This is a genomic window from Mesorhizobium sp. WSM4846, assembly GCF_055811415.1.
On record NZ_JBVVPZ010000016.1, the window covers coordinates 1 to 49,259 of the forward strand.

The 49,259-nt window shown below is 63.2% G+C and carries 51 protein-coding genes and 1 pseudogene; 38 read left to right on the top strand and 14 right to left on the bottom strand.

The window, feature by feature from the left end; all coding sequences use genetic code 11:
* Positions 1-127 precede the first annotated feature (127 nt).
* Positions 128-2,182 carry a lytic transglycosylase domain-containing protein gene (locus AC0L15_RS15370; protein WP_287245599.1) on the bottom strand — a complete coding sequence of 685 codons (2,055 nt, stop codon included), beginning with the start codon at positions 2,180-2,182 and terminating at the stop codon, positions 128-130.
* 332 nt (positions 2,183-2,514) lie between these two features.
* On the opposite strand from AC0L15_RS15370, the gene dapA reads away from it, so the two are divergent.
* From dapA to AC0L15_RS15385, 3 genes are all read left to right on the top strand, one after another.
* Positions 2,515-3,396, top strand: coding sequence for a 4-hydroxy-tetrahydrodipicolinate synthase (gene dapA, locus AC0L15_RS15375; RefSeq protein WP_287244184.1), 882 nt, complete (start codon positions 2,515-2,517; stop codon positions 3,394-3,396).
* Positions 3,397-3,642: 246 nt separating this feature from the next.
* Positions 3,643-4,122 (top strand): SsrA-binding protein SmpB, encoded by a 480-nt coding sequence (gene smpB / locus AC0L15_RS15380; protein WP_128172698.1) that lies wholly within the window; start codon positions 3,643-3,645, stop codon positions 4,120-4,122.
* Positions 4,123-4,150: 28 nt separating this feature from the next.
* On the top strand, positions 4,151-4,894 hold the full coding sequence (locus tag AC0L15_RS15385) for a glycoside hydrolase family 25 protein (protein WP_287244182.1): 744 nt from the start codon (positions 4,151-4,153) through the stop codon (positions 4,892-4,894).
* On the opposite strand, the gene AC0L15_RS15390 is transcribed toward AC0L15_RS15385, so the two are convergent.
* A complete protein-coding gene (locus AC0L15_RS15390) occupies positions 4,863-5,540 on the bottom strand; it encodes a uracil-DNA glycosylase (RefSeq protein ID WP_473496548.1) in 678 nt (225 codons plus the stop codon). The genes AC0L15_RS15385 and AC0L15_RS15390 overlap by 32 nt on opposite strands.
* Entirely contained in the window at positions 5,537-6,118 is a 582-nt protein-coding gene (locus AC0L15_RS15395) for a LabA-like NYN domain-containing protein (RefSeq protein WP_023800773.1), read from the bottom strand. Before AC0L15_RS15395 ends, AC0L15_RS15390 begins: the two co-directional genes overlap by 4 nt.
* 320 nt (positions 6,119-6,438) lie before the next feature.
* Between AC0L15_RS15395 and rpoZ the strand changes: the two genes are divergently transcribed.
* From rpoZ to AC0L15_RS15415, 4 genes are all read left to right on the top strand, one after another.
* A complete protein-coding gene (gene rpoZ / locus AC0L15_RS15400; protein ID WP_023800772.1) occupies positions 6,439-6,840 on the top strand; it encodes a DNA-directed RNA polymerase subunit omega in 402 nt (133 codons plus the stop codon).
* Between the two features lie 111 nt (positions 6,841-6,951).
* Positions 6,952-9,180 (top strand): RelA/SpoT family protein, encoded by a 2,229-nt coding sequence (locus tag AC0L15_RS15405; protein WP_287244180.1) that lies wholly within the window; start codon positions 6,952-6,954, stop codon positions 9,178-9,180.
* Between the two features lie 134 nt (positions 9,181-9,314).
* On the top strand, positions 9,315-9,893 hold the full coding sequence (gene pyrE / locus AC0L15_RS15410; RefSeq protein ID WP_287244178.1) for an orotate phosphoribosyltransferase: 579 nt from the start codon (positions 9,315-9,317) through the stop codon (positions 9,891-9,893).
* Positions 9,894-10,002: 109 nt separating this feature from the next.
* Complete coding sequence (locus tag AC0L15_RS15415; RefSeq protein WP_287244176.1) at positions 10,003-10,383, top strand: VOC family protein; 381 nt, start codon at positions 10,003-10,005, stop codon at positions 10,381-10,383.
* A gap of 121 nt (positions 10,384-10,504) precedes the next feature.
* On the opposite strand, the gene AC0L15_RS15420 is transcribed toward AC0L15_RS15415, so the two are convergent.
* Positions 10,505-11,008, bottom strand: a complete 504-nt coding sequence (locus AC0L15_RS15420; protein ID WP_287360093.1) for a MarR family winged helix-turn-helix transcriptional regulator — start codon at positions 11,006-11,008, stop codon at positions 10,505-10,507.
* 82 nt (positions 11,009-11,090) lie between these two features.
* Here AC0L15_RS15420 and AC0L15_RS15425 point away from each other — a divergent pair, with 82 nt between their 5' ends.
* From AC0L15_RS15425 to AC0L15_RS15495, 15 genes and pseudogenes are all read left to right on the top strand, one after another.
* Positions 11,091-11,636: a DUF417 family protein gene (locus AC0L15_RS15425; RefSeq protein ID WP_287244174.1), complete on the top strand. Its 546-nt coding sequence runs from the start codon at positions 11,091-11,093 to the stop codon at positions 11,634-11,636.
* Positions 11,602-12,246: a putative glycolipid-binding domain-containing protein gene (locus AC0L15_RS15430; RefSeq protein WP_473496549.1), complete on the top strand. Its 645-nt coding sequence runs from the start codon at positions 11,602-11,604 to the stop codon at positions 12,244-12,246. Before AC0L15_RS15425 ends, AC0L15_RS15430 begins: the two co-directional genes overlap by 35 nt.
* 217 nt (positions 12,247-12,463) lie before the next feature.
* Positions 12,464-12,553, top strand: a pseudogene (locus AC0L15_RS15435) (DUF2062 domain-containing protein); the annotation flags it as partial.
* 44 nt (positions 12,554-12,597) lie between these two features.
* Positions 12,598-12,999, top strand: a complete 402-nt coding sequence (gene acpS / locus AC0L15_RS15440) for a holo-ACP synthase (protein ID WP_023800765.1) — start codon at positions 12,598-12,600, stop codon at positions 12,997-12,999.
* 89 nt (positions 13,000-13,088) lie between these two features.
* The gene (lepB, locus tag AC0L15_RS15445) at positions 13,089-13,838 is read left to right on the top strand and encodes a signal peptidase I (protein WP_287244168.1); all 750 of its coding nucleotides are present in this window, start codon (positions 13,089-13,091) and stop codon (positions 13,836-13,838) included.
* 3 nt (positions 13,839-13,841) lie between these two features.
* The gene (gene rnc / locus AC0L15_RS15450; RefSeq protein WP_128170822.1) at positions 13,842-14,567 is read left to right on the top strand and encodes a ribonuclease III; all 726 of its coding nucleotides are present in this window, start codon (positions 13,842-13,844) and stop codon (positions 14,565-14,567) included.
* Positions 14,564-15,499: a GTPase Era gene (gene era, locus AC0L15_RS15455; RefSeq protein WP_287244166.1), complete on the top strand. Its 936-nt coding sequence runs from the start codon at positions 14,564-14,566 to the stop codon at positions 15,497-15,499. The genes rnc and era overlap by 4 nt, the downstream gene beginning before the upstream one ends.
* Positions 15,500-15,540: 41 nt before the next feature.
* The gene (locus AC0L15_RS15460; RefSeq protein WP_287244164.1) at positions 15,541-16,464 is read left to right on the top strand and encodes an aminoglycoside phosphotransferase family protein; all 924 of its coding nucleotides are present in this window, start codon (positions 15,541-15,543) and stop codon (positions 16,462-16,464) included.
* A 41-nt stretch (positions 16,465-16,505) separates the two neighbouring features.
* Positions 16,506-17,282, top strand: coding sequence for a DNA repair protein RecO (gene recO, locus AC0L15_RS15465; RefSeq protein WP_023800760.1), 777 nt, complete (start codon positions 16,506-16,508; stop codon positions 17,280-17,282).
* A 269-nt stretch (positions 17,283-17,551) separates the two neighbouring features.
* Positions 17,552-20,299, top strand: a complete 2,748-nt coding sequence (locus tag AC0L15_RS15470; RefSeq protein WP_287244162.1) for a DUF2339 domain-containing protein — start codon at positions 17,552-17,554, stop codon at positions 20,297-20,299.
* A gap of 48 nt (positions 20,300-20,347) precedes the next feature.
* A complete protein-coding gene (locus AC0L15_RS15475) occupies positions 20,348-20,590 on the top strand; it encodes a type II toxin-antitoxin system VapB family antitoxin (protein ID WP_287244161.1) in 243 nt (80 codons plus the stop codon).
* Between the two features lie 336 nt (positions 20,591-20,926).
* Positions 20,927-21,445 carry a sigma-70 family RNA polymerase sigma factor gene (locus tag AC0L15_RS15480; RefSeq protein ID WP_287244160.1) on the top strand — a complete coding sequence of 173 codons (519 nt, stop codon included), beginning with the start codon at positions 20,927-20,929 and terminating at the stop codon, positions 21,443-21,445.
* Positions 21,442-22,233 carry an anti-sigma factor family protein gene (locus tag AC0L15_RS15485; RefSeq protein WP_287244158.1) on the top strand — a complete coding sequence of 264 codons (792 nt, stop codon included), beginning with the start codon at positions 21,442-21,444 and terminating at the stop codon, positions 22,231-22,233. The genes AC0L15_RS15480 and AC0L15_RS15485 overlap by 4 nt, the downstream gene beginning before the upstream one ends.
* A 135-nt stretch (positions 22,234-22,368) precedes the next feature.
* Positions 22,369-23,466, top strand: a complete 1,098-nt coding sequence (locus AC0L15_RS15490) for a peptidase C39 family protein (protein WP_287244157.1) — start codon at positions 22,369-22,371, stop codon at positions 23,464-23,466.
* 5 nt (positions 23,467-23,471) lie between these two features.
* Positions 23,472-24,935: a RimK family protein gene (locus AC0L15_RS15495; RefSeq protein ID WP_287244155.1), complete on the top strand. Its 1,464-nt coding sequence runs from the start codon at positions 23,472-23,474 to the stop codon at positions 24,933-24,935.
* Positions 24,936-25,037: 102 nt separating this feature from the next.
* On the opposite strand, the gene AC0L15_RS15500 is transcribed toward AC0L15_RS15495, so the two are convergent.
* Entirely contained in the window at positions 25,038-25,670 is a 633-nt protein-coding gene (locus tag AC0L15_RS15500) for an HD domain-containing protein (protein ID WP_473496550.1), read from the bottom strand.
* Positions 25,670-26,530: a CAF17-like 4Fe-4S cluster assembly/insertion protein YgfZ gene (gene ygfZ, locus AC0L15_RS15505; RefSeq protein ID WP_287245593.1), complete on the bottom strand. Its 861-nt coding sequence runs from the start codon at positions 26,528-26,530 to the stop codon at positions 25,670-25,672. Before ygfZ ends, AC0L15_RS15500 begins: the two co-directional genes overlap by 1 nt.
* Positions 26,531-26,612: 82 nt before the next feature.
* Between ygfZ and AC0L15_RS15510 the strand changes: the two genes are divergently transcribed.
* Positions 26,613-27,944, top strand: coding sequence for a dihydroorotase (locus AC0L15_RS15510; protein WP_473496551.1), 1,332 nt, complete (start codon positions 26,613-26,615; stop codon positions 27,942-27,944).
* A gap of 123 nt (positions 27,945-28,067) precedes the next feature.
* Here the strand turns inward: AC0L15_RS15510 and AC0L15_RS15515 are convergent, their stop codons facing one another.
* From AC0L15_RS15515 to AC0L15_RS15530, 4 genes are all read right to left on the bottom strand, one after another.
* Positions 28,068-28,871, bottom strand: a complete 804-nt coding sequence (locus AC0L15_RS15515) for a hypothetical protein (RefSeq protein WP_287229971.1) — start codon at positions 28,869-28,871, stop codon at positions 28,068-28,070.
* A 100-nt stretch (positions 28,872-28,971) separates the two neighbouring features.
* The gene (locus tag AC0L15_RS15520) at positions 28,972-29,229 is read right to left on the bottom strand and encodes a hypothetical protein (RefSeq protein WP_023800747.1); all 258 of its coding nucleotides are present in this window, start codon (positions 29,227-29,229) and stop codon (positions 28,972-28,974) included.
* A gap of 330 nt (positions 29,230-29,559) precedes the next feature.
* A complete protein-coding gene (locus AC0L15_RS15525) occupies positions 29,560-29,937 on the bottom strand; it encodes a TIGR02301 family protein (protein ID WP_027152710.1) in 378 nt (125 codons plus the stop codon).
* A 48-nt stretch (positions 29,938-29,985) separates the two neighbouring features.
* Entirely contained in the window at positions 29,986-30,405 is a 420-nt protein-coding gene (locus AC0L15_RS15530; protein WP_027152709.1) for an NUDIX hydrolase, read from the bottom strand.
* 124 nt (positions 30,406-30,529) lie between these two features.
* Between AC0L15_RS15530 and AC0L15_RS15535 the strand changes: the two genes are divergently transcribed.
* On the top strand, positions 30,530-31,303 hold the full coding sequence (locus AC0L15_RS15535) for an SOS response-associated peptidase (protein WP_287244148.1): 774 nt from the start codon (positions 30,530-30,532) through the stop codon (positions 31,301-31,303).
* Positions 31,304-31,382: 79 nt separating this feature from the next.
* Here the strand turns inward: AC0L15_RS15535 and AC0L15_RS15540 are convergent, their stop codons facing one another.
* A complete protein-coding gene (locus AC0L15_RS15540) occupies positions 31,383-31,538 on the bottom strand; it encodes a hypothetical protein (protein WP_023800743.1) in 156 nt (51 codons plus the stop codon).
* A gap of 390 nt (positions 31,539-31,928) precedes the next feature.
* Here AC0L15_RS15540 and cysS point away from each other — a divergent pair, with 390 nt between their 5' ends.
* The 8 genes from cysS to AC0L15_RS15580 all read left to right on the top strand — a co-directional run bounded on the left by cysS (position 31,929) and on the right by AC0L15_RS15580 (position 39,068).
* A complete protein-coding gene (cysS, locus tag AC0L15_RS15545) occupies positions 31,929-33,401 on the top strand; it encodes a cysteine--tRNA ligase (RefSeq protein WP_473496552.1) in 1,473 nt (490 codons plus the stop codon).
* Positions 33,402-33,435: 34 nt separating this feature from the next.
* Positions 33,436-33,822 (top strand): VOC family protein, encoded by a 387-nt coding sequence (locus AC0L15_RS15550; RefSeq protein ID WP_473496553.1) that lies wholly within the window; start codon positions 33,436-33,438, stop codon positions 33,820-33,822.
* 4 nt (positions 33,823-33,826) lie between these two features.
* A complete protein-coding gene (locus AC0L15_RS15555) occupies positions 33,827-34,318 on the top strand; it encodes a GFA family protein (RefSeq protein WP_287244139.1) in 492 nt (163 codons plus the stop codon).
* Positions 34,315-34,791, top strand: coding sequence for a GFA family protein (locus tag AC0L15_RS15560; RefSeq protein WP_287244137.1), 477 nt, complete (start codon positions 34,315-34,317; stop codon positions 34,789-34,791). The genes AC0L15_RS15555 and AC0L15_RS15560 overlap by 4 nt, the downstream gene beginning before the upstream one ends.
* A complete protein-coding gene (pip, locus tag AC0L15_RS15565) occupies positions 34,788-35,744 on the top strand; it encodes a prolyl aminopeptidase (protein ID WP_091590505.1) in 957 nt (318 codons plus the stop codon). The genes AC0L15_RS15560 and pip overlap by 4 nt, the downstream gene beginning before the upstream one ends.
* 2 nt (positions 35,745-35,746) lie before the next feature.
* Entirely contained in the window at positions 35,747-37,363 is a 1,617-nt protein-coding gene (gene cimA / locus AC0L15_RS15570) for a citramalate synthase (protein WP_287244136.1), read from the top strand.
* 83 nt (positions 37,364-37,446) lie between these two features.
* Complete coding sequence (rarD, locus tag AC0L15_RS15575; protein ID WP_473496554.1) at positions 37,447-38,367, top strand: EamA family transporter RarD; 921 nt, start codon at positions 37,447-37,449, stop codon at positions 38,365-38,367.
* 14 nt (positions 38,368-38,381) lie between these two features.
* On the top strand, positions 38,382-39,068 hold the full coding sequence (locus AC0L15_RS15580) for a glutathione S-transferase family protein (RefSeq protein ID WP_287244132.1): 687 nt from the start codon (positions 38,382-38,384) through the stop codon (positions 39,066-39,068).
* A 9-nt stretch (positions 39,069-39,077) separates the two neighbouring features.
* Here AC0L15_RS15580 and AC0L15_RS15585 read toward each other — a convergent pair whose 3' ends face one another.
* The gene (locus AC0L15_RS15585) at positions 39,078-40,079 is read right to left on the bottom strand and encodes a transporter (RefSeq protein WP_473496555.1); all 1,002 of its coding nucleotides are present in this window, start codon (positions 40,077-40,079) and stop codon (positions 39,078-39,080) included.
* Positions 40,080-40,284: 205 nt separating this feature from the next.
* Here AC0L15_RS15585 and AC0L15_RS15590 point away from each other — a divergent pair, with 205 nt between their 5' ends.
* Complete coding sequence (locus tag AC0L15_RS15590; protein WP_287244124.1) at positions 40,285-41,616, top strand: PQQ-dependent sugar dehydrogenase; 1,332 nt, start codon at positions 40,285-40,287, stop codon at positions 41,614-41,616.
* Positions 41,617-41,694: 78 nt separating this feature from the next.
* On the opposite strand, the gene AC0L15_RS15595 is transcribed toward AC0L15_RS15590, so the two are convergent.
* Complete coding sequence (locus AC0L15_RS15595) at positions 41,695-42,306, bottom strand: LOG family protein (protein WP_027152697.1); 612 nt, start codon at positions 42,304-42,306, stop codon at positions 41,695-41,697.
* A gap of 164 nt (positions 42,307-42,470) precedes the next feature.
* On the opposite strand from AC0L15_RS15595, the gene AC0L15_RS15600 reads away from it, so the two are divergent.
* From AC0L15_RS15600 to AC0L15_RS15610, 3 genes are all read left to right on the top strand, one after another.
* Positions 42,471-43,877, top strand: a complete 1,407-nt coding sequence (locus tag AC0L15_RS15600) for a LysM peptidoglycan-binding domain-containing protein (protein ID WP_287244121.1) — start codon at positions 42,471-42,473, stop codon at positions 43,875-43,877.
* Between the two features lie 64 nt (positions 43,878-43,941).
* A complete protein-coding gene (locus AC0L15_RS15605) occupies positions 43,942-44,268 on the top strand; it encodes an ArsR/SmtB family transcription factor (protein WP_236371642.1) in 327 nt (108 codons plus the stop codon).
* Positions 44,269-44,362: 94 nt separating this feature from the next.
* Positions 44,363-46,249, top strand: a complete 1,887-nt coding sequence (locus AC0L15_RS15610; RefSeq protein WP_287244118.1) for an ABCB family ABC transporter ATP-binding protein/permease — start codon at positions 44,363-44,365, stop codon at positions 46,247-46,249.
* Between the two features lie 3 nt (positions 46,250-46,252).
* On the opposite strand, the gene AC0L15_RS15615 is transcribed toward AC0L15_RS15610, so the two are convergent.
* Positions 46,253-47,125: an SMP-30/gluconolactonase/LRE family protein gene (locus AC0L15_RS15615; RefSeq protein ID WP_036262072.1), complete on the bottom strand. Its 873-nt coding sequence runs from the start codon at positions 47,123-47,125 to the stop codon at positions 46,253-46,255.
* A 244-nt stretch (positions 47,126-47,369) separates the two neighbouring features.
* Between AC0L15_RS15615 and AC0L15_RS15620 the strand changes: the two genes are divergently transcribed.
* Positions 47,370-48,068 carry a phosphatidylserine decarboxylase gene (locus AC0L15_RS15620; protein WP_287244115.1) on the top strand — a complete coding sequence of 233 codons (699 nt, stop codon included), beginning with the start codon at positions 47,370-47,372 and terminating at the stop codon, positions 48,066-48,068.
* 3 nt (positions 48,069-48,071) lie between these two features.
* The gene (locus tag AC0L15_RS15625; protein WP_023800727.1) at positions 48,072-48,887 is read left to right on the top strand and encodes a CDP-alcohol phosphatidyltransferase family protein; all 816 of its coding nucleotides are present in this window, start codon (positions 48,072-48,074) and stop codon (positions 48,885-48,887) included.
* Positions 48,888-49,259: the final 372 nt, after the last annotated feature.

The following is a 49,259-nucleotide window of genomic DNA, read 5'->3' on the forward strand; positions in this document are numbered from 1 at the left end:
CATCGCAGCGTAGAATCACAACCGATTCCCCGCTGCAACTCCTATCTTAGCGCATATGCCCAAGTGGGGGAGATGTCCGGCAGGACAGAGGGGGGTGCTTCGCCAAGCCAGCCTTCGCCCGAACGGATCAACTCCGCCCGTTCACCAGGTCCCCGACAATGTCGTACTTGCCGGAAATACGCATCTTATAGACTTCGTAATTCTCCATCACGCGCTGGACGTAACTTCTTGTTTCGGTATAGGGAATCCGCTCGATCCAGTCGACGACGGCGTCGATGTCCTTGCCGCGCGGGTCGCCATATCTGGCCACCCACTGGGCGGCGCGGCCGGGGCCGGCATTGTAGCCGGCGAAGGTCAGCACATAGGAGCCGTCGAAGCGGCCGAGCTGCTCGCCGAGGAAGGCGGCGCCCAAGGTCGCGTTGTAGCCGGCGTCGGTGGTCAGCCGCGCCTGCGAGAAGGTCATCCCGGCCTTGTCAGCCAATTGCCTGGCGGTCGCCGGCATCAGCTGCAGCAGCCCGCGCGCTCCGGCGCTGGAGACGGCGCCGATGTTGAACTCGCTTTCCTGGCGGGCGATCGCATAGGCCAGCGCCTTGCCGGAGCCGGAAATATTGGCTGTCTCGGGAATGACGCCGAGCGGATGCGAAAGCGCCCCGACATCGATGCCGCGCGCGCCGGCGATCTTGCCGACTTTCAGTGCCAGGAAGTGATTGCCCTGCTTTTCCGCCATCGCGGCCAGCAGCGCCAGCTCTCCGGGGCTGCTCAACTGGCCGGCGAGGTCGCGGAAAAGCGTGTCGGCGTAGCGCTGATAGCCCGCCTGCTGAAGTCGCCTGATGGCCCTGACCGCCTCGCGGCTGGAAAAATTCCGGTGATCGGTGGCGCTCGGCTGCGGATGGGCGATGTTGAGGACCTGCCGGCCAACGCGCTCACCGGCGAGCTGGCCGTAGAACGTCGTGCCATAACCTGCGGCACGGCTAAAATAATCCCTGGCGCTACCGGGGCCGCCGGCCGCGGCGGCACGGCCGAGCCAATAGTAGGCGCGCGACAGCGATATCGGCCCCTGGGCGAGACCGGCGATCCGCTCAAAATGCTTGGCAGCGGTGGCGGGATCGTTGAGGCCGCGCAGCGCGTACCAGCCGGCATGAAACTCCGCATCCGCCGCGTTGGCAGCAGTTTCGCCGGCGTGTGCTGCGACTATCCTGTAGGCGGTCTTCATATCGCCCTGGTCGACCAGTTCGCGCGACAGCACCCGGCGCTCGGCCCACCAGGCATCCGGGTCGATCAGAGCGCTGCGGTCGCTCGGCGCCTTCATCACCATTGCGGCGGCGTCGGAAAACTTCTGCTGCTTGCGCAGATATTGGGCTTGGGCGAAGAGATAGCCGGCCGAACGCTGCGCGGCGGGCACCGCCTTCAGCAGTCTGGCCGCGCTCTTGTCGCCCGCATTCTTGTCGCTCTTGTCCGCCGCGGCCCAGGCGTCGGCCAGCTGCCGGGCGCCGGCAAAGCCGGCGACGCGCAGCGCCGAATTGACCCGGTCGGCATAAAACATGCGCTCCATGCGGAAACGGTGGTCGGATGCGGGGATCAGCGTGCCGAATTCCTGGATGATCGCCGCCTCGTCCCTGGCTTGCAGTTTCTCGGTGCGCCAGAAAGGCGACAGCACCGAGCGCGCCGCCTGGACGTTGCCCTGCGACACATAGGAGCGGGCGAGGATCACCACGCCCTCGGCTGTTTGCGGCTGGCTGCCGCCGAATGCCTGCACCACGATCTCAGGCGCGGGGTTCTCGCGGTAGAGCGCGCGCTCGCTGTTCTTGCGCAAGGCGATCATGCCCGGCCAGCTCGGCAGCATTTTCGCAGCATCGGCGATGTCGCCGCTTGGCACCCTGTCGCCGCCATAGAACGCGATCGTCCAGGCAAGGATGTGCTGGTCGAGCGAATTGACCGGCAGGGCGTCGCGCACCTGGCGCGCACCGGCAATGTCGTTTGCCGCCAGCGCATCGAGGCCGCTCTTCAGCCTGGCGACGCTGGCGGGAGGGGATTCCGGACCCTGCAGGCCGGTATCCAGCAGGTTTGGCTTCGGAATGGTCGACGTGACCTGTGCATCGACCTTGCCGGCGGCCACAAGGGTCGGCGTCAACAGGAGAATTGCGCCAAGCAGCGCGAAAAAATGAGGCTGCCGGGTCGGCATCGTCTTCATCATTTCCTGTCTTGCACAATCACCAACAGGCACAGATCAACTGAAGCCTAGTTGGCTGTGGTGAAGAGCCTGTAAACGGGGCTATCGAAGTCGTTCAAATTGCGCTTGCTGGCATTCTTGTCATGCTTGCCGCGCAACAATGTCGAGACTATGGTGCGCCGCTTCGCTTTCGGCTAGAAGGCGCGCACGACAAAACACCTGCAGCACCGCGCGTCATCTCGGATGCGCAAAGGACGCTGTGGCACTTTTAATTTGGCGCATGACCTTTCCGTGAATCGGCTCCGATTTCGGGCTCATGCGCCAGTCCCAAGGAGTTGGACGACATGCTGAGAGGCTCGCTTACCGCGCTCGTGACACCGTTCGAAAAGAGCGGCCGTTTCGACGAGAAAGCGTTTCGCGCCTTCATCGCCTGGCAGATCGCTGAAGGCACGACCGGCGTGGTTCCGGTCGGCACCACCGGCGAGTCGCCGACGCTGTCGCACGACGAGCACCGCCACGTCGTCAAAGTGTGCGTCGAGGTGGCAAAGGGCCGCGTTCCGGTCGTCGCCGGCGCCGGCTCCAACAACACCGAGGAGGCGGTTGGCCTGGTGCAATATGCCGAGAAGGCGGGCGCCGACGCGGCACTCGTCGTCACGCCCTACTACAACAAGCCGACGCAGCGCGGCCTCTATGCGCATTTCGCCGCCGTCGCCAAGGCGACCAGCCTGCCGATCATCATCTATAACATTCCGCCGCGCTCGGTGATCGACATGATGCCCGAGACGATGGGCCAGCTGGTGCATGACTTCAAGAACATCGTCGGCGTCAAGGACGCCACCGGCAAGGTCGAGCGGGTTTCCGAGCAGCGCGCCACCTGCGGCAAGGATTTCATCCAGCTTTCCGGCGAGGATGCCTCGGCGCTCGGTTTCAACGCCCATGGCGGCGTCGGCTGCATCTCGGTGACGGCGAACGTCGCGCCGCGGCTGTGCGCCGAATTCCAGGAGGCGACGCTTTCCGGCGACAACGCCAAGGCGCTGGACTTGCAGGACCGCCTGCTGCCGCTGCACAAGGCGATTTTCCTGGAACCCGGCGTGTCCGGCGCGAAATATGCGCTGTCGAAGCTCGGCAAGGTCGAGAACGTGCTGCGTTCGCCGCTGGTCACCGTCGAGCCGTCGACCGCCGAGAAGATCGATGCGGCCATGAAGCACGCCGGCTTGATTAACTAGCGAGCCCGTTTGGAAACTCTACTCCCGCGGCCAACTGAAGGCGTCACCTGCGCTTCCGGTGCTCACGTACTATATGTACGCTCCGCTCCGGTTCTCGCATGGCCCCGAAAGCGTTCGCTTTCGGAAAGGACCATGCGCAAACTCAGACTTCTAGAGCGTCCTTTGCGCGTTTAAGAAACGCGCGGCGCTCTAGTGCCACCATCATCTGACTCGCAGGAGCGAGTTTCGAAACGGACTCTAGACGTCATGAACCAGGTCAGAAAAGCCGATCCCAACAACAAGACCGTTGCGGAAAACCGCAAGGCGCGGTTTTCCTACGAGGTGCTCGACACGATCGAGGCCGGCCTGGTGCTGACCGGCACCGAGGTGAAGTCGCTGCGCCAGGGCCAGGCCAACATCCAGGACAGCTACGCCTCGGTCGAGGGCGGCGAGATCTGGCTGATCAACTCCTATCTGCCGGAATATCTGCAAGCCAACCGCTTCAACCATGAGCCGCGCCGGCGCCGCAAACTCCTGCTCAACAAGCGCGAGATGGCCAAGCTGTCGCAGAGCGTCGATCGCGAAGGCATGACGCTGGTGCCGCTAAAAATCTATTTCAATGAAAAAGGCCGGGCGAAGCTTTTGCTCGCCGTCGGCCGCGGCAAGAAACTGCACGACAAGCGCGAGACCGAAAAGCAGCGCGACTGGTCGCGCGAAAAGGGCCGGCTGCTGAAGGAGCGTGGGTAGGCCGGGAGCCACTCTTTTGAAGAACCGGATGAGGAACCGGATTGTCTTTTGGGGTACGGCCAGCCTGATCCTGGCGTGCCTTGTCACGGCCGCCGGCTATTTTTACTCCCGACCGTTTTCTCCGGACCGCAGCAAATATCCGGTCAGGGGCATCGACGTTTCGCATCATCAGCGACAGATCGACTGGCGGCGTGTAGCCGCCGACGATGTCGCCTTCGCCATCATCAAGGCAACTGAAGGCGGCGACCACGTCGACGATGCCTTCGCCGCCAATCTGCGTGAGGCGCGAGCGGCTGGTCTGGCGGTCGGCGCCTATCATTTCTTCACCTTCTGCCGGCCTGGCGCCGATCAGGCGAAGAATTTCATCTCCGTCGTGCCGCGCGATCAAGCGCTGCTGCCGCCGGTGGTGGATATCGAATTCGTCGGCAATTGCCCGCGGCGGCCATCGCCCGAAGAATTGAGCGTTGAACTCTCGGCTTTCCTCGGCCCTGTCGAGGCAGCCTTCGGCAAGACGGCGATCCTCTACGTGACCGACGACGCGGCACGGGCCTATGCCGGCCAGATTGTCGGCCGCCGGCGCTGGGTTCGTTCGCTGGCGCTGCAGCCAGGTCATGACGACTGGATCTATTGGCAGTACCACGACAGCGGTCGCGTCGACGGCATCACCGGGGATGTCGATCTGAATGTGCTTCAGGGCGGGCCGGAGAAATTGGCCGAGCTGTTTGCGTCACCGCCCGAATCTATCTCTCCAGAAACGCCGCTATCTCCCTGAAGACGTTGACGAACATTGCTTCCGTCAGCACGCCGGTGTTGGTGTTGTAGCGCGAGCAATGATAGCTGGAAAACAGCGTCACGCCATTGGTTTGCTGCTGCCCGCCATGCTTGAACGGATAAGCGGCGACACCCTGGCCGAGCGCCCGCACGGTCGACTGGTGCGCGATCGAGCCCAGCGCCAGCACGGCGCGCAGGTTCTTGAACCGCGCGATCGTCGGCACCAGGAACGTCCGGCAGGTGGCAATCTCGGCGCCGGCCGGCTTGTTGTCCGGCGGCACGCAGCGAACTGCATTGGTAATCGCCGTGCCGACAAGCTCCAGCCCGTCATCGGGCCGCGCCTTGAATTGGCCACGGGCAAAGCCGTGTGCGATCAGCGTGTTGTAGAGCAGGTCGCCGGCAAAATCGCCGGTGAAGGGGCGTCCGGTGCGGTTTGCGCCGCGCAGGCCCGGCGCCAGTCCGACGATCAGCAGCCGCACCGCATCCTCGCCCTCGGGTGGCAGAAAGGTCGGCACTGGTGCATTGAACCAGGACGGCTCGCGCTGCCGCCATTGCGCGATAAAATCATGCAGCCGCGGGCAGAGCGGGCAATCGCGGTCGGGCTCGGAGGACGCGACCAGGGGAGCGGTCAAGACCGCCGCCGTCAATACTCGTCCTCGTCGACTTCGGCCGGTTCGGGCCGGCGCACCGGCCGCTCTGACGGATCGCGGCCGACATCGCTCTTCAAGGTAATCAGGTCGATGAAATGATCGGCCTGGCGGCGCAGATCGTCGGAAATCATCGGCGGCTGCGAAGCCATGGTCGAGACGATCGAGACCTTGCGCCCGCGCCGCTGCAGCGCCTCGACCAGCGTGCGGAAATCGCCGTCGCCGGAAAAGATGACATAGTGGTCGACGACATCGGCGAGTTCCAGCGCATCGACGGTCAGCTCGATGTCCATATTGCCCTTGATCTTGCGGCGGCCGGTCGAGTCGGTGAACTCCTTGGCCGGCTTGGTCACCACCTTGAAGCCATTATAGTCGAGCCAATCGATCAGCGGCCGGATCGAGGAATATTCCTGATCCTCGACCAGCGCGGTGTAGTAGTAGGCACGCAGCAGGTAGCCGCGCTTCTGGAAGTTCGACAAAAGCCTGCGGTAGTCGATGTCGAAGCCGAGCGCGCGCGACGTGGCGTAAAGATTGGCCCCGTCGATGAAAAGGGCGATTTTTTCACGAGGGTCGAACATGGAAATATTCCTTTTCGAAAATATGCGGTCGTCTAAATGCGCGTGACTATCGGTCAGCTTGAAATAACCGGCTGACCTTCGTCATTCGAGATAACGCCGGTTTTACGGCAATCCAAGGGTATGATGCTGCATAGCAAGCAATTGTGATCGGTGCCGCATGTCGCAGGCGGCGCGCGCCCAGACTGGCCTTGGCCAGACCCCAGGCCCAGGCCCCCAGGCCCGGCATTGTCCGGCACTGCCAAAAAGCTTGTATTTTGGCAGCGTTCGGGTTATGGACCGCGCCTGTTTTCCATCAAATCCAGGCATGAAAGGGGCAGCTCATGGCCCGCGTAACCGTTGAAGATTGCATCGACAAGGTCAACAACCGCTTCGAGCTCGTGCTTCTGGCCGGCCACCGCGCCCGTCAGATCAGCCAGGGCGCGCAGATCACCGTTCCTCGTGACAACGACAAGAATCCGGTCATCGCGCTGCGCGAGATCGCCGAGGAGACATTGTCGCCCGACGACCTCAAGGAAGACCTGATCCACTCGCTGCAGAAGCATGTCGAGGTCGATGAGCCGGAAGCCGACGGCGAGGCGATCGCCGACCAGACCGGTACCGCCGCTGCGGCAACTGACGCCGACGACACCGAGGACAACATCACCTTCGACCGCATGACCGAGGAAGACCTCCTGGCCGGCATCGAAGGTCTGGTGCCGCCGGAAAAAAGCGACGATTATTGATCTTCCCACCGGCCGCCGACACTTTCGCGCCGGCGGTTTCGTGGTTATCTATGACATGCGCCGTACGCCAGTGCGGCGCATGATTCATTTCAGCACTGCGAGATCCCGCCCATGATGCGTCAGTATGAGCTTGTCGAGCGCGTCCAGCGCTACAAGCCTGACGTCAACGAGGCGCTGCTCAACAAGGCCTATGTCTACGCCATGCAGAAGCATGGTCACCAGAAGCGCGCCTCCGGCGATCCCTATTTCTCGCATCCGCTCGAAGTCGCCGCCATCCTCACCGAAATGCACATGGATGAGGCGACCATCGCGGTTGCCTTGCTGCACGACACCATCGAGGACACCACGGCGACCAGGGCCGAGATCGACGAGCTGTTCGGTCCGGAAATGGGCAAACTGGTCGAAGGCCTGACCAAGCTGAAGAAACTCGACCTCGTCTCCAAGAAGGCCGAGCAGGCGGAAAACCTGCGCAAGCTGTTGCTGGCGATATCAGAAGACGTTCGCGTGCTTCTGGTCAAGCTTGCCGACCGCTTGCATAACATGCGCACCCTCGACCATGTCCCCGAAGCCAAGCGCCTGCGCATCGCCGAGGAAACGATGGATATCTATGCGCCGCTGGCCGGGCGCATGGGCATGCAAGGCATGCGCGAGGAGCTCGAGGAGATCGCCTTTCGCTTCATCAATCCCGAAGCCTACCGCGCCGTCACCGCGCGGCTCGCCGAAATCTTCGAGCGCAACAAGGATGTGCTGTCCGAGATCGAGAAGGCGCTGTCCACGCTGTTCGACAAATATGCGATCAAGGCCGAGGTCAAGAGCCGCCAGAAGAAGCCGTGGTCGGTGTTCCGCAAGATGGAGGCCAAGGCGCTGTCCTTCGAGCAGCTGTCCGACATTTTCGGCTTTCGCGTCGTCGTCGATACCGTCGAGGACTGCTACCGGGCGCTCGGCGCCATCCACACGACGTGGTCGATGGTGCCCGGTCGCTTCAAGGACTACATCTCGACGCCGAAGCAGAACGACTACCGTTCGATCCACACCACCATCGTCGGACCGTCGCGGCAGCGCGTCGAGCTGCAGATCCGCACCTATCAGATGAACAAGATCGCCGAATATGGCGTTGCCGCGCATTCGATCTACAAGGACAGCGGCGGCAAGGTGAACGGCACTGCCCATGCGATCTCGAAGGAGACCAACGCCTATGCCTGGCTGCGGCGCACCATCGAGCAGCTTGCCGAAGGCGACAATCCCGAGGACTTCCTCGAAAACACCAAGCTCGAGTTGTTCCAGGACCAGGTTTTCTGCTTCACGCCCAAGGGCATGCTGATCGCGCTGCCGCGCGGCGCGACGCCGATCGATTTCGCCTACGCCGTGCACACCGATGTCGGTGACACCTGCGTCGGCGCCAAGGTCAACGGCCGCATCATGCCGCTGATGACCGAACTGAAGAATGGCGACGAGGTCGAGATCATCCGCTCCAAGGCGCAGGTGCCGCCGGCGGCATGGGAATCGGTCGTCGTCACCGGCAAGGCGCGCTCGGCGATCCGCCGCGCCACCAAGAACGCCATCCGCAAGCAGTATTCGGGTCTCGGCATCCGCATACTGGATCGTGCTTTCGAACGGTCAGGCAAAATTTTTACCAAGGAAAGCTTGAAATCGGTGCTGCATCGGCTGGCACGCAAGGACATCGAGGATGTGCTGGCCTCTGTCGGCCGCGGCGAACTTGCCTCTACCGATGTCATCAAGGCGGTGTTTCCCGACTACAAGGACGAGCGCATCACGCTGGCGGCGCCCAAGCAGCGCGAGGAGGGCTGGTCGAAGATCCGCAACGCCGCCGGCATGCTGTTCCAGATTCCGGGCCGCGCCGCACGCAAGGACAAGGACCAGCCAAGGGACGGCGCCGTACCGATCCGCGGCGTGCGCGGCGACCTGCCGGTGCGCTTCGCGCCGGAAGGTGCCGTGCCCGGCGACCGCATCGTCGGCATCGTGCAGCCGGGGACCGGCATCACCATCTATCCGATCCAGTCGCCGGCGCTGCAGGCCTTCGACGACCAGCCAGAACGCTGGATCGACGTGCGCTGGGACATTGACGAGCGCACCAAGGAGCGGTTTCCGGCGCGCGTCTCGGTCACCGCCATCAACGCGCCGGGCTCGCTGGCCGACATTGCGCAGGTCGTTGCATCCAACGACGCCAACATCCATACATTGTCGATGGTGCGCACCGCGCCTGATTTCACCGAAATGCTGATCGATCTCGAAGTCTGGGACCTGAAGCACCTGAACCGGCTGCTGTCGCAGCTCAAGGACAATTCGAGCGTCAGCGACGCACGGCGGGTGAATGGGTGAATGGCGAGAGTAGTGAATAGTGAATAGTGAATAGTAAATAGTGAATAGTGAATAGTGAATAGTGAAAGAAGGGCGCTCTCACTGCCGACTACTGACTATTCACCATTCACCATTCACCATGGACGGAGCGAACAATGAACACCGACGAAGTGCTGGGCGTTTTCCGTGAAGCCGGTGCCGTTCTCGAAGGGCATTTCATCCTGACATCGGGCTTGCGTAGCCCGGTCTTCCTGCAGAAGGCGCGGGTCTTCATGCATGCCGACAAGACCGAGCGCCTGTGCAAGGCGCTGGCCCAACAAATCCGCGCTGCTGTGTCCGGCAGGATCGATTACGTCGTCGGCCCGGCGATCGGCGGGCTGATCCCGGCTTACGAAACCTCGCGCCATCTTGGCGCACCGGCGATCTGGGTCGAGCGGGAAGCGGGCGAGTTCAGGCTCCGCCGCTTCGAGATCGCCAGCGGGTCGCGCGTCGTCATCGTCGAGGACATCGTCACCACCGGCCTGTCGATCCGCGAGACCATCGACTGCCTGCGCGCGCTTGGCGCCGAGGTGGTTGCCGCTGCCTGCATCATCGACCGCTCGGCCGGCAAGACCGATGTCGGCGTGCCGCTGATCGCGCTCGCCGAATATGAGGTTCCGGCCTACCCGGCCGACAGGCTGCCGCCCGAGCTTGCCGCCATACCGCCTGTCAAGCCGGGCAGCCGCAACATTTAAGGCATGTCGCCTAAAAGCATGCCTTGGGCTTGAACCGGGGCTTGAACCGAGGGTGCGTAGCGGTTTTGGGACACGACCTGCTAAAACAAACATTAACTGAGGCGCTACCGTGATTACCGGCATCGATCATTTCGTGCTGACCGTTCGCTCCGTCGAAGACACCTGCGCCTTCTATCAGCGCGTGCTCGGCTTCAAGCGCCTCGACGAGCCGGACCGGCCGACGGCGCTGCTGTTTGGAACGCAAAAGATCAATGTGCATGAGGCAGGCCACACTTTCGAGCCGAAGGCCAGGGCGCCGACGCCGGGCTCCGCGGATTTTTGCCTGGTCGCCGCGCGCCCGCTCTCGGAGATATGTGCCAGCCTGGCTGCCAATGGCGTGGCGATAGAAGTCGGGCCGGTCGAGCGGATCGGAGCCCGTGGCCCGATGATGTCCGTCTATTTCCGCGATCCGGACGGCAATCTCGTCGAGATCAGCTGGTACAACAGGTAACCGGAATTTTCGGCGCGAACGAGCGCATCGGCAAGTCGGCTTGCGGGCAACCGTGTTCACGCCCGCCGCAGCCATCATCGAGGTGCGACGCGCTTTGCTTTAGTTTTGCCAAAGCCACAGCTCAGGCCAGTTCCGCTTCCACAGGGCAGTCAAGGCAAGCGGTATAGTTGCAGAGCCGGCAAATACGGTATGCATGGTCCTCGGTGCTGACGAGCCCACGCAACAGCTTGGCGGCAAGGTTACCGAATTCCTGCAGCTCCTCCTGACTTAGAACAGCGAGCGCTGACGCGAGCCCTTTCTGGCGAGCGGAAAGAATAGCACTGCAGGTCGTCTCGCCCAGAGGAGTGAGCCTTAGCGCTACCGCGCGATGGTCGTCAGGCGCCGAGAACCGAGCCGCCAATCCATCCGCGACCAGTCGATCGACCAGTCTGACGGTGCCCGAATGGGACAGTGACAATGCGCGGCGCAGCCTCTCGATCGACAGGCCCGGTACGTGGCCAATGAGGGTGATCGCGGAAGCCGCCGGGCCGGGCTCCGGTGCTTTGGCCTGAGCGTCCCGCTGCAAAATGTCCGCAAAGGCGAGCGCTAGAGCACCAATCACATTTTCAATCCTGGAATCGGTCATCGCCAAAAAATATATGCTCGGAGCATATACATCAAGGTCGAATTATTATATGCTTGGAGCATACAATCGAAAGGAGAAGGCCATGTTTACCTCTGCAACCGCCAACGCTCCGTTCGTGGCGCGCATCAATCAAGCTGGCTACCACCTTGCTGCCGTCAGTCGCGCGGTAACCCTTTTGGGGGTGGTGCTCCCTCTGCTGTTGATCGGCATTTTGAAATTTACTGCAATCGAGATCGAGGCGCTTAGGCCATTCGTCGAGAATACGCCGTGGCTGGCATGGCTCTATCCCGCATTCGGATTTGCGGGAGCCTCCTACTTCCTGGGCGTGGTCGAACTGGTCACAGCGCTTCTGCTGATAGCATCTGTCCGTAGCGGCTGGGCTGGCCTCGTGGGGGGTGCCATCGGTTCAGTCATCTTTGCGCTGACATCCTCGACAATGATCACCCTGCCGATCTGGGAAACGGGATCCGGAGGGTTTCCTTTCCTCAACGGGTTAGGTGCCTTTCTGATCAAGGATGTCGCCTTGCTCGGAGTAAGCCTGGTCATTTTGGGGAGCAGCCTTCAACAACTCGTATCCGACCCCAGCCGAAAAAATGATCGTGGTGATGAACAACGCATCGAGAGGTGAGAGCATGTCTCTACTCGCTATCTGGCGCAGGACGGACGAACCAGGGCACGATGTCGTGCAGCTAAAGCAGACAGACGTCGGCTGGCACTTGAATGGAGCCGCTGTATACCTGTCGGATGCGGGCCCGGCACGCTTGGACTACACTGTGCAACTGGCCGAAGATTGGACGACCAAATCCGGCACCGTTCGCGGGTTCATCGGTTCCCAGTCAGTTGATCTCACAATCATCCACAACGTGACCGGCGTCCGCAGCGAGACCGGCATCCGCAATGAGACCGGCTGGACCGTTAATGGGCAGCGGCAGCCGGCGGTTCAGTCGATGGTGGATCTGGACTACAGCTTTACGCCGGCGACGAACCTGCAACAAATTCGCAGAATGAACCTGAAGGTCGGCGACAAGGCGGATTTTCCGGTGGCCTGGCTGGTTGCCGGCGCGTCGAGTTTGGTTGTTCTGCCGCAAATCTACCATCGTGTGAGTGAGACCGAGTATATCTACGAGGCTCCCACAGTGCCTTACCGCGCCACGCTGCTCATTCCCGAGGCTGGCTTTGCTCAAGATTACCCCGACGGTTGGGTCTTCGAGACCGGCAACGCCGGCCGTGCACTATAGGAGTGCGGCTGAAGCTTTGCTGCTCGCAAGCTGACATCCATGCAACTTGCTGCTTCGGGGCAAGGCGAACCCGTCGCATTTGGTTACCTCCTGTGGCAGACCATCGCGGCAGCGATTCGTTGTCTTGGGGCTTGGGTGTCGCTATATCGAAGCCTTGATTGCCTTCCGGCGTGCAACCGGGTGGCCGGCCGGCGTATTGGATCAGGACAGGGACAGAGTGCTTTTTCGACGCCGCAAGCCTGATGGTCTTCTCGAGCGGGTGCGTCTCCATGTGTGGCCACGCCGCTCTTTCTCGCGCTCCATGCGCCTGACGAACAGAGCTGGAACGGCCGGACGGGAAGTTCCCGCTCAATGATCATTGGCATCGGCAGCGACCTGATCGATATCAGACGCATCGAAAAATCGTTGGAGCGCCATGGCCAGCGCTTCATCCAGCGTATCTACACCGAGGTCGAACAGGCCCGCTCCGAAAACCGCGGCGCCCGCGCCGCCTCTTATGCCAAGCGTTTTGCTGCCAAGGAGGCCTGCGCCAAGGCGCTGGGCACCGGTATGGCGCAAGGGGTGTTCTGGCGCGACATGGGCGTCGTCAATCTGGCCAGCGGCAAGCCGACCATGGCGTTGACCGGCGGGGCGGCGGCGCAGTTGGACAAGATCCTGCCTGAAGGGCACAGAGCGGCGATCCACCTCACCATCACCGATGATTTTCCGCTTGCTCAAGCCTTTGTGATAATCGAGGCGATGCCCGTCGAATAAGCGCCATATTGATCGCATCTGACCACCGGCATGACGTTGCCCAGCGCGCGCCGAGACTCTATACCAACCAACGCATAATCGAGGACGACATGAGCGTGGCTGAAAAATCCCAGAAGAAATCCGGCGGGCTTGGCGAAACCGTCAGCGTCATCGTCCAGGCGCTGTTGCTCGCTCTGGTCATCCGCACGCTTCTTTTCCAGCCATTTTCTATACCGTCCGGGTCGATGCGGCCGACCTTGCTCGAAGGCGACTATCTCTTCGTCACCAAATGGTCCTATGGCTTCTCGCGCTATTCGCTGCCGTTCGGGCCGGACCTGTTTTCGGGCCGCATCTGGGGCGCCGAGCCGAAGCGCGGCGACGTGGCGGTGTTCAAGTTCCCGCCGGACCCCTCCGTCGACTACATCAAGCGCGTCGTCGGCCTGCCGGGCGACAAGATCCAGGTCAAGGATGGCCAGCTCTTCATCAACGGCGTCGGCGTGCAGCGCCAGAAGGTCGGGCAGATCGACAATCGCGACATCACCGAGGAGAGCGGGCCGGTCGACGTCTATCGCGAGACATTGCCGAATGGCGTCAGCTATGACACGCTCGACCTGATACCCAACTCGATCGGTGACAACACCCAGGAGTTCGACGTGCCGCCCGGCCACTATTTCATGATGGGCGACAACAGAGACAATTCCTCGGACAGCCGCTTCACCGTCGGTTTCGTGCCCGACGAGAACCTGGTCGGTCGCGCCAACCTCATCTTCTTCTCGATCGGTGGCAGCGCCAGCCCGCTCGAAATCTGGAAATGGCCGTCGCAGATGCGCGCGTCGCGCGTGCTCCATTTCGTCAAATAGGTCATGGTGGCGACAAAACGGCTGACCGTCGACGCGCTCGCCGAAGCGCTCATGGAGCGCACCGGCCACGCCTTTGCCGATCGACTGCGCTTGCAGCGCGCGCTGACCCATGCCAGCGCCCGCAGCAGCCATGCCGGCATCGACTATGAGCGTTTCGAGTTCCTGGGCGACCGCGTCCTCGGCCTGGTCGTCGCCGACATGCTGCTGGCCGCGTATCCTGATGCTGCCGAAGGTGAGCTGTCGCTCCGGCTCAACGCGCTGGTCAATGCCGAGGTGCTGGCGGACATCGCTGAGGAGATCGGCCTGCCGGAACTGATCCGTGCCGGCTCGGACGTACGCGGCCTGGACGGGCGCAAACGCGTCAATCTGCGGGCTGATGCGCTGGAATCGCTGATCGCCGTGCTCTATCTCGACGGCGGGCTGGAGGCGGCCCGCGCCTTCATCCACAAATACTGGCGGCCGCGCTCGCAGGCCATCGGTGCCGCCCGCCGCGATGCCAAGACCGAACTGCAGGAATGGGCGCATCAGGCGGCAGGCGCCGTGCCGGTCTACATAATTGACAGCCGCGAGGGACCGGACCACGATCCGCTGTTCACCGTCAGCGTCAAGGTCGGCGCCTATCCGCCGGCGAGCGGCAGCGGGCGCTCCAAGCGCGAGGCCGAGCAAGCCGCCGCGACCGCACTGCTGTTGCGCGAAGGCGTCTGGCTAAACAAGGGGAGCGCGGCATGACCGCCACCGAAGACCTCCCGCCGCCGGCAACAGAAGCCGCCACCACGCATTCTGGCTTCGTCGCGTTGATCGGCGCGCCCAATGCGGGGAAATCGACGCTGGTCAACCAACTGGTCGGCGCCAAGGTGTCGATCGTCACCCACAAGGTGCAGACGACGCGCGCCATCGTGCGCGGCATCGCCATCCACAACAACGCACAGATCGTCTTCGTCGACACCCCGGGCATCTTCAAGCCGAAGCGGCGGTTGGACACGGCGATGGTGACGACCGCCTGGGGCGGCGCCAAGGACGCCGACATCGTGCTGCTGCTGATCGACGCCGAGCGCGGCATCAGGGGCGACGCCGACGCGATCCTCGAACGGCTGAAGGATGTCCGCCAGCCGATGGTGCTGATCCTCAACAAGGTCGACCGGGTCAAGCCCGAGGCGCTGCTGGCCCTGTCCGCGGCAGCGAATGAAAGAGTGCCGTTCAAGCGCACCTTCATGGTCTCGGCGCTAACCGGGTCGGGCTGCAAGGACGTGCTCGACTATCTCTCGGAAACCCTGCCTACCGGCCCCTGGTATTACCCGGAAGACCAGATCTCCGACTTGCCGATGCGTCAGCTGGCGGCCGAGATCACCCGAGAAAAGCTCTATCTCAGGCTGCATCAGGAACTGCCCTATTCCTCCCATATCGAGACCGAGAAATGGGAAGAGAAGAAGGACGGCTCGGTGCGCATCGACCAGACCATCTATGTCGAGCGTGACAGCCAGAAGAAGATCGTGCTCGGCCACAAGGGCGAGACGATCCGTGCCATCGGCCAGGCGGCACGCATGGAGATATCCGGTATCCTTGAACAGAAGGTGCATCTTTTCCTGTTCGTCAAGGTGCGCGAGAACTGGGGCGACGACCCCGAGCGCTATCGCGAGATGGGGCTGGATTTTCCGCATTAGAGCATGTCCCGAAAAGTGGGAGCCGGTTTTCGGAAAAGATCATGCTCGAACCAGAAGTCACTATCGGCACAGCCCTCGTGAGCCCGTTGGTCGCCACCCAATTTCCCCGATGGAAGGATCTTGCTGTCCGGCCGGTTGCATCAGGCGGATGGGACAACAGGACCTTTCATCTCGGAGACCATATGCTGGTGAGGCTGCCGAGTGCGGCGGCCTATGCCTTGCAGGTCGAAAAGGAACATCGCTGGCTGCCAAGGCTTGCGCCTCTGCTGCCGCTGCCTGTCCCTGTCCCGCTGGCGATGGGAGCCCCGGTCGATGACTATCCCTGGCATTGGTCCGTCTACCGCTGGATCGAAGGCGAGACGGCGACGCTGGAGCGTATTGCCAGCCTGCCGCAATTCGCGGCCGGCCTGGCCCAGTTCCAGGTCGCCCTGCAACGGATCGATCCCGCCGGTGGACCGGCGCCAGGGCAGCACAATTTTTTTCGCGGCGGACCACTGAGCGTCTATGACGGTGAGACCCGGCAAGCAATTGCAACCCTCGACGGCAAGATCGACACGGTCGCCGCGAGCGCGGTGTGGGAAGCAGCGCTTGCCGCGACATGGCACGGCGCGCCCGTCTGGTTCCACGGCGACGTCAGTTGGGGAAACCTGTTGGTCAGGCAAGGTGCTTTGAGCGCCGTGATCGACTTTGGAACTTCAGGCGTGGGCGATCCCTCGTGCGACTTGGCGATTGCGTGGACGCTCTTCGAAGGGAAAAGCCGAGAGGTGTTTCGCGCCGGTCTTCAGGCCGATGAGGCAACCTGGGCGCGAGGCCGTGGCTGGACGCTATGGAAAGCGCTGATTACGGTCGCCGGCCATATAGACATCAATCCAATTGAGGTTGAAAAGTCGCGACGCGTGATCGATGAAGTGCTTGCCGATCACCTCCGCGCGGATCGCCGCGGAGGGCACCCACACAGCGCCTGAAAAACTTGATTTCACCGCCGAAGCGATGACAAGCTACGTTCATGGAATGGCGCGACGAGGGAATTATTCTCGGCACCCGCAAGCATGGCGAAACCAGCGCCATTCTTGAGGTCATGACCCGTGCGCACGGCCGCCACCTCGGCCTTGTGCGCGGCGGCCGCTCGCGCAAGCAGCAGCCGGTTCTGCAGCCCGGCAACCGCGTCGACCTGTTGTGGCGGGCGCGACTCGACGAGCATCTGGGCACCTTCCAGGCCGAGGCGATCGAGATGAACGCCGCCCGGCTCATGGACAGCGCCGTCGCCATCTATGGGCTGCAGACCATGGCGGCGCATCTGCGCCTGCTGCCCGAGCGCGACGCGCATGACGGTCTCTACGAGACGCTGGCCGTGATGATCGCCCATCTCGACGATGCGGACGCCGCCGGCGAGCTGGTGGCGCGCTTCGAATTGCTGATTCTCGACGAACTCGGCTTCGGCCTCGATCTCAGCCAGTGTGCCGCGACCGGCGCCAGGCAGGACCTTGCCTATGTCTCGCCGAAGTCCGGGCGCGCCGTGTCGCGCGCCGCAGGCGCGCCATGGCGCGACAAGATGCTGGTGCTCCCCGAATTCCTGCAGCGCGGCTCCGGGCTGCGCGCCGATCCGGCGGCGATCGAGGACGCCTTCCGGCTGACCGGCTTCTTTTTTTCCCGCCATGTCTACGAGCCGCGCGGGATCGAGGCGCCCGGTGCCCGCACCGGCTTCCTCGCCGCCCTACGCAAGCACCATGCGGCGGGCAAAGAGATTGGCGCCGAGACCGCCGCCGGAGAAATCATTACATGAGCGACGTGGAACTCTTTCCAGGCCAGGTCTCGCCGCCCGGCCTCGGCACCATTCCACACGCCGACATCGCCTGAATATACCGGCCTGGAATTGCTCCAGCGCATCATCGACAACAAATACAAGGCGCCGCCGCTGGCTTTCGGCACCGAAACATGCTCGATCTTTCCGCTCGCCAGTCTTTCCGCTCGCCAGTCTGGCGGCGCTGACTCGGCTGGCCGTCTGGCCGCCGTATTTGTCGGTCACTACTGGCTTGGTTTGGGGGAACCGCCATGTTCGAAAGCCTGATCGGCCTCGTCGCGATCATCGCGCTGTTCGTCATTATCTCGCGCCAGCAGAGCCGCATCGGCCTGATCGAGCGCGAACTTGGTGCGCTGCGCAGCCTCGTGCTTTCGGGCGTCCATGTGGCCGCGCCGCAGGCCAAGCCGGTAGAACAGGCCGCAAACGACAGCATGCCGGCAGACGCGGCAATTGCGGCCGTCACCGACATTGCCCCGCCACCGGCGGGCGAAGCTGCTGCTGAGGAAAAGCCGCCCACGGAGGTTGAAGCCACGGAGGCTGCATCCGGACCGTGGGCTGCGGGCGAAGCGGCGCCGGCTGGGCCTGCACCTGCGCAACCGGTGGCCGCGACGGCGAAACCGGCCCAAAAACCCGATATTGAAACGGCGCTCGGCACCCGCTGGGCGGTCTGGGTCGGCGGCATCGCGCTGGCGCTGGGCGGGCTGTTTCTGATCCGCTACACCATCGAGGCCGGCATTTTCGGTCCCGGCGTGCGGCTGAGCATGGCAGCAATGCTCGGGCTGGTGCTGGTCGCCGTCGGCGAGTTCATCCGCCGTACCGGCTTCAAGGTGCCGGTGCAGGGAGTCGCCGGCGCCTATATTCCGGCGATCCTGACGGCGGCCGGTGCTTTCATCCTGTTCGGCACGGTTTATGCCGCGCATGGCGTCTACGGCTTCATCGGGCCGGCGCTCGCCTTCACGCTGCTCGGCGCCATCGGTGTGGCGACGATCGCAGCAGCCCTCGTCCATGGCAAGGCGCTGGCCGGTGTCGGCCTGCTCGGCGCGGTGGTGACGCCCATGCTGGTCGCCTCGCAGGCGCCGAATCCTTGGGCGCTGTTCGGCTATTTGGCGATTGTGCTCGCCGCTACCGGCGTGATCGCCCGCCTGCGCGACTGGAAATTGCTGATGGCGGCAGCGTTCGTCGGCACCGGCCTCTGGACCATTCTTTACATGACCGATGCGCCGGGCACCAACCTGCCTATCGTCCTCTTTATCAATGCAGTGACCCTGGCGGTGCTCGCCCTCGTCTGGCTCGGCCGTCGCGGTGGCGAAGCAGAACCCGCCAGGGGCTTCGACTGGCCATCGGTCGCGCCTGGCTTCTTCGTCGGCCTTTCGGCGATGGCGCTGTTCGTCGACCCCGCATACGCTGCCGGCGATGCTCTGCCGGGTGCAGCCCTTATCGCAGCCCTGGTCGCGGTAGCGCTCTACCGACCGCTGGCGCTGGCGCTTCTGCACGCCGCAGGGCTGGCGACGGTTCTGGTCTATCTCGGCATCATTCCGCCAACCTCTGTCGTTTCAGACTTTTCGGGTGGCGCTCTCGGCGTCGATGGCCTGCCGGCGGCAGTTGCCGATACGCTGATACTCAGGATCGGCATCGTTCTCGGACTTGTGCTCATCGCAGCCGGCTTCTGGGCAGCGCGCAAATTTGCTGCATCGGCTCACATCCGCGCCGCTTCATGGGCGGCATGGGGCGTTGTCGCGCCGCTGGTCATTCTGTTGGCGCTCTGGTTCACCTTCGGCAATCTCGACCGCGATCTTGTCTACGCGGCGGTTGCAGCCCTTTTGGTGGTGGTCTTCGCCACCGGCGGCGAGTGGATTGCGCGCGGTGAACAGCCGCCGCTGCAGGGCGGTGCGGCCGTCTCGTTCGCGCTTGGCGGGGCAGCAGTCGCTGCCTTGCTGATGCTCCACATGGCCTTTGGGTCCGGCTGGACGACCATGCTTCTGGGTGCCGCGGCCATCGTGCCGGCGCTGGCCACCCGCTGGCGCGCCTACCCGGTGCTCGGCTGGATTTCGGTCGCTGCGGTCATCGCGGTGCTCGGCCGCATCGCCTTCGATCCGACAATCGTCGGCGCTGAATTCCTGTCGAGGACGCCGGTGTTCAACTGGCTGCTGCCGGGCTACGGCGTGCCGGCGCTTGCCTTCGGCTTCGCCGCCTGGCAACTCGCCCGCACCACAAATGGCCGGCCACGCCTCGCCATGGAAGCGGGCGCAGCGCTGTTTGCAGTGCTCACGGTTGCCATACTGGTGCGCCATGCCATGCATGGCGGCGTCATCGACATGGGTGCTGCGACGCTCGCCGAGCAGGCGATCTACACGCTGATCGCCATCGGCGCCGGCGCCATCCTGGTCGCCGTCGACATGCGCTCGCCAAGTTTGGTGCTGCGCTATGGTTCGCTTGCCGCGGGCGTCGTCTCGGTTGCCTTCATCGTCATCCAGCATTTTGTGGCGCTGAACCCGCTGTTTACCGACGAATCAACCGGCCGGATCCCGGTGTTCAACCTGCTGTTCCTCGCCTATCTCTTGCCGGCCCTCGCTGCCGGGGCGCTCGCGCTTTACGCACGTGACAAGCGGCCGAAATGGTATGCCGCGATGCTGGCGCTGGTGGCGGCGCTGCTCGCCTTCGTCTATGCGACGCTGTCGGTGCGGCGGCTGTTCAAGGGCGAGTTCATCGGCCTGTGGAGCGGCCTCGGTCAGCTTGAAACCTACACCTATTCCGCGCTGTGGCTGATCATCGGTGTGGCGCTGCTCACCGCCGGCGTCTGGCTGAAGTCGCAGGTGCTGCGCGTTGCGTCGGCCGCCCTGATCTCGGTCGCGGTGTTGAAGGTGTTCCTCTTCGACATGTCGGAACTGGAAGGCGTGCTGAGGGCGCTGTCCTTCATCGGCCTCGGCGCGGTGCTGATCGGCATCGGCCTGTTCTACCAGCGGCTGCTGACAAGAGCGGCGAAGGGATCAGCTGTTTGAATGTCCAATAAATGGAATAGTTGAAGGATCAGCAGGAGATATTCAAAAGTGCCTCTCTATATTCGCGACAAAGAAGTGGCTGCGCTGGCCACAAAATTGCAGCGCGAGATCAACGCCGCCAGCAAAACGGAAGCAGTGCGGATTGCACTTTTGCATGAACTTGAGCGTAACCACGTCTGCAAGCCTTTACGTGACAGGATTGCGGTGTGGCAGGAGAAGTGTGCCGCGTTGGGGCCGTCCGATCCCAACTTCGACATGAAGGCATTTACTGACGAGGCATGGGAAGACTGACGTTGGCGAGCCCGGTCTGGGCGGTTCAACTGTGAGTCCCAATACGGCGTGGGATATTTCGCAGCGCTGGAGGGTGCGAAGGAACTCGGCGGCTCGATTCTGGATCGCTGCGCCTTCCGCACATGCCACGGCGGGTTATCGGGGCCTTGTTGCGTCGCCCGCGATAGGAGGACTCTGCTTTGCCTCTCAATCCCACCGGGAATAAATTCCCCGCCGGCAACGTTATTGCATTGCTTGGGTGACCGGGGCGGCGGACCGCTTCGCGCTGGCCGCTTGCGCCGCGCCGTGAAGGCGCGTTCAATCGGATGAACAAGGGCGACCTCAGAACCAGCGGTCATGGACGAAAAGAAGGCAGCAATCCTTGGCGAGATACCACGCCTGCGCCGTTATGCGCGCTCGCTGCTGCGCGATCGCGATTCCGCCGACGATCTCGTTCAGGACTGTCTCGAACGGGCGCTTGTGCGGCTCGACAATTGGCAGACTGGAGAAAGCCCCAGGAGGTGGCTGTTTACGATCATGCATCATTTGTTCATCGACCAGATGCGCAAGGTGAACCGGCGCGGCGAAGCAGCGATGCTGCCGCTGGAAGCGCGCGAGGCGCAGGCAGCGCCCGCTGAGCAGGTGGAGAGCATCTCCTCGCGCGAGATCATCGACGCGTTGCAGGCGATCAGCCCCGATCGGCGCGCAGCACTGGTCATGGTCGCCATCGAAGGCTTTTCCTATGCCGAGGCCGCCAACATCCTCGGCGTGCCGGCCGGCACGCTGATGTCGCGCATCGCGCGCGGGCGTGACGAATTGCGCGGGTTGCTGGATGATGCCGCGCGTCGCCGGGCGATAAGGATCGTCGAGAAATGACCCGGCGCGACTTTTCCGAACGCGACATCCATATGGCCCTCGATGACGAGCTGCCGGTTGACGAGCGCGTGGCTTATGATGCCTGGCTCGAGGCCAATCCTGAAATGAAGGCGAGGAGCGCCCGCTATGTCGCCGACCGCGCAGCGCTGCGCGCCGCCTTCGCTGGCGTGGTCGACGAGCCGGTGCCTGCGCGGTTGCAAAATATCGTGTTCGGCGAGGGGCCGGTCAAGACGGCGGCATCGAGCTCGCGCTGGTGGCGGGCGGCTGCCGCAGCGGCGATGCTGGCCATTGGCGGTGTCGGCGGTTATGTCGCCGGCATCGACCAACTCGGTCTGGAAGATCCGGCCGAGGACCAACTCGCCGAACAGGCGATCGCAGCCCATGTCATCTATGCCGCCGAGCAGCGGCATGCCGTGGAAGTGCCGGCCAGCGACAAGGATCATCTGCAGACCTGGCTGTCCAATAGGGTCGGCCTGAAGCTGGTCGCACCGGATCTGGCGGCGCAAGGATTCCAGCTCGTCGGCGGTCGGCTGCTGCCCGCTGGCGAGAGCAAGGCCGCGATGTTGCTCTATGAGGACGACAAGGGCGAGCGCATCTCGCTGTTCGTCACGGCCGAATCGGCCGAGAAGGCCAAGGGCACCTATGGGTCGGAAGAGAACGGCCCCGAGGCCGTCTACTGGTTGGACAAGGGCTATGGCTGCGCCGTCGTCGGCTCGCTGCCGCGCGCGCAGCTGGCTGCAGTGGCGAAGAGCGCCTACAGCCAGCTTGTCGCCGGGCTTGCCAGCTGAGCTGCGCTGTTTTCAAAGCTTGCGTCTACAGAATCGAGGTGCGATAGCGCTTGACGGATGCTGGTGCTTCGGCTGTGTTGTCGACACTTCTGACCAGGCCTTTCCAAGAATCCAATCGAGGTTTTCCAAGCCCGCATGCCTGCCGAGATCCGCACGGCCCGCGCGTCCGACGTCGATGACCTCGCGGCGATCGAAAAAGCTGTTTTCTCTGGCGACCGCATTTCCCGCCGGTCCTTTCGTCAGTTGATCGAACGCGAGACCGCCGAGATGCTGGTTGCCGAAAACGACGGCCGCATCGCCGGCTATGCGGTCGTGCTGTTTCGCAAGGGCAGCGGAGTCGCGCGGCTCTATTCCATTGCCACCGGTCCGCTTTTCGGCGGACTCGGCATTGGCCGCATGCTGTTGAAACGGGCCGAGGAAGCCGCCTTCGAGCACAACCGCATGATGCTGCGTCTCGAGGTGCGCGAGGACAACAGCCGAGCCATCCGCATTTACGAGCAGAGCGGCTACCGCAAGATCGGCCGCGAACCGGGCTATTACGAGGACGGCGCCACGGCGCTGCGCTACGAAAAGACCCTGCGCGGCGACATTCCGGTCGCCACCAGGGTGCCGTTTTACCAGCAGACCTGCGATTTCACGTGCGGCCCGTGCTGCCTGATGATGGCGATGGCCAATTTCGATGCCGGCTTCGTGCCCGATCCGGTGATGGAAATCCGTTTGTGGCGCGAGTCGACCACCGTTTTCATGATGTCGGGGCCGGGCGGCTGCGAGCCGTTCGGCCTCGCCGTTGCCGGCCACGAAAGCGGGCTCTCTGCCGAGATATATGTCTCCTTCCATGGTGCGCTGTTCCTGCAGTCGGTGCGCAGCCAAGACAAGCGGCGCGTGATGGAACTGGCGCAGGTCGACTTTCGCCGGCGCGCGGAACGTTACGGCATCCCGGTGAATTACCGTCCATTCGCCATCGACGATATCCGCACCGCAATCGCAGAAGGAAAACTGGTGTTGGTCCTGATCAGCGGCTTCCTTATGTTCGGCAAGAAGGTTCCGCACTGGGTGCTGGCCATCGGCGACGATGGCGACCATATCCTGATCCACGATCCCTGGGTCGAAGACGAGAGACAGGAGACCATCCTTGATGCCGCCAACATTCCGGTGCCTTACGGCATCTTCATGAACATGGCGCAATTCGGCCGCGATGGATTGCGTGCCTCCATAATCCTCGGAAAGCGCTGAAGACAATGACCTGGGTCATCCTTACCGGCCGGCAGAACGATCTCGATCAGGTGGCGACACCGCACAAGATCATCACCAATCGCGACTATCTTGCGCATCCGGCGCTGTTTCGCGGCCAACGGCCGAAAGTCATCAACCTGTCGAACAATTACGGCTACCAAAGCCGCGGCTACTATGCCTCGCTGCTCGCCGGTTCGCGCGGTCACAAGGTCATTCCGACGGTCGAGACGATGATCGACCTGTCCGAGCGCAAGCTCTACGAGCATGCGCTGCCGGAACTGGAACTCGCGCTCAACAAATGCCGTAAGGATCTGGGCGGAGCCTTTCCGCAAAAAGTCTGCATCTTTTTCGGCATCGGCTCGTCGAGGATTTGGGATCGCTTCGCCAAGCTTTTGTTCGACTGGTTCCGGGCGCCGGCGCTGGAAGTCCATATCACGGACAGCGCCGAATGGGCGTCGATCCGCAAGATCGGCTTCCATCCGCTGGCCAGGATGACCGAGGAGGAAGAAAAGCGCTTTCTTCAGTGCCTCGAGACCTACACCAGCCGCGAGTGGCGTGACACCAAGGGCCGCACGCCGGCGCGCTACACCTTCGCCACGCTGGTCGATCCGCATGAGGAGTTGCCGCCATCGGAGATCTCGTCACTGCGCTATTGGGCCAAGATCGCCGAGAAGATGGGCGTCGAAATCGAGCCGATCACCAAAAAGGATCTGGCCAAGCTCGCCAACTACGACGCGCTGTTCATCCGCGAGACGACTTCGATCTCCAATCACACCTACCGCTTCGCGCGCCGCGCCCAGCAGGAAGGCATGCCGGTCATCGATGATCCGCTGTCGATGATCCGCTGCACCAACAAGGTCTATCTCAACGAGCTGATGACCTACAACAAGGTGCCGGTGCCGCCGACGGTGATGATCGCCGGCATCTCGGACCTTGAAGTGGCGGCGCAGACGCTGGGCTTTCCGCTGGTGCTGAAAATCCCGGACTCGTCGTTTTCACGCGGAGTCAAGAAATGCGCTACCTTTGAGGAGCTGAAGACGCTTGCCACCGAATGGCTGGAGGATTCCGATCTCCTGATCGCACAGAAATTCATTCCGACCCAATATGACTGGCGCGTCGGCGTGCTCGGCGGCCAGCCTCTGTTTGCCGTGCACTACCTGATGGCCAAGAAGCACTGGCAGATCGTCAACCACAAGGCCAACGGCAAGCCCGACCAGGGCGGCATCAAGACCTTCACCTTGAAGGAGGCGCCGGCCCATGTCGTCGAGACGGCGGTGAGGGCGGCGCGCTGCATCGGCGATGGCCTCTACGGCGTCGACCTCAAGGAGACCAAGGACGGTGTCTTCGTCATAGAGGTCAACGACAATCCCAACCTAGACCATGGCTGGGAAGATTCCGGCGAAAAAGACGAGGTCTGGATGCGGCTGACGCAGTGGTTCCTGGAGCGGCTCGACCGACAGGGACGGTAGCAGGGGTTCTATCCGATCGACGCCCCAGCCTTCTATCCGTCGCGGCAGGCTCACACCTTCGGCTCCCCGCCCGAACACGGCGCTGTATCCCCTCAGCGTTTTTCAGTCGGCCGGCTGCGCTGTTTGGCGCCGCGATTTCTCGATTGCCGCATACCGTTTGAGAAACGCGTTTTGCGCCCAGGTCACCGAACGCGGAGTGAAATCGAAGCGGTTGGCATTGAAGCCGCGCGGCCGGCCGAAGAATTCGGTCGCCTCGGCGGTCGAAAAACCGGCAAGCAGCGTCGCCTCGAAATAGGCGGCGATCTGGTCGGCGCGCTTGATCTCCTTGCGCAGGCCCGCAACCGGTTCGACCGGCAGCAAAAAGCGCAGATGGATGGCACGCTGCAGCCTCAGCTCGCACTCCTTGTAGCTGCCGCCCATCACCGATTTGAACGGTGAGATCATGTCGCCGATGACATATTCCGGCGCGTCGTGCAGCAAAGCCGCCAGCCGCGCATCGGCTGGGGCGTCCGGCACCAGCTCGCCGAAAAGCGCCTCGACCAGCAGCGAATGCTGGGCGACGGAAAAGGCGTGATCGCCGATGGTCTGGCCATTCCAGCGGGCGACGCGGGCAAGCCCATGGGCGATGTCCGAAATCTCGATGTCGAGCGGCGAGGGGTCGAGCAGATCGAGCCGCCGGCCCGACAGCATGCGCTGCCAGGCGCGCGGCGGCGCGCCGGGACGGTCGGCCGCCATCAGGCCTCCTCCGCGCCGACGGGTTCCTGCGGGAAGATGAATTTCGCCCAGGCCGGGATGGTGAGCGACACCGGGACGTCATCCGCCATGATCGGCTGGCCGGAGTCGAGCGCTGCCTTGACGCGGTCGATGCGGGCTATGGCGAGGCCCGCCGTGCCGGCGGCCGTGCCAAGCGTGCCGACCGGTCGCCCTGCAACTGTCAACTCTGTGCCAGGAGCGGGCAGGGGCCGTTCGGCCGAAACGATCAGCACCCGCCGTCTGGCGGTGCCGCGATGCTGCATCCGCGAAACCACCTCCTGGCCGACATAGCAACCCTTCCTGAAGCCGACGCCGCCGGTCTCGTCGAGCAGCACATCATGCGGGAAGGCGTCGCCGAGCTGATAGTCGCTGCCACTTTCGGCAATCCCATGGGCGATGCGCAGAGCTTGCCATGCGGCCGGGTCGCCGCCGGCGGCAGCGGCGCTATAAAAGCGATTGACGACTGCGTCGCGGAACCGTGCATCGGCAACCGGCGTTGAATCAAACTGCGAAGCAGTTGAATCATCCCCCCAAAGAACAGCGACAAGTCCCTGATCTGCCTTGGCGATCTCGACCTTGGCGCGCAATTTGTAGAGCATCAGCCGGCGTATGAAATCGTCTGACATATCGGATCGGCATTCGAGGCGGAACAAATTCTCGCCAGCGCGGGAGATCAAGAAGTCGAACAGAATCTTGCCTTGCGGCGTCAGCAAAGCGCCCGGCTTTGCCTCGCCGGCAGCCAGCGCGTCGAGGTCGGTGGTCAGAATGTTCTGCAAAAAGCTCTCGGCATCCGGTCCTGACACGGAAACGAGCGCGCGGTCTTTCAACTGGGCAAAGGGCATGGGCGGAAAAGAACCTGATCTTGCAAAACGGTCGGCCATTACGTAAGCCGCTGGCACTCCGCCCGCAAGAGACCGGATCAGCATGGCCACGACCTACGACCTCATCCTGACAGGCGGCACGGTGGTCAACCACGACGGCGAAGGCCGGCGCGACATCGGCATCAACGGCGGGCGCATCGCCGCTATCGGCGATCTCGGCCAGGCTTCCGCTGGCGAAACGGTCGACTGTCGCGGCCTGCACATCCTGCCGGGCGTCGTCGACAGCCAGGTGCATTTCCGCGAGCCGGGGCTGGAGCACAAGGAAGATCTGGAGACAGGTTCGCGGGCAGCGGCGCTGGGCGGCGTCACCGCCGTCTTCGAGATGCCCAACACCAACCCGCTGACCACCAGCGAAGCAGCGCTTGCCGACAAGGTTCGGCGTGCCACCGGCCGCATGCATTGCGACTTTGCCTTCTGGGTCGGTGGCACCCGCGAGAACGCAAAGGACGCCGGCGACCTTGAGCGGCTACCCGGTGCTGCCGGCATAAAAGTGTTCATGGGCTCGTCGACCGGTGACCTTTTGGTCGAGGACGATAAAAGCGTTGCCTCGATTCTGAGGAATACGCGCCGCCGTGCGGCCTTCCATTCCGAGGACGAATTCCGGCTGCGCGAGCGGCTCGGCGAACGCATCGAGGGCGACCCGGCCTCGCATCCTGTGTGGCGCGACGAGATCGCCGCCTTACGCTGCACCGAGCGCCTGGTGCGCATTGCGCGCCAGGTTCGCGCCCGCATCCACGTGCTGCACATCTCGACCGCCGAGGAGATTGTTTTCCTCGAACAGCACAAGGACGTCGCGACCTGCGAGGCGACGCCGCATCATCTGACGCTGAGCGCGGACGATTATGCGCAGCTTGGCACGCTGATCCAGATGAACCCGCCGGTGCGCGCATCGCGCCACCGCGACGGCATCTGGCGCGGCATTGCGCAAGGCATTGTCGATGTGCTGGGTTCCGACCACGCCCCGCACACGCTGGCCGAGAAGGCGAAACCCTACCCGGCCTCGCCGTCGGGCATGACCGGCGTGCAGACGCTGGTGCCGATCATGCTCGATCACGTCAATGCCGGCCGGCTGACGTTGCAGCGTTTCGTCGACCTGTCCAGCCACGGCCCGCAGCGTATCTTCGGCATGGCCAGGAAAGGCCGCATCGCCGCCGGCCACGACGCCGATTTCACGATCGTCGATCTGAAGCGCCGCGAGACCATCACCAATGCGCAGGCAGGCTCGAAGGCCGGCTGGACGCCTTACGACGGCCGGCAAGTCACCGGCTGGCCGGTCGGCACGATCGTGCGCGGCCGGCGCGTGATGTGGGAAGGCGAGATCGTCACACCCGGACAGGGCAGTGCGGTGGAGTTTTCCGAGGCGCTGGCGGTATAGAGCGGCGGACTTTCAAATCGCATCGTCCCGCCGCTTATCTTCTGTTTGAGCATCGGATTTTCCCAAAACCGGTATCCACTCCGATGCTCTGCGCGGGCTTGAGGGTAGGAGAGGCTATGCCGCTCAGTCTCCGGCGACGAAGAACGTCCACTGTCCATCCGGGGTGATGCCGACGCGGTAGAAGATGTAGGCGCCGAACTGCTTCATGCTGTCATAGTCGCCGGCGGTGACGATCTTGAACAGCTCGACCCGCTGCCTGGCGTCGAGCTTGTCCAGCGGCAGCGCGAAGAAATATGGCCAGACATAGAGCTCCTGCGGCGTGCCGACATCGACATGGACATAGCCGGCACTGAGCACCTCTTCCAGGATGGCGAGGATTTCCTGGCCTTCCGCGTCGCCCGAAAGCCCTTTCAGGAAGGTGATCGGATCGCCTTCGATCTCGGCCAGCGACAATTGGGTCATCGCATCGCCCTGGCCGATCAGCGGCCGGAGTTTTTCGATGTCACCGCTCTTGCAGGCCCCGATAATCAAATCGTGCATGCGCCTGACCGGCTCCGGCAGCTTGCCGAGATCGTAGACGACCTCGGGCAAGGGTTCATCCGGGTCGACTTGCGGATTGGCTATGCCACCATCGTCTGTTGGCCCGCCCGGTTCGACCTGTTCCCGTTCGTCGGGTGGCGTCGGTTGGCTCGCCGCAGGCGGCGTCGCGCCGAGCGGGCCGGGCGTCGGCACCGCGGTTCCGGGCGGCGACATGTCGTCGTCGGCGGGCGGCGTGACTGGCGAGGGCAGGTCCTCGCGCTTGATTTCACTCAAAGCATAGGCGGGGCTGATTGCGAGGCAAAGCGCCAGCGGAAACGCGGCGCAAAAAGCGGCAAGCCGGATGCTGAGGGCCAAGCCACGCGGCTGGCCTGACGTCGAAAAATTCACCGCCTGCCTCTCCATGATTCCGTCCAGCTGCCCAGGCCCGCCCAGGTGCCCGGGGCATGACGCACAAGCGGCACGCCGTCATCGAAGAGCCTTATGCCAATCAGTGCCGCAGCCGTCCCGGCTCGAAGGCCCCAGCTATCACCTTTTCACGCATGCGGTCGAGCAAGGCAAGGGCTGAGGTCTCGCCATTGGCGCGCAGCATCTCGCCGAACGCGGTTTCGAGGGCCGCCTCGGCGATGATTTCCGTCTCGATTCCGGCCGAAAGCCCTTCCGCCCAGGCCTCGCTGTGGCTTTCCACTGCAGTCAGGCGCTTTTCTTCCCTGACCAGCGCGTCGATGTCGTTGACGCCATGTTCCATTGCGATGTCCACCCTTTTCAAGCGGCGATCCGGCGGATGCGGATCAGGCTTGGGCTGTCCCTTTTACTCGCAGGTTAAGTAAGTACTTGTAAATACGACATTTCTAGGGTCGTTTCGACAAGGGTTCGTTACGTTTTGCAAACCTGCGTTCGATCCGATTCAAAACTTAGCCGATTAGGCCGGCGAGCGGGATGAAAACCTTCAGTTTGAGTTAATTCCACATCCGTGCCGTAACGTTTTGTTAACACCGTTGCAGAAGTGCAACACAACAATTGCACCAAGACGCCACCAGACACAAGCGGGCCGGGACACAAGCAGGGCGAGCCAGGCTCAGTTGCCGTAGCGCGAGGCGATGTCGCGCGACAGCGTCTCGCCTTCCTTCATGTAGCGGCTGATGGCTTCGGTCGCCGAGGCGGTACACTGTGTGTAGGTGCCGCCAAAGGAGCGGTAGCCGCGGTTGAAGCTGGCGATGAAGCGGGCGCGCCGCTCCGGGTTCGGGTTTTCCGAAGCAATCAGCTTCTCCATCTCGACCCGCCATTGGTCGCCCTTCTCGCCGCACAGATTACGCAGAAAATGCAGCGACCCAAGCACCTCGGCCAGCCGCATCAGCCCCGGCTCGAACGGCGACTCGGCGGCCATGGCCGGCCGCGCCCCGATTGCCGTACTGGCGGCGAGGCAAGCTGCAAGGAAAACCGATGCGCGGATCATAAACCTATGTGGCCAAACAATTTGTCGCCTGCAAGGCGATTTTGGAGGTTACGCGCCTGTATTCCTGAGCAATTCGTCGGCAACGGCAAACACCGAAGCGGCAATCGGCAGCGCCGTCATTTCGCTGAGTGTATAGAAGGCGGCGGTCTCGGCGTCGTCGCTGGCCACGGGCTCGCCGCCGGCATAGGTGGCGCCGAATACCGTCAGCAGATAGTCGACCGGGTGCCCGTCGCTGCCGCCGTCGATGTGGATTTCCCGAAGGCGGCGGTATTTGTGCGCATGCAACCCGGTTTCCTCCAGCAATTCGCGCTGCGCGGCTTGTTCCAGCGTTTCGCCGGCCTCGACCTTGCCGCCTGGAAACGCGTAGAATCCTTGCGAAGGCTGCCGCGCCCGCTTGACCAGCAGCACCGTGTCGCCGCGGACAATGGCGACCGATACAGCCGGGAGTATTTTGCGCATCTCGTCCATGGATCTCCGATCGCCATTTGCCGCAGCCGGTTGTGGACCGGTCGGCGAGAGCAAGCATTAGCGGTTGCGCAACGCCGGTTCCATCCCCACCTTCACAACCGACCAATCCAACGAGTTTCAGCATATGTGCGGACGCTTCGCCTTGACCGCCACGCCGGACCGGGCCGCCGCTTTTCTCGGTCTGCCAGAACTGGAGGATTTCCCGCCCCGCTACAACATCGCACCGACGCAGCCGGTGCTGATGGCGATTGCAGGCTTGCCGCGAGCGCCAGGCTCGAACCTGCCAGACTCGAACCTGCAAGACCGGCAGCCGATGCTGGTGCGCTGGGGGCTGATCCCGGCGTGGGTGAAGGACACGCGTGAGTTTCCTTTGCTGTTCAACGCGCGCTCGGAGGGAGCCGCGCAAAAGGCCTCGTTTCGCGCCGCCATGCGCCACCGCCGCGCTTTGGTGCCGGCTTCAGGCTTCTACGAATGGCGTCAATCAGGCGGCAAGCGGGGACAGCCCTATTGGGTGCGGCCGAAGCATGGCGGGCTTGTCGCCTTCGCCGGACTGATCGAGAGCTATGCCGAGCCGGGCGGCTCGGAGATGGACACCGGCGCCATCCTGACCGTCAACGCCAATGCCGACATTGCCCATATCCACGACCGCATGCCAGTGGTGATAGACACGCAGGATTTCGCCCGCTGGCTGGATTGCCGCACGCTCGAGCCGCGCGACGTGGCCGACCTCCTCAAACCGGCACAACTCGATTTCTTCGAGGCCGTCCCGGTTTCCGACCTCGTCAACAAGGTCGTCAACACCGGGCCGGAGATTCAGGAAAGGTGGCCGGAGCTCGAGAAGGCCAGGCGCCGGAAGCCGGGCGCCGACGACAGTCAGATGAGCTTGTTTCAGCAGTAGCTGCTATTTTCTGGGGCGCTTCAGCGCCTTCATTGCCGGCGCTGCCATTTCCTGGCGAACCCGCCGGCCGCACGTCACATCAGGCAGCGCGCGGCGAGGTGATCTTCTGCACCGGCTTCTTCTTCTTCGCTGTGTGGAGAAGGGCGGCGACGATCGCGGCCGGGCCAATCGCCCGGTATTGACTGGCGAGCGCCGGTTGCTTGGCGCTGCTGGAGTCCTGCTTGGCTCGAGGCATTTTTCTCTTCCCTGGTAACGTCTTCGTGTCCGCGTTTGCTGGTCGAATCCGACCAAATCGTGACATCTGCTGATCTAGCCGGTGAATGTTTCATGACTGTGCCGAGATGTTTAATAAAATGTTTCACCGCGTCATTACCTGTGATCCAGCGGCTCTTTTGCCGAAAGTTGCGACTTGACGGCAACACTGGCTGAGGCGATAAAGCCGCTCATGAGAACGTCTTTCGCCATTTGTGGCATCTGCATTATTGGCTAGCTTCGCGCTGGTCCGGACGTTTTCGCCTATCTTCCTTCTAGAGTGGACAAACGCCCCGGCCAGCAGGCTGGTGGCTGATTTGCGTCTCGGCGCAAGCGGGCCCCAACCAAAAAGTAACGCACCGGGAAGGCACGAATGTCTGACGCATCGAAGGGCCTGCGCCTCTACAACACGCTGACGCGGACCAAGGAGGATTTCTTCCCTATCGATCCGCGCAATGTGCGCATGTATGTCTGCGGCCCGACGGTCTATGACTTTGCCCATATCGGCAACGCGCGGCCGGTGATCGTCTTCGACGTGCTGTTTCGTCTGCTGCGCCATCTCTACGGGCAAGCGCACGTCACCTATGTGCGCAACATCACGGATGTCGACGACAAGATCAACGACCGCGCACTGCGCGATTTCGGCACCGAGATTGCCTCGGGAAAGCTGTCGCTGAACGAGGCGATCCGGCGGGTCACCGAAAAGACCGCCGACCAGTTCCACAAGGATGTGGCGACGCTCGGCTGCCTGCAACCTACGGTCGAGCCCCGGGCCACTGAATTCGTCGAGCCGCGCGCAGATGGCAAAGTCGACATGATCTCCTTGATTCAACGCCTGATCGAACGCGGCCATGCCTATGTTGCGGCAGGCGAAGTTCTGTTCAACACCGCCTCGATGCCGGACTACGGCCAATTGTCGAAACGCAATCTCGACGAACAGCAGGCCGGCGCTCGCGTCGCCGTCGATCCGCATAAGACGAGCCCTGGCGATTTCGTGCTGTGGAAGCTGTCCTCGCCGGAAGAGCCGGGCTGGGACAGCCCGTGGGGCAGGGGCCGGCCGGGCTGGCACATCGAGTGCTCGGCGATGTCGGCCGCCTATCTCGGCGAGGTCTTCGACATTCATGGCGGCGGGCTCGACCTGATCTTCCCGCACCACGAGAATGAAATTGCACAGTCGCGCTGCGCCCATGGCACCGAGGTGATGGCCAAGGTGTGGATGCACAACGGCTTTCTGCAGGTCGAGGGGCAGAAAATGTCCAAGAGCCTGGGCAACTTCCACTCGATCAACGAGTTGCTGGAGACGGAGACCTTTGGTGGCCGCAAGTGGCCAGGCGAGGTGCTCAGGCTGGCGATGCTGATGACGCATTATCGCGAGCCGATCGACTTCTCCGTGCGCAAGCTGGAAGAGGCGGAAAATACGCTGCGCAAATGGAAGCGGGCGGCGGACCTGGCACCGGCGGCGGCCAATCAATTGCCGGTCGAAGTGGTGGAAGCCTTGTCGGACGATCTCGCAACCTATCCTGCGTTCCAGGTGCTGACGCAACTGGCCGGCGAGACTGTGGATTCCAATACTGTCGGTGGCGGCAACGCTGCCGCCGCGGGCAACGATGCTGCCGCTTCGCTGAAGGCGGCACTGTCGTTCCTCGGCTTCGACGTCGCACCGGCCAAGGTTGATGAAGATGTCATCGCCAGGGCCATCGCCAGGCGCCTGGAACTGATCGCCGCCAAGAACTGGGCCCAGGCCGACCGCATTCGCGACGAGCTTCTGGCGCAGGGCGTGCAACTGAAGGACGGCAAGGATCCGGGCACGGGTGAGCGCGTGACGACGTGGGAGGTAAAGCGATGAGGGCGGCCGGCGAACCAGCAAGGGACGTAGTTCCATGATCGACCATCTTGGCATCACCGTTTCCGATTTCGACGTGTCGAAAGCTTTCTACGACAGGGCGATGGCACCGCTCGGTGCCTCGCTGCTCTACATGGTGCCGCAGGAATACACTGGTGGCGCCAAGGTTGGCGGCTATGGCCGCGACCGGCCGGTGTTCTGGCTGCATCAAGGCAAGGACAAGCCAAAGGACCGCCAGCATGTCGCCTTCACCGCGCGCAGCCGCGCCGAAGTCGATGCCTTCCACGCCGCCGCCATCGCTGCCGGCGGCAAGGATAATGGTGGGCCGGGCCTTCGTCCGCACTATCACGCGAGCTACTATGGCGCCTTTGTCTTCGACCCCGACGGCAACAATATCGAAGCCGTCTGCCATGCCCCGGAGTGAAGCGATGAGCCTGGATAACAGACCGGTCTACACAGGCGGCTGCCAGTGCGGCGCCGTGCGTTTCCGTGTCGAAGGCGCGCTGGGCGACGCCTCCGTCTGTCATTGCCGCATGTGCCAGAAAGCAAGCGGCAATTTCTACCTGCCGCTGGTGTCGGTGCGTGGCGCAAAACTCGACTGGACGCGCGGTGCGCCCAAACGCTTTCATTCCTCCAACGCTGCGTGGCGCGGTTTTTGCGCCGATTGCGGCACGCCGCTGACTTTCGAGGCGCCCGACGGCACCGCACTCGCCATCGCGGCCTTCGACCATGCGGAGGAGATCGCGCCGACCATCCAGTGGGGCACCGAAGCAAAACTCCCCTATGTCGATCACATCCACGAATTGCCTGGCGAGGACACGATGGCCGATGTTTCGTCGTCCTCCTATCTCGCCGATCTGGTTTCTTACCAGCACCCCGACCACGACACCGAACAATGGCCGCCGGAGGAAAGATCATGACCGAAACCGTTCGAACCGGCGGCTGCCAGTGCGGCGCCGTGCGTTTCCGCATTCGTGGGGCGCTCGGACGCCCTTCCATCTGCCATTGCCGCATGTGCCAGAAACAGTTCGGTTCCTTCTTCGGCGCGCTGGTGACGGTGCCGAAGCACGGCGTCGAATGGGTGCGCGAGGAGCCGAGTTATTTCCAGTCGTCGGTTAACATCGATCGCGGCTTTTGCAGCCGTTGCGGCACGCCGTTGACCTACAGGCAGCCTGGCGGGCTCGAGATCGCCATCGGCGCATTTGACGATCGCTCCGACCTCGCACCGCAGATCCAGGTCAACTACGCCGCCCGGCTGCCTTGGGTGGAGAAGATCTTCGACGCGCCGGTCCATGACGATCCTGACTACTACACAAGGCAGGAATCGATCATCTCCTTCCAGCATCCGGATCACGAGACGGCCAATTGGCCGCAGCAGGGCCTGAAATTATGAGCAATGACCTGCGCAGCCTCTATCCGGAGATCGAGGCCTTCGACTCAGGCATGCTCGATGTCGGCGATGGCCATCAGGTCTATTGGGAGCGTTCCGGCACCAGGGGCGCCAAGCCGGCCGTGTTCCTGCATGGCGGACCGGGCGGCACCATTTCCCCAAAGCACCGACGGCTGTTCGATCCGAAGCTTTACGATGTCATCCTGTTCGACCAGCGCGGCTGCGGGAAGTCGACGCCCAACGCCTCGCTCGAGGCCAATACCACCTGGCATCTGGTCGCCGACATCGAGCGCCTGCGCGACATGTGCGGCTTCGACAAATGGCTGGTGTTCGGCGGCTCGTGGGGCTCGACCCTGGCGCTGGCCTATGCCGAGACGCACCCCGAGCGGGTCAGCGAACTGGTCGTGCGCGGCATCTACACGCTGACGCGCGCGGAGCTCGAATGGTATTATCAGTTCGGCGTCTCGGAAATGTTCCCCGACAAATGGGAGCGCTTCCTGGCGCCGATCCCCGAGGGCGAGCGCGGCGACATGATGGCCGCCTATCGCAAGCGGCTGGTCGGCAGCGACCGCAAGGCGCAGGTCGAGGCCGCCCGCGCCTGGAGCCTGTGGGAAGGCGAGACGATCACGCTGTTGCCCGATCCGGAAACCAGCAGCCGGTTTGGCGAAGACGATTACGCCGTGGCCTTCGCCCGCATCGAGAACCATTATTTCGTCCATGCTGGCTGGCTTGAGGAAGGGCAACTGTTGCGTGATGCCTTCAAGTTGAAGGACATCCCCGGCACCATCGTCCATGGCCGCTACGACATGCCGTGCCCGGCGCGCTACGCCTGGGCGCTGCACAAGGCGTGGCCGAAGGCGGACTTCCACTTGGTCGAGGGCGCCGGCCATGCCTATTCGGAGCCGGGCATCCTCGACCGGCTGATCCGGGCGACGGATAAGTTTGCGGGGAAATGATCATGGGCCGCGAGCGCCTCTATCTCTTCGACACCACACTGCGCGATGGCCAGCAGACGCCGGGCATCGACTTTTCGGTCGAGGACAAGATCGCCATCGCCGGGCTGCTCGACGGGTTCGGCGTCGATTATATCGAAGGCGGCTATCCCGGCGCAAATCCGACCGACACCGCCTTCTTTGCCAAGCACCGCACGGCCACCGCCAAATTCGTCGCCTTCGGCATGACCAAGCGGGCAGGGGCGTCGGCTTCGAACGATCCAGGCCTTGCCGCATTGGTCCAGTCGAAGTCGGACGCCATCTGCTTTGTCGCCAAGAGCTGGGACTACCATGTCCGCGTCGCGCTGGGCTGCACCAACGAAGAAAACCTCGAGACGATCAAGGCGTCGGTCGAGGCGGCGATTGGCTCGGCCAAGGAAGCATTGGTCGACTGCGAGCATTTCTTCGACGGCTTCAAGGCCAATCCCGCTTATGCGCTGGCTTGCGCCAGGACCGCTTACGACGCCGGCGCGCGCTGGGTGGTGCTGTGCGACACCAATGGCGGCACGCAGCCGTCGGAAGTGCGCACCATCCTCGAGAAGATCATCGAGGCAGGCATACCGGGGGACCATCTCGGCATCCATGCCCATGACGACACCGGCCAGGCGGTGGCAAATTCGCTGGCCGCCGTCGAGGCCGGCGTGCGCCAGATCCAGGGCACGCTGAACGGCATCGGCGAGCGCTGCGGCAACGCCAATCTGATCTCGATCGTGCCGACGCTGGCGCTGAAGCCGGCCTTTTCCAGCCGCTTCGAGACAGGCATCTCGGCCGAAGCGTTGGCCGGAATATCGCGCCTTTCCCGCGCCTTCGACGAATTGCTGAACCGCGCGCCGGAAGCGCAGGCGCCCTACGTCGGCGGTTCCGCCTTCGCCACCAAGGCCGGCATCCACGCCTCGGCGCTGGCCAAGGAGCCGGCCACCTACGAGCATGTGCCGCCGGAAGCGGTCGGCAACCGCCGCCGGGTCATGGTCTCGGACCAGGGCGGCAAGGCCAATTTCCTTGCCGAGTTGAAACGGCGCGGCATCGAAATGCCGAAAGATGACCACCGGCTCGACGCGCTGATATCAGTGGTCAAGGAGCGCGAGGCCGAGGGCTATGCCTATGAAGGCGCCGACGCCAGCTTCGAGCTGCTGGCGCGCAAGATGCTGCACGGCCTGCCGGAATTCTTCAGCGTCACCTCGTTCCGCTGCATGGTCGAGCGCCGGTTCGACGCCAATGGCCAGCTGAAGACGGTCTCAGAGGCGATCGTCAAGGTGCTGGTCGATGGCGAGGAGAAGATGTCGGTGGCGGAAGGGCACGGTCCGGTCAACGCACTCGACATCGCGCTGCGCAAGGATCTCGGAAAGTTCCAGAACGAGATCGCCGACCTCGAGCTTGCCGACTTCAAGGTGCGTATCCTCAATGGCGGCACCGAGGCGATCACGCGAGTGCTGATCGAATCGCACGATGCGACCGGCGCCCGCTGGTGGACGGTCGGCGTCTCCGAAAACATCATCGACGCTTCATTCCAGGCGCTGATGGATTCGATCGTCTACAAGCTGATGAAGAACCGCGAGATGGCCGGGCTGGTCGCGGCGGAGTAGGATTGAACCATCAGCGAAAGTCCATTGATCCATCAGAACTTTGCGATGGTCTTGGCCCGGCGGCTGGCGCATAGCGTTGGGACATGGCCACGCAAGCAATTCAGCTCGAAGCAGTCTCAAATGCCCGGCGTGGATTCCTGCTGGCGCTGGGCGCCTATCTCCTGTGGGGGTTGCTGCCCTTCTATATGAAGGCGGTCGCACATCTGCCGCTGGCCGAAGTCATCGCGCACCGCATCGTCTGGTCGGTGCCGATCGCGGCGGCCGTTTTAATCTGGGCCGGCCGCACGGCGGATTTCAAAGCGGCGTTGCGTTCGCCGCGCATCATTTCCATGGCGGCGCTGACGGCGGCGCTGATTTCGGTCAACTGGGGCATCTATGTCTGGGCCATCGCGGTCGACCGTACCATCGAGACCGCTCTTGGCTACTACATCAACCCGCTTGTCAGCGTCGTCGTCGGCGCGCTGCTGCTCAGCGAACGGCTCGACCGGCTGCAAATCGCGGCGGTGGTGCTGGCGGCCATCGCGGTCGCGGTGCTGACGATCGACGCCGGCAAGCTGCCCTGGGTGTCGCTGGTGCTGGCGTTTTCCTTCGCCGCCTACGCCTTCTTCCGCAAGACGCTGCCGATCGGTCCCAGCCAGGGTTTCTTGCTTGAAGTGCTTTTGCTGTCGGTGCCGGCGCTCGGCTACATCATCTTCCTCATCGTCACCGGGCAGGACCATTTCGTCTCCAGTTCCCTGAACGATACCGCACTGCTGATCGGCTGCGGCCCGGTCACCGCCATACCGCTGCTGCTGTTTGGCTTCGGGGCCAAGCTGCTGCGTCTCTCCACCATCGGCATCATGCAGTATATCGCGCCGACCATTGTGTTCCTGATCGCCGTGCTGATTTTCGGCGAACCCTTCGGCAGCACCCAGGCCATCGCCTTCGGCCTGATCTGGGCGGCGCTGGCGATCTATTCCTGGTCGATGTTCCGCGGCCGCGAGATCCGGCCGGCAATGCGTTAGAGCGAGGATTTTCGATGTACGTGCTGCACATAGCAAACAAGAATTATTCCTCGTGGTCGCTGCGGCCATGGGTGCTGATGCGGACATTGGGCGTCCCCTTTGAGGAGCGGCTGACACCGTTTCCGACCGGATCGAGCTGGAGCCTCTACCGGCCGTTCTCGCCCAGCGGCCTCGTACCGTGCCTGATTGACGACGGCTGGGCAGTTTGGGATTCGCTCGCCATCACCGAATATCTGGCCGAGCGCCACGCTGGCGTCTGGCCCGCCGACGCGAAGGCGCGAGCCTGGGCGCGGTCGGCAGCGGCCGAAATGCATTCGAGCTTCAACGCCTTGCGCGGCTCCTGTCCGATGAACTGCGGTGTCCGCGTCGCGCCGGTGCCGATGTCGGATGCGCTGAAGCACGACCTCTTTCGTCTCGGCGATCTCTGGGGCGATGGGCTTCGCCGCTTCGGCGGACCGTTCCTGGCTGGCGATCGCTTCACTGCCGTTGACGCCTTCTTTGCCCCGGTGGCGTTTAGGGTTCAGTCCTACGGACTGTCCTTCGAGGGCGCAGCTGCCACCTATCCGGCGCGATTGCTGGCTCTGCCGGCGATGCGCGAATGGTACACGGCAGCCCTTGCAGAGGAGTGGCGCGAGCCGAACCACGAAGCGGAGGCGCGCGCTGCCGGCACTGTCCTCGAGGATTTTCGCGCGACCTTGTAACGGTTGCCGCTACATCCCGCGCCCCAGCCGCCTGACGAACAGATAGACGACCACCGCGACCGCGAGCGATATCGCCGACGCCACCCAAAAGCCCACCGGCGTGTCGACCAGCGGCAGCCCGCCGACATTCATGCCGAACAGGCCTGAGATGATCGTCATTGGCAACAGCACCGCGGTCATCACCGACAGCATGTAAAGCAACTGGTTCGACTGCGTCGTCAGCTTGGCCATCAGCTCGTCCTGCAAGAGCCGGGCGGGGGCCTGCAATTGCTCGCCGTCATGATGCAACGTATGGGCGCGGTGCGAAAGCCGTGCCGCCATGTCGTTGATCGCGTCAGGCAGGTCATTGCGATGCGAATGGTCGAGATGGCGGAACAGGCTGGTCAGCGTCGCCATCTGCCGATGGATCACCACCAGTTGCCGGCGCGCATCGACCAGCGCCTGCCGCTCATTGTGCCATGCATCGCAGACGATGCGGTCCTCGATGCCATCGAGCGTGTCGCCAAGGCCAGCGAGTTCCGTCGTCATGCCGTCGAGCGACTGGCCCATGACAGCCTCGATCAGTTCGGCCGGAGAGCGGAACTTTCGCGATCCGTTGTCGATCGCCTTGCGGATCTTGTCGACCGATTGCAGCGGTTGCTTGCGGCCGCCGATCAGCATCGTGTCGTTGAAGGCGAAGCGGAAATGGCCAAGCCCGCGCGCCTCCGCCGAATAGTCGTGGCGCAGGTCCGGCAAATCGCCGTACAGCCAGTCGTCCTCGAGGTCGATATGGCAGCCATGGCCGGCCGACAGGAAGGCATCGCGCACCGGCGGCGGCGAAGCCGGCTCGGTGGCGATCTCGTGGCGGGCGCGCATGTCGGAAACCTGGTAGCTGCGCCATGTCCAGTGTGTGGTGGTCGCGTCTTTGGTTCTCGTGCCTTCGGCGGTGAAGTGATAGACGAAGAACAGCCCGTGCTCGTCCGGCAGGTAAGGCGACAGATCGCTGCCGTCTGGATTGAGAGGGATGTTCATGATCGCGTCGCCAGTCTCTCGAATACGCCGCGTGGCGGCGACCTAGACTGTGATTATTAGCACGGGCGAACCGTTTTCGTGTGACTGTTTTGACGGTCATCCGAGGCGGCGTACCAACGCCGTTGTTTGGAGCGAGTTTGGAATAATACGTCCTTGACTCGCGTTTGCGTAAAGAGCACGACGCAATCCATGCGGAGGACGTCCGATGCATGCTGGCTTCCCACGAAGCCTACTCATAGCGGTATTGGGAGCCGTCATTGCGGGCTGCGCTGGCTTTTCGGCGCAGAAAACGGGGGCAATAACCGGCTATGGCCCCAACCCAACCTTACCGAAACCAAGACCGACGCTGATCCCGACCGTCAACATCGCCGAGGCGAAAGGCTGGCAGAAAGGTGGTATGCCGAACCCGGCGAACGGGCTGACGGTGAACCCCTACGCCACCGGCCTCGACCATCCGCGCTGGCTGCACGTGCTTCCGAACGGGGACGTGCTGGTTGCCGAAACCAATGCCCCTGCCAAGCATGACGAAGGCTTCAGCCTTAGAAAGGTCTTTATGGAACTGGCTATGAAGCGCGCCGGGGCCGCGACCAAAAGCGCCAACCGCATCACGCTCCTGCGCGACACCAATGGCGACGGCATTGCGGATGTGCGCAGGACATTCGCAAAAGGCCTCAATTCTCCCTTTGGTATGACGCTGTCCAAAGGCATTCTCTATGTAGCGAATACCGACGCGCTTGTCGCTTTCCCCTACTCCAATGGCCAGACCCGAGCCACAACGCCGCCGGAAAAGATCGTCGACTTACCGGCCGGAGATCTCAACCATCATTGGACCAAGGATGTGATCGCAAGTCCGGATGGACGCAAGCTCTATGTCACCGTCGGCTCCAACAGTAACGTTGGAGAAAACGGCATGGCCGCGGAGAAGAACCGCGCCGCCGTCCTTGAAGTGGACCGGTCGACCCGCCGTACCCGGGTCTTCGCGTCAGGGCTGCGCAACCCGAACGGGCTCTCCTGGAACCCTGAAACCGGCAAGCTTTGGGTCGCCGTGAACGAGCGTGACGAGATCGGCGACGATCTTGTGCCGGACTATATGACCTCGGTTCGTGACGGCGCTTTTTACGGCTGGCCCTACAGCTATTTCGGACAGAACGTCGACGAACGCGTCAAGCCGCAGCGCCCCGGTCTCGTGGCTAGGGCGGTCAAGCCCGACTACGCGCTGGGTTCCCATACCGCCTCGCTGGGACTGACCTTCTCCAAAGGGGCGTCGCTCGGCCCAGCCTACGGCAACGGCGCGTTCGTTGGTCAGCACGGCTCGTGGAACAGAAGTGTGCTCAGCGGTTACAAGGTGATCTTCGTGCCGTTCCGCGGTGGTAAACCGAGCGGTCCCCCGAAAGATGTGCTCGCTGGCTTCGTCGGGCGTGACGGCAGGGCGATGGGCCGTCCGGTCGGCGTTGCTATCGATCAGAGCGGCGCACTGCTCGTCGCCGACGATGTCGGCAATGTCATCTGGCGGGTCAGTAGGGCAGTAGGGCAGTAGGCCAGTAGGCCAGTAGGCCAGTAGGCCAGTAGGGCAGCGCCTCACGAGCGCGGCATGCACTACATACTCCCCTATACCCTAAAGCTTGTCGATCACCGACTGCACGCCTTCGGTCGGTGCGTCGACCGATGATCCCGCGACCATGATGGCAGCGACGATCGCTTCCGGATCGTCGACCACCAGCGGCCTGACCCGCTGCGCGGTGTGGATGAAGCCTTCGGCCATCATATGGTCGAGCAGCGCCAGCATCGGGTCCCAGAATCCTCCAACGTTGCCGAAGACGATCGGCTTGCGATGATGGCCGAGCTGGCCCCAGGTCATGATCTCGATGATTTCCTCGACAGTGCCGATGCCGCCCGGAAGCGCCACAAACGCGTCGGATTTCTCGAACATCGTATGTTTGCGCTCGTGCATGTTTTCGGTGATGACGAGCTCGTCAAGTCGGTCAAGCGCGGTTTCGGTGGCCTCCCTGTTGATCAGGAAGCGCGGAATGATCCCCGTCACCTTGCCGCCGGCCCGCATTGCGCCCTCGGCGACGGCTCCCATGATGCCCCTGGTACCGCCGCCATAGATCAGACGCAGGCCGGACTTGGCGATCGAACGCCCAAGCAGGTGTCCGGCCTTGGCATAGGTTACATCGCGGCCCGGAGACGAGCCGCAATAGACGCAGATGGATCGAATCGTGTTCATGAGATGATTGGTGATTGGGTCTTTATTCGCGGTCAAGCCCGGGCGGGTTTTTTCTTGTCGGCCCCGTTTATTCGTGTCGGGCCTTTTTCTTGTCGGCCCCCCTTGTTCTTGTCGCCTTGGGCAAAACAGGCTAGACCGCATTAGGTGGCTAAGGGCAGGGAAATATGGCAATTAATCCTTTGAAGGCGTTTTTGTTCGTCGTCGGCGGCTCCGTCGCCGCGGCGGGAACCGCCTATGTGTCGGGCGCGCTCGATCCGTATCTCACTCGCACGCCGCCGGCGGAAGTGGCATCGCTGACGCCGCCGGTGGAGACGCCGGCCGAACCAGTGACCGATGCACCGCCGCCGCCGGCGCCTGCCGCTGGTGCGATGGCACCGGCAGTGCCGGCCACGGCCGATGCGATTGCGCCGACTTTCGACATCGTTCGGGTCGAGATCAAGGGCTCTATTGTCGTCGCCGGCAAAGCCGCACCCAACGCCAAGGTCGAGATTCTCAACGGTTCGACGGTTCTCGGCTCGACGGTCGCCGGTGCCGATGGCGCTTTTGCCATCGTTCTCGACGATGCGCTGAAACCCGGCGATTACACGATCGCGCTGCGCTCGATGACCGGCAATGTCATAACCCCCTCGGCGCAGACGGCTATCGTCTCGATTCCCAAGAGTCCTGCTGGCCAGGTGCTGGCGATGATCGAGGAGCCGGGCAAGGCCTCCGAATTGCTCACCGTTCCTTCACCCGAGACAAAGCCTGAATCGCCGCCTGCCGGCGACAAGGCGGCCGCCCCGGCTTCCGAGGACTCCGCTGCCGGGGACCCCGCTGCCGCAGCACCAGCCGCACCGGCTGCCACGGCGCCGGCCACCATCGACGCCGCCCCCGCGCCCGCCCCGGGCGGGGCGGCCGCACCGGCGACAGCAGCTGCAGGGCCAAAGGTCGTCGTCGAAGCGATCGAGATCGACGGCAACAAGATCTTCGTCGCCGGGCTCGCCGACCCCGGTCGCAAGGTACGCGCCTATGCCAACGATATCTTGCTCGGCGACGCGAAGACTTCGCCCGATGGCCATTTCCTGGTCGAGGCGACGCGCAACATTCCGGTCGGCACCTACACGATCCACGTCGATGCGCTCGATGCCGAAGGGGTCAAGGTGGTGGCCCGTGCCGCCGTGCCGTTCGAGCGCGAGCCGGGCGAGTCGATCGCCGCCGTGGCGCCTGCCGAGGCAAAGCCGGCCGCGCCGGCAACCACGCCTGCGGCGCCCTCGGCCGAGGCGCCAGCCGATATGGCGGCTGCGACGCCCCCGACCGGAGTGCCCGAGACCGCGGCGCCGAAGCTCGAACACGCCGACAGCGCCGTTATCATCCGCCGCCGCGATACGCTGTGGCGGATTTCGCGGCGCGTCTACGGCCAAGGCGTTCGCTACTCGACCATCTACCTCGCCAATCAGGATCAGATCAGGAATCCCGACCGCATCTGGCCGGGGCAGGTGTTCAAGGTCCCCGGAAAATCGCAGGAAGGCGAAGCCGCCAACCTCAAGGCGATGGGCGACCAGATGACGACAGCCCCGACAAAGGCCAACTAGAAATCCTTTTCTTCTCTAGCGGGCTCTTGCGGAAAGTTCATTCATCGTCTATCGCCGATAGACGATGAACGCTCCCTTGACCGAGAAGACCTGCGGCTTCGCCGACAGCCAGGCCGTCGCCGCAAAGCTCGCCGCGCTTTCGCATCCGGCCCGGATCGAAATTCTCCGGCACCTTTCGGCCAGCCACTCCTGCTGCTGCCGCGAGGTCGTCGACCATCTCGACCTGGCGCAGTCCACCGTTTCGCAGCACCTGAAGATATTGGTCGATGCCGGGCTCGTCCGCTACCAGCCGGATCGGCAACGCTCGCGCTATGAAGTCGACAGCGATGCGCTCGAAGATGTTTCCGCATCGCTGGCCGCGCTGGTCAATTCGTGCTGCTCCGGCCGCTAGACCATAATCCCGAACGACCGTGTCAGCGAAAAGTGGAAGCCGATTTTCGGAAAAGATCGTGGTCAATCAATAAGAAATACGAAAAGGCGATAAAATGGCCGAAAAAACCGTCTCCGCCGATTCTGGCTCGACCCTCAAGACATTGCGCAATCTTTGGCCCTATATGTGGCCGGCCGACCGTGCCGACCTGCGGGCGCGGGTGGTGTGGGCGACCGTGCTTCTGGTCGTCGCAAAGCTGACGCTGGTTGCCGGTCCCTACTTCTTCAAATGGGCGACCGATGCGCTGGCTGGTGACGCCAAGTCGGCGCCGCCGCTGCCGGCCTTCATGCTGGCGCCAGTCATGCTGGTCATCGCCTACAATGTCGTGCGGCTGGTGCAACTCGGTTTCAACCAGCTGCGCGACGCGCTATTTGCCCGCGTCGGACAATATGCGGTGCGCCAACTCGCCTTCCGCACTTTCATCCACATGCATCGATTGTCGCTGCGCTTCCATCTCGAGCGCCGCACCGGCGGCCTGTCGCGCATCATCGAGCGCGGCACCAAGGGCATCGAGACGATCGTCCGCTTCACCGTGCTCAACACCTTGCCGACCATCCTCGAATTCGCGCTGACAGCCGGCATCTTCGCGGTCACCTATGGCTGGAAGTACGTGGCTGTGGTGGCGGTGACGGTCTGGCTCTATATCTGGTTCACCATCAGGGCGAGCGACTGGCGCATCGTCATTCGCCGCGACATGAACGACAGTGACACCGATGCCAGCACCAAGGCGATTGACTCGCTGCTCAATTTCGAGACGGTCAAGTATTTCAACAACGAGGGCATGGAAGCCGAGCGCTTCGACCGTTCGATGGCGCGCTACGAGACCGCTGCCACCAGGATATGGACCTCGCTCGGCTGGCTGAACTTCGGCCAGGGCGTCATCTTCGGTCTCGGCACGGTTATCGTCATGTGCCTTTCGGCGCTGGAGGTGCAGGCCGGCACGCAGACGGTTGGCGACTTCGTCTTCATCAACGCCATGCTGATCCAGCTTTCGGTGCCACTAAACTTCATCGGCTTCATCTATCGCGAAATCCGCCAGGGGCTGACCGACATCGAGCAGATGTTCGATCTGCTCGATGTGCCGCAGGAGATCGTCGACAAGCCGGGGGCCAAGCCGCTGGTCGTCGGCTCCGGCAAGGTCGAGTTCCGCGACGTGCAGTTTTCCTACGATCCCAACCGCAAGATCCTGAAAGGCATCAGCTTCGAAGTGCCGGCTGGCAAGACGGTTGCCATTGTCGGGCCATCGGGCGCCGGCAAGTCGACCATTTCGCGGCTGCTGTTCCGCTTTTACGACATCCAGGGCGGCAAGATTCTGATCGACGGCCAGGACATTCGCGACGTGACTCAGCAGAGCTTGCGCGCGGCGATCGGCATGGTGCCGCAGGACACCGTGCTGTTCAACGACACCATCGCCTACAACATCCGCTACGGCCGCGTCGATGCCAGCGAGGAGGATGTGCGCAAGGCGGCAGAACTCGCCCAGATCGGACCGTTCATCGAGCGGCTGCCCGACGGCTACCGTTCGATGGTCGGAGAGCGCGGACTGAAACTGTCCGGCGGTGAGAAGCAGCGCGTGGCAATCGCCCGCACCATTTTGAAGGCGCCGCCGATCCTGATGCTCGACGAGGCGACCTCGGCTCTCGACAGCCATACCGAACAGGAGATCCAGGCGGCACTCGACCTCGTCAGCAAGGGTCGCACCACCATCGTCATCGCCCACCGGCTGTCGACGGTGATTTCGGCCGACGAGATCATCGTGCTGCAGGACGGCCAGATCGCCGAGCGCGGCACGCATGCCGCCTTGATGCGCAAGGCCGGCCTGTACGCGTCGATGTGGGATCGCCAGCGTGAGGCAACCGAGGCCGAGGAGCGGTTGCGCATTGCTCGCGAGCGCGACGAGTTCGGCGTTGTCGTCCGCCGCCGCCCCTCCGAGGTGTCGTAGCCCCTACGGCCAGCCAGCGCCCGGCGCGGAAGCTTCGATGCTGAGCACCTGGCCGGTGCGCGCATCGCTGATCATGTGCTCGAAGCCGCGCCATTCGGCGGCGACGATGAACAGCGTCTTGCCGTCGGCGCCGCCGAGCATGCAGGCAAAGCAGCCGCGATCGGCATCGACACTGTCGAGCATCGCCCCGCCCTCGCGCACCCGCACGCAGTGCCGGTTGGGGACGTCGGCATACCAGATGGCGCCTTCGGCATCGAGGCAGATGCCGTCGGGAAAGCCGTTGCCGAGGTCGGCCCATCGCCGCCGGTTGGCAAGGCCGCCATCGGCGGCGATGTCGAAGGCGGTCAGCCTGTTGGCGTGGGACTCGGCGACGATCAACGTCTTGTTGTCAGGCGACACCGCCATCCCATTGGCGAAGGCGATCTTGTCCGCCACCTGCCGCACCGACCCGTCCGGTGCAATCAGCACGATGGTGCCGGGGCCGAAATGCTGGCCGGGAACCGGCGCTGGCCCACCGCCATTGACGTAGATGTTGCCGCGCCCGTCGACGACGATCTCGTTCCAGGCGTTCCCTGAGAGGTGTCGCAGATCGGCGTGGGTGACCAGCGTCCCGTCTGCTTCCTGCCGCAGCACCAAGCCCTCACGCCCGCAGACGACGACCAGGCGACCGTCCGGCAGCCAGTCGACCGAATAGGGCAGGGTGGCCGGCACGGTGAGCATGATCTCACTGTTGCCGTCGGCATCGACGGCGATGATCTGGCCGGTTCCCCAGTTGCAAAACCAAAGCCTGCCATCATGCCAGCGCGGCGATTCGCCGAACGCCAGACCGTTCATCACGACCCGCGCTTCCTTTGCTGCTGATTTCCGTGACAGCATTTGTTGCCTCCAGCTTTCGTTCGGCGGGCGCTTTGACAAGGCCCGTATCTCCAAGGACGCATGAGGCCGGTTCGCCCCGACACCAGTCATGCTTTTTTGGACAGGCTCATTGGACCCCTTCCAACGCCCGCGATCGGCTAATGCGGACGAGAACGCCGGATCCGGCGTTCCCTCATTGTCGCGTTGCGGCCACAGGGTGTTTCCGCTATTGAGGCCGGACCTGAAACTAGGTTGTTTCCATTCCATGGACCTCGTCGACACGATCAAGAAAACGTTGGTTCCGATCCATCGCGAAGGCTATCCGTTTATCGCCGCCTTCGCAGCGGTGACGCTTTTCCTCGGCTATTTCTCTTCGATCCTGTTCTGGGTCTGCCTCATCCTGACGGCCTGGTGCGTCTATTTCTTCCGCGATCCCGAGCGCGTCACGCCGGTCGACGACCGCCTGGTGGTGAGCCCGGCCGACGGCATCATCACGGCGGTCGGTCCGGCAGTGCCACCGCGCGAACTTGGCCTCGGGGGCGGCGAGATGACCCGCATCTCGGTGTTCATGGACGTCTTCTCCTGCCACGTGAACCGGGCTCCGGTGCGCGGGCGCATCACAAGGATAGAGCATCGGCCCGGCCAGTTCCTCAACGCCGCACTTGACAAGGCGAGTGCCGACAACGAGCGCAATGGCCTGGTCATCGACAGCCCGAACGGCACGGTGGCCGCGGTGCAGATCGCCGGCCTGGTGGCGCGGCGCATCGTCTGCTGGGCCGAGACCGGCAGCACGATCGGCATCGGCGAGCGCTTCGGGCTGATCCGCTTCGGCTCGCGCGTCGATGTGTTCCTGCCGTCGACCGCAACGCCGCGTGTCGCCGTCGGCCAGACTGCGGTCGGCGGTGAAACCATACTGGCCGAATTCGGCGGCGTTGCCGCAACGCCGCTCGTGCGGGTGTCCTGAGCCGTGGGCGCGCCGTTCAAAAAATTCGAGGCGCATGGCAGCGGCGGCCCGCGCATCCGTGAAATTCCGATGCGCATGGTGCTGCCCAATCTTGTCACAGTGCTCGCCATCTGCGCCGGCCTCTCGGGCATCCGCTTCGGCTTCGAAGGCCGTTTTGAGCCGGCAGTGGTGATGGTGCTGCTGGCCGCCTTCCTCGACGGCATCGACGGCCGTCTGGCACGCATGCTGAAGGCGACGTCCAAATTCGGCGCGCAGATGGATTCGCTGGCCGACATCGTCAATTTCGGCGTAGCACCCGCGCTGGTGCTCTATGCCTTCCTGCTCGACCAGGCCGGCTCGCCGGGCTGGATTGCCGCGCTGCTGTTCACCATCGCCTGCGGGCTGAGACTCGCTCGCTACAACGTGCTCGACGAAGAAACTGATCGCCCGCAGTGGCAGACCGAGTATTTCGTCGGCGTGCCGGCGCCGGCGGGCGCCGTGCTGGTGATGCTGCCGCTTTACCTGTACTTCCTGCGGCTTGGTGTGGAGCCGTCCCGCCCTGCCGCCTTCATCGCCGCCGGTTTCACCGTTCTGATAGCCTTCCTGCTGGTCAGCCGGCTGCCGGTCTATTCCGGAAAAAGCCTGAAAGTCCCGGGCGACAAGGTGCTGCCGATCATCCTCGGTGTCGTCCTCTACATCCTGCTGTTGATGACCTATCCCTGGTACACGCTGACGGCGTCGGTTGCCGGCTATCTGCTCTTCCTGCCGCTCAGCATCCGCGCCTATTCCAGGCGCGCCAAGCGCGAAGGCGAGAAGGTGCCGCCTTCGGACTTCGGCTGACAGATCTGTCGCCAATTCGCTGATAGTTCAATTAGTTCAAGTCGGACGCATCCCGCTCTAGCGGGAACCTGCCGGCGTCTTGACCGTTCTGTCTCAGCGGGCGTGGCGAGCGACGTCGCGAACGCCTCGCTATCAGCCCTTGACGCTGCTGTCCCAGGCGCAGGAGCTTAAAGAAGAGTGAGGAGAAATGGCTGTCGTCCTCATTGGCGCGTTGCTCATTGTCGCTGGCGTTGTGTATATGGCCGGCGCAGCCCTTTGGCGTGGGCGGCTCAGCGATCCGGCGCCGCGCTTTAGGCGCTAGGCCGCCGCGGCTCAAGTGTCGGGCCTGGCGTTGCAAGATTTGGCGTCGAGCGATCCGGCGCCGCGCGAGCA

Bases quoted from the DNA above. Each gene is read 5' to 3' on its own strand.
- AC0L15_RS15370 (WP_287245599.1), bottom strand. From the start codon at position 2,182: ATGCCGACCCGGCAGCCTCATTTTTTCGCGCTGCTTGGCGCAATTCTC.
- dapA (WP_287244184.1), top strand. From the start codon at position 2,515: ATGCTGAGAGGCTCGCTTACCGCGCTCGTGACACCGTTCGAAAAGAGC.
- smpB (WP_128172698.1), top strand. From the start codon at position 3,643: ATGAACCAGGTCAGAAAAGCCGATCCCAACAACAAGACCGTTGCGGAA.
- AC0L15_RS15385 (WP_287244182.1), top strand. From the start codon at position 4,151: ATGAGGAACCGGATTGTCTTTTGGGGTACGGCCAGCCTGATCCTGGCG.
- AC0L15_RS15395 (WP_023800773.1), bottom strand. From the start codon at position 6,118: ATGTTCGACCCTCGTGAAAAAATCGCCCTTTTCATCGACGGGGCCAAT.
- rpoZ (WP_023800772.1), top strand. From the start codon at position 6,439: ATGGCCCGCGTAACCGTTGAAGATTGCATCGACAAGGTCAACAACCGC.
- AC0L15_RS15405 (WP_287244180.1), top strand. From the start codon at position 6,952: ATGATGCGTCAGTATGAGCTTGTCGAGCGCGTCCAGCGCTACAAGCCT.
- pyrE (WP_287244178.1), top strand. From the start codon at position 9,315: ATGAACACCGACGAAGTGCTGGGCGTTTTCCGTGAAGCCGGTGCCGTT.
- AC0L15_RS15420 (WP_287360093.1), bottom strand. From the start codon at position 11,008: ATGACCGATTCCAGGATTGAAAATGTGATTGGTGCTCTAGCGCTCGCC.
- AC0L15_RS15425 (WP_287244174.1), top strand. From the start codon at position 11,091: ATGTTTACCTCTGCAACCGCCAACGCTCCGTTCGTGGCGCGCATCAAT.
- AC0L15_RS15430 (WP_473496549.1), top strand. From the start codon at position 11,602: ATGATCGTGGTGATGAACAACGCATCGAGAGGTGAGAGCATGTCTCTA.
- acpS (WP_023800765.1), top strand. From the start codon at position 12,598: ATGATCATTGGCATCGGCAGCGACCTGATCGATATCAGACGCATCGAA.
- lepB (WP_287244168.1), top strand. From the start codon at position 13,089: ATGAGCGTGGCTGAAAAATCCCAGAAGAAATCCGGCGGGCTTGGCGAA.
- rnc (WP_128170822.1), top strand. From the start codon at position 13,842: ATGGTGGCGACAAAACGGCTGACCGTCGACGCGCTCGCCGAAGCGCTC.
- era (WP_287244166.1), top strand. From the start codon at position 14,564: ATGACCGCCACCGAAGACCTCCCGCCGCCGGCAACAGAAGCCGCCACC.
- AC0L15_RS15460 (WP_287244164.1), top strand. From the start codon at position 15,541: ATGCTCGAACCAGAAGTCACTATCGGCACAGCCCTCGTGAGCCCGTTG.
- recO (WP_023800760.1), top strand. From the start codon at position 16,506: ATGGAATGGCGCGACGAGGGAATTATTCTCGGCACCCGCAAGCATGGC.
- AC0L15_RS15470 (WP_287244162.1), top strand. From the start codon at position 17,552: ATGTTCGAAAGCCTGATCGGCCTCGTCGCGATCATCGCGCTGTTCGTC.
- AC0L15_RS15480 (WP_287244160.1), top strand. From the start codon at position 20,927: ATGGACGAAAAGAAGGCAGCAATCCTTGGCGAGATACCACGCCTGCGC.
- AC0L15_RS15485 (WP_287244158.1), top strand. From the start codon at position 21,442: ATGACCCGGCGCGACTTTTCCGAACGCGACATCCATATGGCCCTCGAT.
- AC0L15_RS15490 (WP_287244157.1), top strand. From the start codon at position 22,369: ATGCCTGCCGAGATCCGCACGGCCCGCGCGTCCGACGTCGATGACCTC.
- AC0L15_RS15495 (WP_287244155.1), top strand. From the start codon at position 23,472: ATGACCTGGGTCATCCTTACCGGCCGGCAGAACGATCTCGATCAGGTG.
- AC0L15_RS15500 (WP_473496550.1), bottom strand. From the start codon at position 25,670: ATGGCGGCCGACCGTCCCGGCGCGCCGCCGCGCGCCTGGCAGCGCATG.
- ygfZ (WP_287245593.1), bottom strand. From the start codon at position 26,530: ATGCCCTTTGCCCAGTTGAAAGACCGCGCGCTCGTTTCCGTGTCAGGA.
- AC0L15_RS15510 (WP_473496551.1), top strand. From the start codon at position 26,613: ATGGCCACGACCTACGACCTCATCCTGACAGGCGGCACGGTGGTCAAC.
- AC0L15_RS15520 (WP_023800747.1), bottom strand. From the start codon at position 29,229: ATGGAACATGGCGTCAACGACATCGACGCGCTGGTCAGGGAAGAAAAG.
- AC0L15_RS15525 (WP_027152710.1), bottom strand. From the start codon at position 29,937: ATGATCCGCGCATCGGTTTTCCTTGCAGCTTGCCTCGCCGCCAGTACG.
- AC0L15_RS15530 (WP_027152709.1), bottom strand. From the start codon at position 30,405: ATGGACGAGATGCGCAAAATACTCCCGGCTGTATCGGTCGCCATTGTC.
- AC0L15_RS15535 (WP_287244148.1), top strand. From the start codon at position 30,530: ATGTGCGGACGCTTCGCCTTGACCGCCACGCCGGACCGGGCCGCCGCT.
- AC0L15_RS15540 (WP_023800743.1), bottom strand. From the start codon at position 31,538: ATGCCTCGAGCCAAGCAGGACTCCAGCAGCGCCAAGCAACCGGCGCTC.
- cysS (WP_473496552.1), top strand. From the start codon at position 31,929: ATGTCTGACGCATCGAAGGGCCTGCGCCTCTACAACACGCTGACGCGG.
- AC0L15_RS15550 (WP_473496553.1), top strand. From the start codon at position 33,436: ATGATCGACCATCTTGGCATCACCGTTTCCGATTTCGACGTGTCGAAA.
- AC0L15_RS15555 (WP_287244139.1), top strand. From the start codon at position 33,827: ATGAGCCTGGATAACAGACCGGTCTACACAGGCGGCTGCCAGTGCGGC.
- AC0L15_RS15560 (WP_287244137.1), top strand. From the start codon at position 34,315: ATGACCGAAACCGTTCGAACCGGCGGCTGCCAGTGCGGCGCCGTGCGT.
- pip (WP_091590505.1), top strand. From the start codon at position 34,788: ATGAGCAATGACCTGCGCAGCCTCTATCCGGAGATCGAGGCCTTCGAC.
- cimA (WP_287244136.1), top strand. From the start codon at position 35,747: ATGGGCCGCGAGCGCCTCTATCTCTTCGACACCACACTGCGCGATGGC.
- rarD (WP_473496554.1), top strand. From the start codon at position 37,447: ATGGCCACGCAAGCAATTCAGCTCGAAGCAGTCTCAAATGCCCGGCGT.
- AC0L15_RS15580 (WP_287244132.1), top strand. From the start codon at position 38,382: ATGTACGTGCTGCACATAGCAAACAAGAATTATTCCTCGTGGTCGCTG.
- AC0L15_RS15585 (WP_473496555.1), bottom strand. From the start codon at position 40,079: ATGAACATCCCTCTCAATCCAGACGGCAGCGATCTGTCGCCTTACCTG.
- AC0L15_RS15590 (WP_287244124.1), top strand. From the start codon at position 40,285: ATGCATGCTGGCTTCCCACGAAGCCTACTCATAGCGGTATTGGGAGCC.
- AC0L15_RS15595 (WP_027152697.1), bottom strand. From the start codon at position 42,306: ATGAACACGATTCGATCCATCTGCGTCTATTGCGGCTCGTCTCCGGGC.
- AC0L15_RS15600 (WP_287244121.1), top strand. From the start codon at position 42,471: ATGGCAATTAATCCTTTGAAGGCGTTTTTGTTCGTCGTCGGCGGCTCC.
- AC0L15_RS15605 (WP_236371642.1), top strand. From the start codon at position 43,942: ATGAACGCTCCCTTGACCGAGAAGACCTGCGGCTTCGCCGACAGCCAG.
- AC0L15_RS15610 (WP_287244118.1), top strand. From the start codon at position 44,363: ATGGCCGAAAAAACCGTCTCCGCCGATTCTGGCTCGACCCTCAAGACA.
- AC0L15_RS15615 (WP_036262072.1), bottom strand. From the start codon at position 47,125: ATGCTGTCACGGAAATCAGCAGCAAAGGAAGCGCGGGTCGTGATGAAC.
- AC0L15_RS15620 (WP_287244115.1), top strand. From the start codon at position 47,370: ATGGACCTCGTCGACACGATCAAGAAAACGTTGGTTCCGATCCATCGC.